The 57,671-nt window shown below is 54.9% G+C and carries 47 protein-coding genes and 5 tRNA genes (2 of these 52 running past the window's edge); 18 read left to right on the top strand and 34 right to left on the bottom strand.

Going from position 1 to position 57,671, the window contains the following annotated elements; genetic code table 11:
• The 5 genes from OUO13_RS16035 to OUO13_RS16015 form a co-directional block, all read left to right on the top strand.
• On the top strand, positions 1 to 384 hold the 3' portion of the coding sequence (locus OUO13_RS16035) for a TRAP transporter small permease subunit (protein ID WP_283174901.1). Its footprint begins 147 nt before the window's first position; the window shows 384 of its 531 coding nt (coding positions 148-531); its start codon lies off the left edge, out of view; it ends in the stop codon at positions 382 to 384.
• Positions 381 to 1,673, top strand: coding sequence for a TRAP transporter large permease (locus OUO13_RS16030; RefSeq protein ID WP_283174900.1), 1,293 nt, complete (start codon positions 381 to 383; stop codon positions 1,671 to 1,673). Before OUO13_RS16035 ends, OUO13_RS16030 begins: the two co-directional genes overlap by 4 nt.
• Positions 1,674 to 1,733: 60 nt before the next feature.
• On the top strand, positions 1,734 to 3,116 hold the full coding sequence (locus OUO13_RS16025; protein WP_283174899.1) for a cache domain-containing protein: 1,383 nt from the start codon (positions 1,734 to 1,736) through the stop codon (positions 3,114 to 3,116).
• Positions 3,113 to 3,781, top strand: coding sequence for a response regulator transcription factor (locus OUO13_RS16020; RefSeq protein WP_283174898.1), 669 nt, complete (start codon positions 3,113 to 3,115; stop codon positions 3,779 to 3,781). Before OUO13_RS16025 ends, OUO13_RS16020 begins: the two co-directional genes overlap by 4 nt.
• A gap of 185 nt (positions 3,782 to 3,966) precedes the next feature.
• The gene (locus tag OUO13_RS16015) at positions 3,967 to 4,638 is read left to right on the top strand and encodes a tRNA (adenine(22)-N(1))-methyltransferase TrmK (protein WP_283174897.1); all 672 of its coding nucleotides are present in this window, start codon (positions 3,967 to 3,969) and stop codon (positions 4,636 to 4,638) included.
• Between the two features lie 228 nt (positions 4,639 to 4,866).
• Here OUO13_RS16015 and putA read toward each other — a convergent pair whose 3' ends face one another.
• The 3 genes from putA to OUO13_RS16000 form a co-directional block, all read right to left on the bottom strand.
• Complete coding sequence (putA, locus tag OUO13_RS16010) at positions 4,867 to 8,535, bottom strand: bifunctional proline dehydrogenase/L-glutamate gamma-semialdehyde dehydrogenase PutA (protein WP_283174896.1); 3,669 nt, start codon at positions 8,533 to 8,535, stop codon at positions 4,867 to 4,869.
• Between the two features lie 588 nt (positions 8,536 to 9,123).
• Complete coding sequence (gene putP / locus OUO13_RS16005; protein ID WP_283174895.1) at positions 9,124 to 10,590, bottom strand: sodium/proline symporter PutP; 1,467 nt, start codon at positions 10,588 to 10,590, stop codon at positions 9,124 to 9,126.
• A gap of 791 nt (positions 10,591 to 11,381) precedes the next feature.
• Positions 11,382 to 14,882, bottom strand: a complete 3,501-nt coding sequence (locus OUO13_RS16000; protein ID WP_283174894.1) for an NAD-glutamate dehydrogenase domain-containing protein — start codon at positions 14,880 to 14,882, stop codon at positions 11,382 to 11,384.
• 183 nt (positions 14,883 to 15,065) lie between these two features.
• On the opposite strand from OUO13_RS16000, the gene OUO13_RS15995 reads away from it, so the two are divergent.
• The 4 genes from OUO13_RS15995 (at position 15,066) to OUO13_RS15980 (ending at position 17,038) form a co-directional block, all read left to right on the top strand.
• Entirely contained in the window at positions 15,066 to 15,527 is a 462-nt protein-coding gene (locus OUO13_RS15995; protein WP_283174893.1) for an Lrp/AsnC family transcriptional regulator, read from the top strand.
• Positions 15,528 to 15,724: 197 nt separating this feature from the next.
• Positions 15,725 to 15,973, top strand: coding sequence for a hypothetical protein (locus OUO13_RS15990; RefSeq protein WP_283174892.1), 249 nt, complete (start codon positions 15,725 to 15,727; stop codon positions 15,971 to 15,973).
• Between the two features lie 7 nt (positions 15,974 to 15,980).
• On the top strand, positions 15,981 to 16,679 hold the full coding sequence (locus OUO13_RS15985; RefSeq protein ID WP_346429368.1) for a TonB-dependent receptor: 699 nt from the start codon (positions 15,981 to 15,983) through the stop codon (positions 16,677 to 16,679).
• Positions 16,680 to 16,732: 53 nt separating this feature from the next.
• Positions 16,733 to 17,038: a hypothetical protein gene (locus OUO13_RS15980; protein WP_283174891.1), complete on the top strand. Its 306-nt coding sequence runs from the start codon at positions 16,733 to 16,735 to the stop codon at positions 17,036 to 17,038.
• An 87-nt stretch (positions 17,039 to 17,125) separates the two neighbouring features.
• Here the strand turns inward: OUO13_RS15980 and OUO13_RS15975 are convergent, their stop codons facing one another.
• The 14 genes from OUO13_RS15975 to OUO13_RS15905 all read right to left on the bottom strand — a co-directional run bounded on the left by OUO13_RS15975 (position 17,126) and on the right by OUO13_RS15905 (position 27,958).
• A complete protein-coding gene (locus OUO13_RS15975) occupies positions 17,126 to 17,590 on the bottom strand; it encodes a DUF3429 domain-containing protein (RefSeq protein WP_283174890.1) in 465 nt (154 codons plus the stop codon).
• Between the two features lie 72 nt (positions 17,591 to 17,662).
• Positions 17,663 to 18,430 carry a 3-deoxy-manno-octulosonate cytidylyltransferase gene (gene kdsB / locus OUO13_RS15970; RefSeq protein WP_283174889.1) on the bottom strand — a complete coding sequence of 256 codons (768 nt, stop codon included), beginning with the start codon at positions 18,428 to 18,430 and terminating at the stop codon, positions 17,663 to 17,665.
• A 43-nt stretch (positions 18,431 to 18,473) separates the two neighbouring features.
• Positions 18,474 to 19,484, bottom strand: a complete 1,011-nt coding sequence (locus OUO13_RS15965) for an NAD-dependent epimerase (RefSeq protein WP_283174888.1) — start codon at positions 19,482 to 19,484, stop codon at positions 18,474 to 18,476.
• Positions 19,481 to 20,041 carry a KdsC family phosphatase gene (locus tag OUO13_RS15960; RefSeq protein ID WP_283174887.1) on the bottom strand — a complete coding sequence of 187 codons (561 nt, stop codon included), beginning with the start codon at positions 20,039 to 20,041 and terminating at the stop codon, positions 19,481 to 19,483. The genes OUO13_RS15965 and OUO13_RS15960 overlap by 4 nt, the downstream gene beginning before the upstream one ends.
• Positions 20,042 to 20,153: 112 nt before the next feature.
• Positions 20,154 to 20,229 (bottom strand) — tRNA-Glu (locus OUO13_RS15955).
• 13 nt (positions 20,230 to 20,242) lie between these two features.
• Positions 20,243 to 20,318: transfer RNA gene (locus OUO13_RS15950), tRNA-Ala, on the bottom strand.
• Between the two features lie 85 nt (positions 20,319 to 20,403).
• A tRNA-Glu gene (locus tag OUO13_RS15945) sits at positions 20,404 to 20,479 on the bottom strand.
• A gap of 17 nt (positions 20,480 to 20,496) precedes the next feature.
• Positions 20,497 to 20,572, bottom strand: a tRNA-Ala gene (locus OUO13_RS15940).
• A 128-nt stretch (positions 20,573 to 20,700) separates the two neighbouring features.
• A complete protein-coding gene (gltX, locus tag OUO13_RS15935; protein WP_283174886.1) occupies positions 20,701 to 22,224 on the bottom strand; it encodes a glutamate--tRNA ligase in 1,524 nt (507 codons plus the stop codon).
• 71 nt (positions 22,225 to 22,295) lie between these two features.
• Complete coding sequence (locus OUO13_RS20100; RefSeq protein ID WP_428982354.1) at positions 22,296 to 23,405, bottom strand: methyl-accepting chemotaxis protein; 1,110 nt, start codon at positions 23,403 to 23,405, stop codon at positions 22,296 to 22,298.
• 112 nt (positions 23,406 to 23,517) lie between these two features.
• The gene (locus OUO13_RS15920; RefSeq protein WP_283174885.1) at positions 23,518 to 25,479 is read right to left on the bottom strand and encodes a capsule polysaccharide biogenesis protein; all 1,962 of its coding nucleotides are present in this window, start codon (positions 25,477 to 25,479) and stop codon (positions 23,518 to 23,520) included.
• A 100-nt stretch (positions 25,480 to 25,579) separates the two neighbouring features.
• Positions 25,580 to 26,797 (bottom strand): capsular polysaccharide export protein, LipB/KpsS family, encoded by a 1,218-nt coding sequence (locus OUO13_RS15915; RefSeq protein ID WP_283174884.1) that lies wholly within the window; start codon positions 26,795 to 26,797, stop codon positions 25,580 to 25,582.
• A gap of 411 nt (positions 26,798 to 27,208) precedes the next feature.
• Positions 27,209 to 27,297, bottom strand: a tRNA-Ser gene (locus tag OUO13_RS15910).
• A 106-nt stretch (positions 27,298 to 27,403) separates the two neighbouring features.
• Complete coding sequence (locus OUO13_RS15905; protein ID WP_283174883.1) at positions 27,404 to 27,958, bottom strand: nitroreductase family protein; 555 nt, start codon at positions 27,956 to 27,958, stop codon at positions 27,404 to 27,406.
• Positions 27,959 to 28,109: 151 nt separating this feature from the next.
• On the opposite strand from OUO13_RS15905, the gene OUO13_RS15900 reads away from it, so the two are divergent.
• Positions 28,110 to 29,678 carry an adenylate/guanylate cyclase domain-containing protein gene (locus OUO13_RS15900; protein WP_283174882.1) on the top strand — a complete coding sequence of 523 codons (1,569 nt, stop codon included), beginning with the start codon at positions 28,110 to 28,112 and terminating at the stop codon, positions 29,676 to 29,678.
• A gap of 122 nt (positions 29,679 to 29,800) precedes the next feature.
• Here OUO13_RS15900 and OUO13_RS15895 read toward each other — a convergent pair whose 3' ends face one another.
• From OUO13_RS15895 to OUO13_RS15860, 8 genes are all read right to left on the bottom strand, one after another.
• Positions 29,801 to 29,998, bottom strand: coding sequence for a hypothetical protein (locus tag OUO13_RS15895; protein ID WP_283174881.1), 198 nt, complete (start codon positions 29,996 to 29,998; stop codon positions 29,801 to 29,803).
• A 253-nt stretch (positions 29,999 to 30,251) separates the two neighbouring features.
• A complete protein-coding gene (locus OUO13_RS15890) occupies positions 30,252 to 31,394 on the bottom strand; it encodes an NYN domain-containing protein (RefSeq protein WP_283174880.1) in 1,143 nt (380 codons plus the stop codon).
• Positions 31,395 to 31,670: 276 nt separating this feature from the next.
• Positions 31,671 to 33,248: a SulP family inorganic anion transporter gene (locus tag OUO13_RS15885; RefSeq protein WP_283174879.1), complete on the bottom strand. Its 1,578-nt coding sequence runs from the start codon at positions 33,246 to 33,248 to the stop codon at positions 31,671 to 31,673.
• 551 nt (positions 33,249 to 33,799) lie between these two features.
• Entirely contained in the window at positions 33,800 to 36,952 is a 3,153-nt protein-coding gene (locus OUO13_RS15880; protein ID WP_283174878.1) for an efflux RND transporter permease subunit, read from the bottom strand.
• On the bottom strand, positions 36,949 to 38,142 hold the full coding sequence (locus OUO13_RS15875) for an efflux RND transporter periplasmic adaptor subunit (RefSeq protein WP_283174877.1): 1,194 nt from the start codon (positions 38,140 to 38,142) through the stop codon (positions 36,949 to 36,951). Before OUO13_RS15875 ends, OUO13_RS15880 begins: the two co-directional genes overlap by 4 nt.
• A complete protein-coding gene (locus OUO13_RS15870; protein WP_283174876.1) occupies positions 38,139 to 39,629 on the bottom strand; it encodes a TolC family protein in 1,491 nt (496 codons plus the stop codon). The genes OUO13_RS15875 and OUO13_RS15870 overlap by 4 nt, the downstream gene beginning before the upstream one ends.
• A gap of 194 nt (positions 39,630 to 39,823) precedes the next feature.
• Positions 39,824 to 40,312, bottom strand: a complete 489-nt coding sequence (locus OUO13_RS15865; RefSeq protein WP_283174875.1) for a chemotaxis protein CheX — start codon at positions 40,310 to 40,312, stop codon at positions 39,824 to 39,826.
• Between the two features lie 185 nt (positions 40,313 to 40,497).
• Entirely contained in the window at positions 40,498 to 41,061 is a 564-nt protein-coding gene (locus tag OUO13_RS15860) for a hypoxanthine-guanine phosphoribosyltransferase (RefSeq protein WP_283174874.1), read from the bottom strand.
• A gap of 173 nt (positions 41,062 to 41,234) precedes the next feature.
• On the opposite strand from OUO13_RS15860, the gene OUO13_RS15855 reads away from it, so the two are divergent.
• The 6 genes from OUO13_RS15855 to OUO13_RS15830 all read left to right on the top strand — a co-directional run bounded on the left by OUO13_RS15855 (position 41,235) and on the right by OUO13_RS15830 (position 48,793).
• Positions 41,235 to 41,783, top strand: coding sequence for a Slp family lipoprotein (locus OUO13_RS15855; protein WP_283174873.1), 549 nt, complete (start codon positions 41,235 to 41,237; stop codon positions 41,781 to 41,783).
• A gap of 118 nt (positions 41,784 to 41,901) precedes the next feature.
• On the top strand, positions 41,902 to 43,029 hold the full coding sequence (dapE, locus tag OUO13_RS15850) for a succinyl-diaminopimelate desuccinylase (protein WP_283174872.1): 1,128 nt from the start codon (positions 41,902 to 41,904) through the stop codon (positions 43,027 to 43,029).
• Positions 43,029 to 43,919: a putative RNA methyltransferase gene (locus tag OUO13_RS15845; protein ID WP_283174871.1), complete on the top strand. Its 891-nt coding sequence runs from the start codon at positions 43,029 to 43,031 to the stop codon at positions 43,917 to 43,919. The genes dapE and OUO13_RS15845 overlap by 1 nt, the downstream gene beginning before the upstream one ends.
• Positions 43,920 to 44,037: 118 nt before the next feature.
• Entirely contained in the window at positions 44,038 to 44,493 is a 456-nt protein-coding gene (locus tag OUO13_RS15840; protein ID WP_283174870.1) for a DNA polymerase III subunit chi, read from the top strand.
• Positions 44,490 to 45,521, top strand: a complete 1,032-nt coding sequence (locus OUO13_RS15835; RefSeq protein ID WP_283174869.1) for a hypothetical protein — start codon at positions 44,490 to 44,492, stop codon at positions 45,519 to 45,521. The genes OUO13_RS15840 and OUO13_RS15835 overlap by 4 nt, the downstream gene beginning before the upstream one ends.
• A 317-nt stretch (positions 45,522 to 45,838) precedes the next feature.
• A complete protein-coding gene (locus OUO13_RS15830) occupies positions 45,839 to 48,793 on the top strand; it encodes a valine--tRNA ligase (RefSeq protein WP_283174868.1) in 2,955 nt (984 codons plus the stop codon).
• Positions 48,794 to 48,973: 180 nt separating this feature from the next.
• Here OUO13_RS15830 and OUO13_RS15825 read toward each other — a convergent pair whose 3' ends face one another.
• Together OUO13_RS15825 and OUO13_RS15820 are read right to left on the bottom strand one after the other, a co-directional pair.
• Entirely contained in the window at positions 48,974 to 49,558 is a 585-nt protein-coding gene (locus tag OUO13_RS15825; RefSeq protein WP_283174867.1) for an HD domain-containing protein, read from the bottom strand.
• A 72-nt stretch (positions 49,559 to 49,630) separates the two neighbouring features.
• Entirely contained in the window at positions 49,631 to 50,059 is a 429-nt protein-coding gene (locus OUO13_RS15820) for a hypothetical protein (protein ID WP_283174866.1), read from the bottom strand.
• 278 nt (positions 50,060 to 50,337) lie between these two features.
• Between OUO13_RS15820 and OUO13_RS15815 the strand changes: the two genes are divergently transcribed.
• Together OUO13_RS15815 and OUO13_RS15810 are read left to right on the top strand one after the other, a co-directional pair.
• Complete coding sequence (locus OUO13_RS15815) at positions 50,338 to 51,897, top strand: sensor histidine kinase (protein WP_283174865.1); 1,560 nt, start codon at positions 50,338 to 50,340, stop codon at positions 51,895 to 51,897.
• Positions 51,894 to 52,595, top strand: a complete 702-nt coding sequence (locus tag OUO13_RS15810; RefSeq protein WP_283174864.1) for a response regulator transcription factor — start codon at positions 51,894 to 51,896, stop codon at positions 52,593 to 52,595. Before OUO13_RS15815 ends, OUO13_RS15810 begins: the two co-directional genes overlap by 4 nt.
• On the opposite strand, the gene OUO13_RS15805 is transcribed toward OUO13_RS15810, so the two are convergent.
• The 7 genes from OUO13_RS15805 to OUO13_RS15775 form a co-directional block, all read right to left on the bottom strand.
• The gene (locus tag OUO13_RS15805; protein ID WP_283174863.1) at positions 52,585 to 53,433 is read right to left on the bottom strand and encodes a delta-class carbonic anhydrase; all 849 of its coding nucleotides are present in this window, start codon (positions 53,431 to 53,433) and stop codon (positions 52,585 to 52,587) included. The genes OUO13_RS15810 and OUO13_RS15805 overlap by 11 nt on opposite strands.
• Positions 53,434 to 53,660: 227 nt before the next feature.
• Complete coding sequence (locus OUO13_RS15800; protein WP_283174862.1) at positions 53,661 to 54,020, bottom strand: hypothetical protein; 360 nt, start codon at positions 54,018 to 54,020, stop codon at positions 53,661 to 53,663.
• Positions 54,021 to 54,076: 56 nt separating this feature from the next.
• A complete protein-coding gene (locus tag OUO13_RS15795) occupies positions 54,077 to 54,469 on the bottom strand; it encodes a roadblock/LC7 domain-containing protein (RefSeq protein WP_283174861.1) in 393 nt (130 codons plus the stop codon).
• Complete coding sequence (locus tag OUO13_RS15790) at positions 54,456 to 55,031, bottom strand: GTP-binding protein (protein WP_283174860.1); 576 nt, start codon at positions 55,029 to 55,031, stop codon at positions 54,456 to 54,458. Before OUO13_RS15790 ends, OUO13_RS15795 begins: the two co-directional genes overlap by 14 nt.
• Positions 55,028 to 55,867, bottom strand: a complete 840-nt coding sequence (locus tag OUO13_RS15785) for a BLUF domain-containing protein (protein ID WP_283174859.1) — start codon at positions 55,865 to 55,867, stop codon at positions 55,028 to 55,030. The genes OUO13_RS15790 and OUO13_RS15785 overlap by 4 nt, the downstream gene beginning before the upstream one ends.
• A gap of 529 nt (positions 55,868 to 56,396) precedes the next feature.
• Positions 56,397 to 57,113 (bottom strand): pseudouridine synthase, encoded by a 717-nt coding sequence (locus OUO13_RS15780; RefSeq protein ID WP_283174858.1) that lies wholly within the window; start codon positions 57,111 to 57,113, stop codon positions 56,397 to 56,399.
• 108 nt (positions 57,114 to 57,221) lie between these two features.
• Positions 57,222 to 57,671 carry the final stretch of a TRAP transporter substrate-binding protein gene (locus OUO13_RS15775; protein WP_283174857.1) on the bottom strand. Its footprint extends 522 nt past the window's final position, so only the last 450 of its 972 coding nucleotides appear in the window; the start codon falls outside the window, past its right edge; it ends in the stop codon at positions 57,222 to 57,224.

Below are 57,671 nucleotides of genomic sequence, written 5' to 3'. Positions count from 1 at the left end.
GAAATGGAATGGCACCTGTTTGCCACCATGTTCATGCTGGGTATCCCTTACACCCTGCGTCACGACGGCCATGTTCGCGTTGACCTGGTGTATGAGCGTCTGCCAAACCACCTGAAGGACTGGATCGATATCCTCGGTGGTTTGCTGCTGTTGCTGCCATTCTGCGTGCTGATCGTGTGGTACGGCCTCGACTTCGCCAAAGAGTCCTGGATGCTCAACGAAACTTCCGGTGATCCGGGCGGCCTTCCGTACCGCTGGATTATCAAGTCGATGATTTCCTTTACCTTTTTCGCCACCGCCATTGCCGGTATCGGCATGATTCTCGGCAGCGTTAATGAGCTGCGCGGTGTGAAACACGACCACACCCGGAAGGTGACCCTATGATCGGTATTGTGATGTTTCTTGTGGCGCTGGTGATGCTGATGTTCGGCTTCCCAGTGGCCTTTACCTTCGGTGGTGTTGCACTGGTATTCGGTGTAATTGCAGAAGGTCCGGATATTTTCTCCTTCATGCCATTCCGTATTCAGGCGGTGATGGAAAACGTCACCATGATGGCGGTACCGCTGTTTATCTTCATGGGTATCGTTCTGCAGCGCACCAAACTGGCAGAGCAACTGCTCGAAGCCATGGGCAAGCTGTTTGGTGGTGTGCGTGGTGGTCTGGCCATTTCTACCGTTCTGGTAGGTGCCCTGCTGGCAGCCTCTACCGGTGTGGTAGGCGCGTCTGTGGTGGCCATGGGTCTGATCTCCCTGCCGGTCATGCTGAAGTACAACTACGATAAAGGCCTGGCCTGCGGCACCATCTGTGCTTCCGGTACTCTGGGACAGATCATTCCACCATCCATCATCCTGATCATTTTGGGTGACGTGATGGGTATTCCGGTGGGCGACCTGTTCCATGCTGCCATGGCGCCAGGTTTTATCCTGATCGGCGCGTACATCCTTTACATCCTGGTGTACAGCTTCCTGAAACCGGAAGTGGCTCCAGCCCTGCCAGCCGATGCCAATATTGAAAGCAAAGCGCAGTTGTACGCTCAGGCCATGAAAGCTATCGTGCCTCCACTGGCACTGATTCTGGTGGTTCTGGGTTCGATCTTTGCCGGTATTGCTACCCCTACCGAGTCTTCTGCTCTGGGTGGTATTGGTGCCGTTGGTCTGGCCGTTGCTTACGGTACCTTCAGCTGGAAAATGATTTACGAAGCCGCTGAAGAAACCGTCAAGATCACTGCGATGGTATTTGCGATTCTGATTGGTGCAACCGCCTTCAGTATGGCTTTCACCTACACCGGTGGCGACGCCATCGTTGAAGAAGTGCTGAGCAACCTGCCTGGTGGTGAAGTTGGCTTCCTGGTGCTGTCGATGGTGGCCATTTTTGTACTGGGCTTCTTTATCGACTTCGTGGAAATCAGTTTTATTATCGTACCGATTCTGCTGCCAGTGGCTGAAAGCCTGGGTATTGCTCCACTGTGGTTCTCAATTCTGATTGCCATGAACCTGCAAACCAGCTTCCTGACACCACCGTTCGGCTTCGCCCTCTTCTACCTCAAAGGGGTAGCACCAGCATCGGTGAAAACCGTCGATATCTACCGTGGCGTACTTCCATTTATCCTGATCCAGGTTGCTGTGGTGGTCTCGATTATGGTATTCCCGGAGTTCTACGGTCTGGTTGACTGATCTCCTACCCTGAAACAGCTGCCTGCGGGCAGCTGTTTTCTTTCAGAAGAAGCCTCTAACGTGCGTCTGTCATTCAAAGCCAAGATTCTGTTACTAACCATTCTGCCCATGGTCGCGCTGTCGCTGGCCATCAGCTGGATGTACCAGCGCCAGGCCCGGGAACTGACCGAACAGCACGTTGCCATTTTTGAAGAAAACCTCCTCGAAAGCCGCCGTCAGGCCCTGATCGACTACGTCAGCCTGGCCATGAACTCCATCAATCCAGTGCTGGAAGACATGCGCAACGGTCTGGAGCCCGCGCTTGGCGAGGAACGTATCAAACACATCCTGCGCGGTCTGACCTACGACAAGGATGGTTATTTCTTCTGTTACACCGCCGATGGCGTCAACCTGGTGCATTCCACCCAGCCCGACCTCGAAGGCAAGAACCTGATGGACCTGCAAGACGAAAACGGCCAGTACGTGATTCGTGATCTGCTGGCCATTGCCCGCAAGGGCGGCGGGTTTTATCAGTACCTGTGGCGCAAGCCCACCAACGGCCTTGATCAGGTCAAACTCAGTTACGTCATCACCATCCCCCGTATGGGCTGGATGATGGGCACCGGTATCTACGTCGATGACATCATCCGTCAGGTACAGGAAATGCGCTCCAAGGTGGCGGCCAACGCCCGCCGCAGTTTCTGGGCATCGACCATCATGCTGGTGGTTACCTTGTCGATGGTGGTACTGGTAGTGACACTGGTGAACATGCACACCGCCCAGCTGGCCGACCAGCGTCTGCAGGAACTGGCCAACCGTTTTGTGACGTTCCAGGTGATGCAACGCCGCAACTTTGCCCGTGAGTTACACGACGGCATCAACCAGCTGCTGGTTTCGACCAAGTTGCGTCTGAATCTGGCCGACAAGAAATGGCCAGATGACAGTGCTCTTGAACACCTCGGCAAAGCCATCGAACAATTGAACACCGCCATTCAGGAAGTACGCCGCATTTCCCATAACCTGCGCCCTATCCTGCTGGATGACCTTGGCCTTGAAGCGGCCTTGCACGGTTTGCTGGATGAACTGGAAGAAAACGCCGACATCAGCACCCGTCGCCACATCCGGATTCCGCGCCAGCGCCTGCCCGACGCCATCGAGATGACCATCTATCGGGTGGTGCAGGAAGCCATTACCAATATTCGCAAACACGCCGACGCCAACTTCGTCAGTATCAGCCTGCGCTCTGACCAACAGACCATCCAGCTGACACTGGGCGATAACGGCAAAGGATTTTCACCGGATACCGACAAAAGCGGTATCGGCATCATGAACATGAGGGAGCGGGTGGAACTGCTGGGAGGCAAGTTTTCTGTCCGCAATCGCCGTCGCGGCGGTACACTCATTCACGCAGTGTTCCAGCTTGATCCGGAACCCGATCTGACCAGGGAGCAATCCATTCGATGACCACCAACGGACGCCAGCCAATCCGTCTGATTATTGCCGATGACCACCCTATGGTGCGTGAAGGCCTGAAAGTCAGCCTTGAAAGTGAAAACTACATTCAGGTGCTGGCCGATGTCAGCAACGGCCGTGAAGCCCTCGACAAGGCCGCCGAGTTAAAACCGGACGTGGTACTGCTGGATATTTCCATGCCCGTTATGGGTGGCATTGAAGCCTGCGAACTGTTCCGCCAGCAACTGCCTGACATCCGCCTGTTGATTGTGACCATGCACGATAACCGCGAGTACATCCTCAAGGTGATTCAAGCCGGTGCGGCGGGATACGTGTTAAAAGACGTTCCCACCGAAGAACTGTTGCTGGCAGTGCAAACCGTGCATCAGGGCGGCACCTATTTCAGCTCCAGTGTGGCGCGCACGCTGTTCAGTGAATTTGGCGCCCCGGTCGCCGGCGGCAGCAGCAGTCAGCAGGTGTTAAGCCCGCGAGAAACCGATGTGCTGGCGTTGATCACCGAAGGTATGGGCAACAAGGAAATCGCCCGTGAACTCGACATTTCCGTCCGCACGGTTGAAGCCCATCGTCTGAAGATCAAACAAAAGCTGGGGATCTCCAACTCGGCCGGTCTGATTCGTTATGCCCTTGATCGTGGCATTGGCAAAAGCGCTGGTTAATGACCGCGTCTATGGTGCCGGGGTTTCGCCTGGCACTTGCCCCCCTGAAATACGCCCACTGAAATACGCCCACTGAAATACGCCCACTGAAATACGCCTGCTGATAGACAACGGCTCATCAGCAGACACGCCGATGGCTATCCGGGTTAGAATCCCCGCCCCTTTGCTTACCAACCATCTACTGTATGACTCCCGGCAAACGATTGCTGCGACTGGCCGAACTCGCCGGTACCGGTTACCAACACATCTGGGATGGCTGCTGTGATCACGGCCAGCTGGGCGCTGCCCTGCTCGACCGCCATGCCGCCAACACCCTGCACTTTGTGGATATTGTTCCGGCCCTGATGAATGAACTGGCGCAACGTCTCAGCCAGTGGTACCCACAGGCCAACTGGCAATGCCATTGCCTTGATGTTGCTCAGCTGCCATTGCAGCACTACTCCGGCCACCAGCTGCTGATCATTGCCGGTGTGGGTGGTGATCTGATGGTACGCATGCTGAATCAGCTGGCCTCCGCCATTTCGGGTCTGAATCTTGAGTTGCTGTTATGTCCTGTGAATCACTGTCAGGATGTTCGTACAACCCTGCGGGAGCTGGGCTTTGGCCTTCTGCACGAAGAGTTGCTGGAAGAAAACCGACGCTGTTACGAACTGATCAAGGTGCGCGTACCGCCGCATTCATTGGCCTTGCCGAGCCTGGTGGGGGATGCCATGTGGCACGATCAGCGCGCCGGGCAAGCGGAGGTGGCACGTCGATATATGACCCGGACCCAAGCGCATTTGCAGCGAATTCAGGCCGGTGGCAAAGAAGACGTCAGCCCATGGCTCGACGCATTGCAGGCGATTCAGCTGCCCTGACGTTTAAAAAAATGCCGCTCCGGCAGGAGTACACAGGAGCGGCCAAGTGTTTGACAGCAGGTCAAACCGGGAGCCACCAGGATCACTGGTGGACTGAGATGAGACGATAAAACATAGGCGGCCAACAGGATAAAAGCCGCCTCACTACCCGATTGGAGTGGGAGATCTCCGTTCAGGTGAATAGATCAGGTGAATAAAAAGGGGCGCAACGAGCTGCGCCCTGGCCGTTTATTCCGCGGCCGCAATCAGACTGGCGTTACCACCAGCCGCTGTGGTGTCGATACACAGGTGACGTTCCAGCAGCAGACGGTGCGGGTCTTTCACCTCACTGATCAGTGGCAGAATTTCACCATCACGCTCAGCCAGCGCCATGCGGTATTCACGCATGGTTTTTGGATCGGCGTTACACACCACGGCCTTATAACCATCAACACGGGTCAGTGCCTGAGGCATCAGACGACCGTCCAGCGCTTCCAGTGGCAGATCGTGTTTGCCCAGACGCGCAACCGCTTCTGCAGCACCCGGCGCCACCAGCACCACACGGTTACCCGTGGCCAGTGCCAGTGCCGCCTGTTGCAGGCCGGCTTCCAGACCAGGGCCGAGTACCAGCACAACACCACGAGCGTGGAAGGACAAACGGTTCAGTTCACCGGTTGGCCCAGGCAGGTTGATGGCATCCAGATGTGGCACGTCGATACGCACACCCAGTGGGCGGAACAGCGCATTCACACGATCACCAACAGTCAGAATCACATCAGCAGCACACGAACGCTCTTGCAGACTGGTGATGGCACGGGTCAGCGGTACTGCACCCAGCATTTCGCCTTCGGCTACCATCACTTCCGCTTCACCACTCTGACGCAGGAAACGCGGCAGGTAGTTCGGACCACCGGCTTTTGGACCAGTACCGGACAGACCTTCACCACCAAACGGCTGAGAGCCCACAATCGCACCGATCTGGTTACGGTTGACGTAGCAGTTACCCACCTTGATCTTCGCGGTGATCTCTTCCACACGGGTGTCCATACGGGTGTGCAGACCAAAGGTCAGGCCATAACCCTTATGGTTCACAGCGTCGATCACAGAATCGATCTCACCGGCACGGAAAGTAGCCACGTGCAGAACAGGGCCGAAGATTTCTTCTTCCAGCTCTTCAATGCCCTTCACCCGAATCACGGTTGGGGACACAAACAGACCGGCTTCCGGCAGTTTCATGGTTTTGGTGACCTTGCCTTCGCGGGCCTTGGTAGCCACCCAGGTTTCAATGCGCTGACGCGCCGCCTGATCAATCACCGGACCAATATCCGTGGTCAATTCCCACGGGTTGCCCAGATTCAGCTCTGCCATCGCGCCGTACAGCATTTCCAGCAAGTTAGGAGCGATGTCTTCCTGCACGTACAGCATCCGCAGGGCGGAACAACGCTGACCAGCACTCTGGAACGCCGATGCCACCACATCCCGTACAACCTGTTCTGGCAGTGCGGTGGAGTCCACCACCATGGCATTCAGGCCACCGGTTTCGGCAATCAGAGGAGCGTCCGCCGCCATCACACCACTCATGGTGCGGTTGATGATCTGGGCAGTGCGGGTCGAGCCGGTGAAACACACACCGTCAATGCGCGCATCGTTGGTCAGTGGCGCACCGACGGCCACACCACTGCCCGGCAGCAGCTGAACCACACTGACCGGAATACCGGCTTCGTGCATCAGTTGTACGGCACGGGCGGCAATCAGCGGAGTCTGATCCGCCGGTTTGGCCAGTACGGCGTTACCTGCGGCAACCGCCGCCAGAATCTGACCGGTGAAAATCGCCAGCGGGAAGTTCCATGGAGAAATACAGGTAATCACACCACGAGCACGCAGAGCGTTGTCATCGCCCTGACCGTTACGCAGCGACAGCAGTTGCTGGGCGTAATAACGGGCAAAGTCGACGGCTTCGCGAATTTCAGCAATGGCATCCGGCAGGGTTTTACCGGCTTCACGACAGGCCAGCGCGAAGAATTCCACCGCGTGTTCTTCGTACAGGTCGGCAATACGGTTCAGCACCACCGCCCGCTGTTCCGCACTGGTGCTGCTCCAGCGCAGGTAACCGGCGCGAGCGGCACGAATGGCATTCTCAATATCAGCAGCCGAGGCAACACTGACCTGGCCGACCTGATCCTGCGGATTGGCCGGGTTAAACACCGGTTGGGCGCTACCAATGGCGATTGGAGCCGTCTGTTCACCTTCAACTGCAGCGACCATCGGCGCAGCCAGCCACTGGCGATCGGCAAATTCATCACGGGCAGCCAGCAGTGCCTGCAGACGATCCGGCGCACTCAGGTCCCAACCACGGGCGTTCTTGCGATCGGTGCCAAACAGCTGCTCTGGACGACGGATCACCTGGCTTGGTGTCACACCACCACGGGCGGCAATACGGGCAAACGGATCGGTAGCGATGTCTTCCGGTGAAATACGGGTATCGACAATCTGGTTCACAAACGAGCTGTTGGCACCGTTTTCCAGCAGGCGACGCACCAGATAAGCCAGCAGGTCCTTGTGTTCGCCGACCGGCGCGTAAATACGGCAGCGGGTGTTGTTGCCGGTCAGCACGGAATCGTGCAGGGCTTCACCCATGCCGTGCAGACGCTGGAATTCCCACTGGGTTGGCTTCAGATGGGAAGACATGTTCAAAATGGCGGCCACCGAATGGGCGTTGTGGGTCGCAAACTGCGGGTAGATCACATCGGTCATACCCAGCATTTTTTCCGCACAACACAGGTAGGACGCATCGGTGTGCACCTTGCGGGTGTAAACCGGGAAACCATCCAGCCCCATGGTCTGGGCACGCTTGATCTCGGCATCCCAGTACGCACCTTTCACCAGACGGATCATGATGCGACGGTTCAGGCTCTTGGCGAGGCTGTACAACCACTGGATAACGTACGGTGCACGTTGACCAAAGGCCTGCACGACCACACCAAAACCTTCCCAGCCTTCCAGTTCCGGATCACGCAGCACGGCTTCGATCACATCCAGCGACAGATCGAGACGGTCGGCTTCCTCGGCGTCGATGTTAAAGCCCATGTTGGCCTTGGCAGCCTGACGCGCCAGCTGACGAGTGCGGTCCACCAGCTCGTTCATTACCCGCTCGCGCTGAGCAATTTCATAACGTGGGTGCAATGCTGACAGTTTTACCGAGATACCCGGGTTTTCACCGATGGTCTTGTGAACACACAGCGGGGTCAGAGCACTGATGGCGCGGGAATAGGAATGCAGGTACGCAATAGCGTCTTCGTCGGTACGCGCCGCTTCACCCAGCATGTCGTAGGAATAGGTGTAACCACGTTTTTCCAGACGGGTAGCACGGTCGGTCGCTTCCTTGATGTTACGACCCAGAACGAACTGGCGACCCAGTTCTTTCATGGCTTGTGCCACGGCCATACGCACAACCGGTTCACCCAGACGTTTCACCAGACCACGCAGGGTGCTACTGATGCCCTGTTCGTCGACCGGCCCAATCAGTTTGCCGGTCAACATCAGTGCCCAGGTAGAGGTGTTCACCAGCGTGGAGGCAGAAGCGCCCAGGTGTTCACGCCATTCACCAAAGGCCACTTTATCTTCAATCAGGGCATCAATGGTGGAGGCATCCGGCACCCGCAGCAGCGCTTCGGCCAGACACATCAGAGCCACCCCTTCACGGGTATTCAGGCCGTATTCGGCGAGGAAGTTTTCCATCAGGCTTGGGGTGCTGTCGTTACGAACACGACGAACCAGCTCGGCCGCCTGGCGGGAGATCGCAGCCCGCTGCTCGTCACCCAGACCCGATCCGGCGATCAGGGTGCCCAGCGCCTGCTGTTCATCTTTGAGATAGAACTGCCGAATGGTCTGGCGGATACTTTCGAGTTCGGACTGCATGGATATTTCCTCAACAAGTAATGGAAAGTCTGGACGAGTGCCGACACTTTTGCCCGCACTCTGATAACCCCATTCTAGCCATGGAAAAAAGTCGTTTTTCCTTTAATGGAAACTTATGAAGACATATGAACCGTATTTTCAACAATGTTTAAAACATTGTTTTATTTTATACAAATAATAAAGTCGTTTTTACTTTATAGTGCTGCCATTGTTTTGCTCTGAAAATGTCAATAAAAACGTTCTTTTTCACCGTATTACGACCTCAATATCAGCAGCATACCAGTCCGGCCAACACTCCAACCAACACAGCCCAAACCGCTGAGAATTACTCAGAAATGACAAAAGGCTGAATCACGCTCCATGCCATCAATACCGGCAACGCGCCAGTAATCAGACAAAGGCAACCAGACAAAGGAATCGATACTTCAGCCCGGCAAACCCATCAGCCTGGTAAAAAACATCAGTCCGGTAAAAAACAGACCCATAAAAAAAGGAGCCCGAAGGCTCCTCTTTTTTGTGTGTCGGTTTATCGCTTCAACCAGAACGGTATTGGCCCCGTACCAGTATCGCGAATCAAACCCGCCAGGCTCAGGAACGAACCTCGGCAACCACTTCATCAAACTTGCGCTGGATAGAAGCAGACGGTGCTGCAGTTGCCAGCGTGGCAACAACAATCGCGATGCTGGCGAAGATCATGCCCGGAATGATCTCGTACAGATCAAACCAGCCGCCAGACAGTTGCTTCCAGATCACCACAGTCAGACCACCCACCAGAATACCGGCCAGAGCACCCGCCGTGTTCATACGCTTCCAGTACAGAGCGAAGATCAGAGCCGGACCAAACGCCGCACCGAAACCAGCCCAGGCATAGGAAACCAGACTCAGTACGCCGGAATCCGGGTCCATGGCCATCCAGGTAGCCAGAACAGCAATCGCAATTACCGCGATACGACCGACGTTTACCAGGCGCTCCTGGGTTGCATCCTTGTGGAAAATCGCCTTGTAGTAGTCTTCCGCCAGAGCCGAAGAAGCCACCAGCAGCTGGGAGTCAGCCGTACTCATCACCGCCGCCAGAATGGCCGCCAGCAGAACACCTGCAATAACAGGGCTGAACAGGGCATTTACCAGCACCATAAATACGGTTTCAGTGTCTTCCAGACCACCTTTCAGGTAAGCAATACCAAACAGACCAATAGCCAGGGAACCTGCCATGGACAGACCAGTCCAGGCTACCGCGATGCGGCGGGCAGTCGGAACGTCGTTCTTGCTGGCGATGCCTTTGAAACGCGCCAGAATGTGTGGCTGACCGAAGTAACCCAGACCCCAGCCCAGCAGCGACAGAGTACCAATCAGGGTAATGCTGGTACCGTCAGCATTGGTGAACATATCCAGCAGTTCAGGATTTTTCGCTTCAATAATGGCGAACGCTTCGGATGCACCACCCACTTCGTTCATGGCAATCACCGGCACCAGCATCAGGGCACCAACCATCAGCAGACCTTGCACCACGTCAGTCCAGGATACCGCCAGGAAACCACCAAACAGGGTGTAGGAAATCACCGCAAACGCACCTACCAGTACGGCGATGTGGTAATCAAGACCAAACACGGTCTGGAACAGTTTGCCACCGGCAACCAGGCCAGAGCTGGTATAGAACAGGAAGAACACCAGTACGAAGAACGCCGACACCAGACGCAGGGCGTGGTTATGGTTTTCGAAACGTTTTTCGAAGAATGCTGGCAGAGTCAGGGCATCGTCAGCACGGTGAGAGTAAACACGCAGACGCTGGGCAACCAGCAGCCAGTTCAGCCAGGTACCAACCAGCAGACCACCCGCCAGCCAGAACGCTCCAAAACCGGCACTCATGGCATAACCCGGCAGACCCAGCAGCAACCAGCCACTCATGTCGGAAGCACCGGCACTCAGGGCGCTCGGGAAAGGTCCAAGACTACGACCGCCCAATACATAATCAGACAGGTCACTGGTGCGCCGCCAGGCGACAATCCCGATACCCAGCATCAAGGCCAGGTAGAGTACAAACGTCAGGGTAACCATCAATTATCCTCTTGCTCTTATTAAACTTCATTATTGATTCAGGAGTGCGCCTTATCGGTCGCTAAAACCTGTGCCGAACCCGACTCCGCTAACCATTTCAGACCCGCACAACCGGGACCTCCCTGGCAAAGGGACACCGGCATGGCGGCCACCAGCAAAGCCCTGTAGCATGGCTGGTGGACGGGTCCGGCACAGGTGAAATGCATCGACCGGAACAACAAACTGTTCCGCTCTGAATCCGGATGCCGCGGGGCTGAGTCATTAATTGTCTCACTTCCGGCAACAGTATCGAATGCAATCCACAAACGAGAGCCTAAAACAAATGTTCAGGTCGAATTCCCTATAAAATGCAAAAATGCGGGAATTTATCGTTAAATTATCGGTTCTTGCAGGATTTTTTACGGAAAATAGTCCATACGGAGTGAATCCGTCCATTCGCACTTTCTGGTGCAACATTTCCTGCCAACGCCCATTTACGGGCAAAAAAGCCCTTTACTATTGTCCCATATTAGTGCACAACACTGCGATTCGCACCATCACAACGCAGTCACTCAAAAAGATCTGCACGGAACTTTTCGACCTTACGTCATTCAGCCGTCATCTTGATCTGTTCCGACTGGCACAGGTTTTTCCGCCAGCGACCCATTCATGAATACCAGCGGCGGCACACTAACCCCCGAATCACAGGCATAAAAAAGCCCCGTCGAATCTGCTGTTGGAGAGGCAGCAAACCCGACGGGGCGAACCAGCATTCAGGATATTACAAAGGGCTTGTTACAAGTCCGATTGGCTTACACCGGGTTCAGTACCGATGGTGTGCAGAACTCACCGAGCACCGCCAGCGCCACCGAGAACAGGGCACAATCCCCCTGCCCGGCAGCTTGCAGGTCGGCCAGTGTTTGCCGCCAACGTGCCAGTGTCAGACCCTGTTGCTGTAACCAGGCACCTACTTCTGCAGCATCACCGCCGGTTTCAGCCAATGCAGCCTGGGTGATTTCACGCAGACGGGCATCCAGCTCACGACGGTAGCCCTTGATCGCCAGCGTCTGCCAACGCCCTCCACCGGTCACCTTGCGCAGCTGTTCATCCAGCCAGGTCAGCTCCAGCGTGGTGCCGAGGGCAAAATACACCCGCGCCACCGGCTCCAGACCACCCTCACGACCATGGCTGATATCCACGATGTCCAGCAGCCAGTAGAGGCTTTCAGCCGCCGCCGCGAACAACGCCGTTGTTACCGGTACTCCGGCGTTTTGCCACTGTTCAAACTGCGGACGCCAGCGGCTATCCGGAATCAGGCTGGACAATACATCCGGTGATACCAGCCATTCCGTGGCCAGCGCGCCGCGATCGGACAGCGCAGCCAGCGCGTCCACCGTAGGTGCATAACGCAGCAACCACAGGGTCGAGCGTTCCATCAACTGCATCACTGCCTGCATCATGGCCTTGCGAACCGGTGCTGCAACCTGATCATCCAGCGCCTCAATCGCCTGCCAGTGACGATCGATATCAAACAGGCGGCAGGCCACTCGCCAGGCCGCAGCAATTTCACCGAGGTCATGACCACACAGATTGCGCAGACGCCAGGCGAAGGTGATACCAGCACGGTTGACCAGATCATTGGCCATGGCCGTGGCCACCAGCTCGCGACGCAGCGGGTGTTGTTCCAGCGCATCCGGGAAACGTTTCAGCAGCACCGCCGGCAACATGGACGCCACCGCATCGGCAAATACCGGATGACGGCTGACCGGGCTGCGCAGCAAGGCCTGCTTCAGTTCGATCTTGGCGTACGACAACAGCACCGCCAGCTCAGGACGCGACAACACCATGCCGGTATCCCGACGGGCTACCAGTGCCTCGTCATCCGGCAGATATTCCAGCGCCGGGTCGAGCAGTCCCTGCTGCTGCAGGAAACGCTGATAACCCGCAAATTCCTCGCCCTGATCACGACTCTGCACCAGCGCCAGCTCAACTGCCTGAGCCTGGCGATAGTTGCTGGCCAACACCAGCGCCGCGACATCCGCGGTCATTTCCTGCAGCAGGCGATTACGATCCTCCACACTGAGCCGTGCCTGCTTGACCTGTTCATCCAGCAGCACCTTGATGTTCACTTCGTGGTCGGAGCAATCCACACCAGCAGCGTTATCAATAAAATCGGTGTAACAGGCACCACCACGCAACGAGAACTCAATACGCGCCAGCTGGGTGAAACCGAGGTTGCCACCTTCACCAATCATGCGGGCACGCAGCTCATTGGCGTTAATACGCACAGCATCGTTGGCCTTGTCGCCAACATCGGCGTGGTTTTCTCGACTGGCCTTGACCCAGGTGCCAATACCACCATTCCAGATCAGATCCACCTCAGCCATCAGCAACACCCGAATCAGTTCGTTCGGCGTGATGCGCTCAACGCTGATGCCAAAACGACGCTGCATAGCGGCCGACACCGGAATCCAGCGGGCGTTGCGGGCAAATACACCGCCGCCTTCGGAAATCACCTCCGGGCGATAATCCATCCAGGTCGAACGTGGCAAGGCAAACAGACGCTGACGTTCGGCAAATGCCGCCGCCACATCCGGTTCCGGATCAACAAAAATATGCTGATGGTTAAAGGCCGCCAGCAAGCGCAGACGCGGTGCCAGCAACATGCCATTGCCGAACACATCACCACTCATATCACCAATGGCAATGGCGCTGAGGCTGTCCAACTCGGCATTCATACCCAGTTCACGGCAATGACGGCGCACCGATTCCCACGCACCACGGGCGGTGATGCCCATGCCCTTGTGGTCGTAACCGTGGCTGCCGCCAGAGGCAAACGCATCCCCCAGCCAATAGCCGTATTCCGCGGCAATGGCGTTGGCAATATCGGAGAAACTGGCCGTGCCCTTGTCGGCCGCCACCACCAGATACACGTCGTCGGCATCGTGACGACGGGTCATTGGCGGATGCACCACCTGGCCTTCGACCAGGTTATCGGTCAGATCCAGCAAGCCACGGATAAAGGTCTGGTAACAACGAATGGCTTCGGCCTGGATTTCCTCGCGGGAAGCCTCTTCCGGCAGCTGTTTGCAGACAAATCCACCTTTGGCCCCCACCGGTACAATTACCGAATTTTTTACCTGCTGGGCCTTCACCAGACCCAGCACTTCGGTGCGGTAATCTTCCGGACGATCCGACCAGCGCACGCCACCACGAGCGACTTTGCCAGCCCGCAGGTGCACACCTTCCATCGACGGTGAATACACAAAGGTTTCATAAGCAGGACAAGGCTTGGGCAAATCGGGCAGGTCAGCGCCACGAATGCGGAATGCCCAGAAATTCCGCAACTCACCCGCCTCATCCTGACGCCAGGCGTTGGTGCGGGTAGTCGCCACCATTACCTGCAGGAAGCGACGCAGGATGCGGTCTTCATCGAGACTGGCGACGGTTTCCAGGTGACGCTCAACGACGTCATACGCCGCCTGTTCGTTATCCTGGTTACCCGGCTCGAAACGGGCGCGGAAGAAGGCCAGCAAAGCAGCCGTGATGTGTGGATGACGGAACAGCACATCCGCCAGATAGGTCTGGCTGAAGCCAAAACGAATCTGTTTGATATAGCGGGCACAAGCGCGCAGCAGAGTAATTTCGCGCCAGTCGAGACCTGCTACCAGCGCCAGACGGTTAAAGCGGTCGTTTTCGGCATCCCCGTACCAGACTCGCGCAAACAGGGTTTGCAAACGCTCCCACAAACCTTTCTGATCCACTGGCAACAGCGCCAGCTGAACCCTCACCTCACTGACCCAGAACACCTGCTGGCGACGGGTTTCAATACGATAAGGATGTTCGGTCAGCACCCGCAGACCGAGGTTTTCCAGCACCGGAATCACATCGGACAGGGCCGGCTGCTGGGCCGCACTGTATAAACGAAAACTCACCGACTGACCTGCACTGGCGGCCAGATCGGAGTCAAAACGGATAGCAACCGGCTTTTCAGCAGTCAGATTGGCCATAACCAGCACATCCGCCAGCGCCTGCTGACCACTGAAGGCTTCGCAATAGGCAAACGGGAAAGCACGGTCAAAACGCAGCCAGGATGAATCCTGATGACGGGTTGCCAGTTGGTCCAGCAACGGCAGCATTTCCAGGTTCCAGCGCTGGAAACGGGCAAACGCACGCTTTTCCAGACGCTGCGGACGCGGGCCGCCGCTACTCGTGTGGCCGTCGTCGCCCTCGTCGGTCAGTTCGCGGGACGATTCCGGATGAATGTCAGACACCTCAACCTGCGTCGCAGACAGGTCAGATCGGTCGTTCATGATAAACAGGCTCCTTGATGCCATAGGGGGTTCGGAAACTCGGGGATTGAGTTTCGGCGACGTCAGTCTAACCCGGAGCCAGAAGTCGAATTTCCTTTAGTACCGAAGTATTGCAGCCAAGTGATTTATTTGTGTGTAAGAATATCGGCGATAACACTAGCCAATCAGTCAGGAAAAGGCATTTTGGAAAATCTCGACAAACTTGATATGGCCATTCTCCGCGAGCTGCAGAAAAACGCTCGCATCACCGTTACGGAACTGGCATCCCGCGTTGGCCTATCCAAGACTCCATGCCAGATTCGTATGAAACGTCTGGAGGAACAGGGCTACATTCTGGGCTATATCGCCCTGATTGATCAGAAGAAACTGGGCACCAAATACGTGGCGTTTGTTCAGGTTTCACTCAGTGATACCCGTACTCGTGCCCTGCAGGCGTTTAACGAAGCCGTCCGCCTGGTTCCCGAAATCGAACAATGCCACATGACAGCGGCCAACTTCGATTACCTTTTGAAAGTACGCACTTCGGATATGGATTCTTACCGGGCAGTATTAGGCGAAAAGATCTCCTCCCTGCCCTATGTAACCCAGACCAGTACGTTTGTGGTGATGGAAAACGTCAAGGACATCGAGTCCGCCCTGCTCTGACCCTGCCCACTTGCGACACAGCTCGTCGGAAACCCTGCAGGATTGTTATCAATGCGCAGGGTTTCAGACAAAACGGGCCATTCCTGTGTAAAATCTTTCGCTGAACAGCCGTTGTTCGTTATAAACGACCTACAAAACACCCCATTGGATAGCGAGAGAAAACGTTGTTTCCGTCCCTTCGACGGCCTGCCGGAGTGTTGGCCCTGACCATTTTGGCGGCTAGCCCCGCCTCAGCCAACGACGACTTCGACATGCCAATGCCGGAGGTTCTGACGCCCATGCGCCTGTCGGAGCCTCTCTCGGAAACTCCCGCCGCCGTCACCGTCATTACCACCGACCAGTTACGCCAATGGGGCATTCACGAATTCAGCGACATTTTCACCTACGTGCCGGACATGTTTACGGCACGCAGCCCCGACTCGACGCAACCGCGTTGTTTGCCATAGCGGAGAACTGAATCTGTTCCGCCGCCTTGAGGTTCTGGTGGACGGTCAGGCACGTTACAAAGCGACGCTTTCCCAGATCGACTGGCAGCAGCTCGACATTGCGATAGAAGACGTAGATCGCATCGAGATTACCCGCGGACCGGGCAGCGTCTCCTACGGTTTTAACGCCTTTCAGGGCATGATCCATATTTTTACCCTACATCCGGCCGACTCCAGCCGCATTGCCCTCGCTGCTCACTATCAGTCCGATCAGGGGCGTCAGGGTTATGCGTCACTGGCCTCCAGTCGTGAAGGCTTCGATCAACGTCTAAGCCTGTGGGGACAACGTGTAGGGGAGTTCGGTGGTTATCACGACAATGACAACCCTCCTGACCTCAGCCAGACCAAAGCCGCCAACTGGCAAGCGCAGCTGCGTCCGGACGCCAACAATCGCCTGAACGTTGAGGCCGATCGCAACCTTAACCAGCAGGAAGGCAACTCCAACGCCAGCATCCAGCAGGACTCCGAGGTTCTGACCAATACGGGCGACCATCTGATGCCGGAGTGGCAACAGGAAAATCGCGATAGCGAATGGCAACTGCGCAGCTACGGGATCGACACTCCGCTGGGTAACTGGGCCCTCACCAGCCGTTACGATGCTGACACCGTGATGTACCAGCACAACCCGCGCTGGTTATGGCAAGCGGATTGGCGCATCGACTGGTAATCCCACCAATGGCTTCTGCTAGAATAGCGTTTTGATTTTTGCGCGGAGACGTTATGAGGGTTGATGGTCCAATCGGCTACATGCAAGCACTGGCAGGTCGTCTGACGGCCGCCCAACAGGGTGGTTTTATCGATCAGGAGCAACTTGATCAGCTGCAAAACCTCATCATCCAGCTGCAGGAGCACAACACCAACGCCTGGCAGGATGCCTGTCAGTGGCTGGCCAGCCTGATGATGTTTAATCCGCAACTGGCACCGGCCGTAGACCGCGAGCTGCTGTGGATTCTGGGTGGCGATTGCCTGCACTACCTGACCGATGACGAAGTAAACCAGTTCCAGCAGCAGGACGACCTGCACTGATATTCGTCTGCTACACCCAATAAATACATCCAATAAAAAACCCTGCCGTGGCAGGGTTTTTTATTGGATAACAGTCGACCGTTACAATCAGCCCACCGGCACCAGCAGAAACATCAGCACATGAGCACCCGCAACCACCAGAGTCAGCACCGAGCGCAAGCGGGAATAACGCGAGTCGTAGGCATTCTGAAACAACGGCTGGGTTTCCAGCGCATACAATCCCAAAAAACCCAACAGCAGCATCGGCAGCACAATCGAGTCTGGCAACAAAGCCGACAACAACCAGGCCGCCAGCGCCAACCAGAATACCCCGATCGACAACAATAACGGCAGCTTTCCAGCCTCCATGGAACGCGCCTGAGCAACGCCCCAGCAAGCCCCGGCCATAAACACCAGAATCATTGCCGAATAGGAAATAAAAAACGCTACAGCAGAGGAAAACCCGAACAGGGCTCCCACAACTGCTCCGCCAAACGGAAGCAATCCCGCATACCCCAGCAATTCGCTGAGAGTACGACGATGGAACCACTCCTGAATTTCGCGGCTATTCATCACGCCAGCCTCCACAGATACACATAAGGGCATCCGGCCCGGACATTATCCTGATTATGTGCCGTTGCTGAATCAGGCCATTGCCTTCAGCAGGGCTTCCACACGCTCAACGTCGGATGGTGTATCCACACCATGACCCGGCGCTTTGTCGATCACACTCATATGAATACCAACGCCGTACCAGAGCGCGCGCAGCTGCTCCAGAGACTCGGTACCTTCCAACGGGCAGGCCTCCATACCTGTGTACTGATTCAGGAAGGAAACGCGGTAGCCGTACATACCAATGTGACGATATACCGGCATTTTAGCGGTCATCACACCTGTGCCTTGCTTATAACCGTCACGGTCCCACGGGATAGCGGCACGGCTGAAATACATGGCAAACCCGGCACGGTTCAGCACCACTTTCACAACGTTAGGATCAAACGCATCCTGATCATGCTGGATCTGGGTGCACACAGAACTCATACCGGCTTCCGGATGATCCAGCAGGCCAGCGGCCGTCAGCTCAACCAGTGAACGTGGAATCAGCGGTTCATCACCCTGAAGGTTTACGATCACAACGTCATCTGCCCAACCCTTGATACGAGCCACTTCCGCAATACGCTCAGTGCCGTTTTCATGATCAGGAGAGGTCATCACCACATCAGCGCCAAACGCCAGCGCCGCATCACGAATACGCTCGTCGTCAGTGGCAATCACAATTTCTTCTACACCGGTTTCCAGTGCACGTTCGTAAACGTGCTGGATCATCGGCTTGCCAGCCAGGTTGATCAGTGGTTTGCCAGGCAGACGACTGGAAGCATAACGGGCTGGAATAACAATCTTGTACTGGTTCATAAGGTTTTCCGTAACAGATTCAGGAACAGGTTCAGGAACAGGTTCAGACACCGTAAAACTGACGATACCAATCAACAAAGCGGCCCAGACCGGATGCCAGCGGAGTATCCGGTGCAAATCCGACATCCGCCATCAGGTCATCAACATTGGCATGGGTCGCGACCACATCACCCGGCTGCATATCCTGATAATTGATAATGGCTTTTTTACCCAGCGCATTTTCCAGCGTACTGATAAAGTCACCCAGCTCCACACTGTTGTGATTACCAATATTGTAGACCTTGTAAGGTGCGGAACTGCGGCTTGGATCGCCGGTTTCAACGGTCCAGCTGGCATCGGCCTGCGGGATGTTTTCCACCACTCGCACCACCCCTTCAACGATGTCATCGATGTAGGTGAAATCGCGGCGCATACGACCGTGGTTAAACACGTTGATGGTCTTGCCAGCCAGAATATCGCGGGTAAACGAATACGCAGCCATATCCGGACGCCCCCACGGACCATACACGGTGAAGAAGCGCAGGCCAGTGGTTGGCAACCGGAACAAATGGGAATAAGTATGCGCCATCAGCTCATTGGCTTTTTTGGACGCCGCATACAGGGATACCGGATGATCAACACTGTCCGAGGTGGCAAACGGCAACTTGCTGTTAAGGCCATACACGGAGCTGGAGGAGGCATATACCAGGTGAGGAACAGAGGCATGGCGACAGGCTTCGAGGATATTCACAAAGCCGATCATGTTGCTGTTTACGTAAGCATCCGGGTTAATCAGCGAATAACGCACCCCGGCCTGTGCGGCCAGATGCACCACGCGATCAAAACGGTGTTCGGCAAACAAGGCTTCAACTTCCGCCTTGTTGCCCAGCTCCACCTTTTTGAACGTGAAGCCATCACACTCACCCACCCACTTGAGCCGCGCTTCCTTGAGGGAAACATCATAGTAGTCGTTGAGGTTATCCACCCCAACCACTTCATAACCCATCTGGTTCAGTCGGCGGGAAACATAAGAGCCAATAAAACCGGCAGCACCGGTTACCAACGCTTTTTTCACAGACGAACTACCTCAAACTCCGGCAACATGGCTTTGACATAAGCCTCTTCCAGCGACATACGACTACCGAGAATCATGTCCGCCACTTCACGGGCAACACCACGACCGCCAGCGGCCGTTGTTACATGATGAGCCTTGTCACGCACCATCCAGAAACCATCGGCAGGCGTAACCGCAAGACCCACACGCATCATGACCTTGAGATCAATTACGTCATCACCCACATAACAGACTTCATCCGGAGTGACTTCCAGCTCGGCCAGCAACTCCAGCAGGCAAGGCCATTTGTCCTTGATACCAGGGAAGAAATGCTTAACGCCCAGGTCATGGGCTCGACGGGATAACGCGGAGGATTTTTTGGCAGAAATAATGGCCGTATCGACACCAAACGCCTGAAGCAGTTTGATACCAACGCCATCCTTGACGTTGAAGTGTTTCAGTTCTTCACCATCAGCACCGTAAGTCAGCGTGCCATCGGTCAGAACACCATCAACATCGAACACAACCAGGCGAACCGCCTGTGCCTTGGCCGACAAGGCAGATGAAACGGGTTGCATAATGATCTCTCTATGTGAAGAAAACACCATTCTACCCACATCCGGACAGAAGATGCAGAACAAACCCCGGAAACGAAAAAAGCGGGCAAAGCCCGCTTTTTTCTGAATAAATTGGCATCCCCAAGGGGATTCGAACCCCTGTTACCGCCGTGAAAGGGCGGTGTCCTAGGCCTCTAGACGATGGGGACACACTTGAGAATTTGGTGGAGCCTAGCGGGATCGAACCGCTGACCTCAACACTGCCAGTGTTGCGCTCTCCCAGCTGAGCTAAGGCCCCAATTTTTTGCGCATAATACGCTACGTCCTGTTTCTGTCAAGTCATTATTTTGACTCTTTCTCAATCCTTTCATATGCCGTTTAATTGGCATCCCCAAGGGGATTCGAACCCCTGTTACCGCCGTGAAAGGGCGGTGTCCTAGGCCTCTAGACGATGGGGACAGGACATATCGAGAATTTGGTGGAGCCTAGCGGGATCGAACCGCTGACCTCAACACTGCCAGTGTTGCGCTCTCCCAGCTGAGCTAAGGCCCCTTGTTCTCAGAACGTGCACGCATATTACGCTTGGCTTTTATGCCTGTCAAACACTTTTTAAAAATATTCTGATCTTTTTAAAAAAGCCGGAGTAGCGGCGTAAATCGCCCTACTCCGTTGCCCGCTGATTACTCAGCCGCGGCCGCTTTCTCAGCCAGTTTGGCTTCAATAGCAGCAACAGCGGCCTGGTAATCCTTTTCCATCTTCTTCACGCGCTTCTTGCCAACACCACCCAGAACTTCAATGGCATTACGCAGACGGGAACGGCTCATGTCCGGGCCCAGCAGCACCATGGAGTCCAGTACCGAAATCGTGGCCGAAGTGCCAGCAATCGCAATAAAGAACGGGAACAGGAAATCACGTACTTTCAGTTCCAATACTTCAGCCAGTGCAAACAGACGGGTTTCGATTTCAGAGCGATTCCAGAAACGGATCGCTTCCAGCTGCCACAGACCAAATTGCAGGGTGGTCAGCAGCTTCTCTTCGTCATAGGCCTTGTGTTCAAACTGGGCAGCTGTCAGGGCAGGCAGACCCGCCAGGAAGTGACCCGCCAGCGGAGCTACGTCGGAGAACACTTCAACACGTGGCTGTACATGAGGAACCATGGCCAGCATACGTTCAGGCTTCAGACCCCAGGAAGCAAAACGCTCACAGAATTGCTCCGGCGTCAGACCACGCAGCCACAGGCTGTTCAGCCAGCGCAGTTTTTCCATATCAAACACCGGACCACCCAGGGACACACGGTTGATATCGAAATTGGCGATCATGTCAGTCAGGGCGAACTGTTCACGCTCATCCGGCATGGACCATCCCATACGACCCAGATAGTTCAGCAGCGCTTCCGGCATAAAGCCCATACGCTCGTAGAACATGATGGACGTCGGGTTTTTGCGCTTGCTCAGCTTGGTTTTGTCCGGATTACGCAGCAGTGGCATGTGGCACAACTGTGGCATATCCCAACCGAAGTATTCGTACAGAAGCTTGTGTTTCGGTGCAGAGTTGATCCATTCCTCACCACGAATCACGTGGGTGATTTCCATCAGATGGTCATCCACCACGTTGGCCAGGTGGTAAGTAGGCAGGCCGTCGGATTTCATCAGAACCTGTGCATCGACCTGAGCCCAATCCAGCTCAATGTCACCACGCAGCAAATCGTTCACGACACAAACACCTTCGGCTGGCACATTCATACGAATAACGTATGGCACACCTTCGGCTTCGCGACGGGCGATTTCATCGGCAGGCAGAATCAGGTCAGCAGGCTTCAGAGCGCCTTGTTTGCCCTCCGCTTCACGGGCGGCACGCAACTGATCCAGTTCTTCCGGAGTACGGTAACATTTGAAAGCGTGACCACGCTCCAACAGAATCTGAACGTGTTCCTGATAAATGGCGCTACGCTCGCTCTGACGGTATGGACCGTGAGGGCCGCCAACATCCGGGCCTTCATCCCATTCCAGTCCCAGCCAGCGCAAGCTGTCGAGAATCGCCTGTTCCGATTCAGAGGTGCTGCGCACCTGGTCGGTATCTTCGATTCGCAGCAGGAACTGGCCACCGTGCTGACGCGCAAACGCCAGGTTAAACAGGGCAATGTAGGCAGTTCCTACGTGTGGGTCACCGGTTGGTGACGGCGCAACGCGAGTGCGGACAGTCATGGTCTCTCTCGATTTATCGGGTCAACAAGAACCCTGATTATAGAGAAATCAGACCAATCACGCAGCGCGTTTCAGTGTCCAGAAACTTTCTTTTGTCGACGAATTTCCTGCTCAAGCTGGCTGAGTGCATCAATTACCTGCGATGATGCAGTCTCCATTGCTTCCAGATGACGACACAGGCCTGCTTCATCCCCCCTCTCCATCGCCTCCAGTGCCATGCGACCATTTTCATGCAGTTGCTGATGAGGACGATCGATCCGCGAGAATGCGTCAAAATTGCGATAACGGCTATACCCTTCTCCCTGACGGCACCAGACACCCAGGCGACAGCTATCGTGACCAGCAAGACTGCCACATCTGGAAACATCGCGATTCAGGACCATCTCGTACACTTCGTTTTTCCAGACTACATGATCGAGTTTGGCCGTCTCGAGAAAGCCTTCGTTAGCCGCCGATGACAACGTGTGCGCCAACTGACTGGATAACTCACCAACATGATCAATATGACTGGCAAGGCTCTGCACTTCGCCAGAAAGTTTGTCACCCTGCTCGCCGACACGATCAATCTGAGTGGCAACCTGATCTACTTCACTACCTATTTTATTAATCAAGTTGGCGATCTCCGTGGTTGCTTCAGCAGTTCTGCCTGCCAATGTACGAACTTCATCGGCCACAACGGCAAACCCGCGCCCCTGCTCTCCAGCACGCGCTGCTTCAATGGCAGCGTTCAACGCCAGCAAGTTGGTTTGCTCGGAAATCCCCTGAATCATGCCCACAAAATTACCGATGCCGGTAGCGACCTGTTTTAGCCCCGACACCGCCTGAGACGCCTGCCCCGAACGCCCGCGAATATCGTCTAATTGCCGAGTAACACCCTCAAGGCGCCCACCGATATTGCCAACATCAGACATGGACCGTTCAACCGTTCGATTTTCTTCATCCAGACGATGAGAACTGTCAGCAATTGTCGCACGAACCACGTCCAGCAAACCAAACGAGCTCATCCACAACTGTCGAATTCTTCGCTGGGCATCCTGTCTGCTTTCCGATGAACGAATTCGCAAATCTGACTGGTTATGTTCGTCCCGAAGCCGTTCGCACTCTCGCTCGAGATCCTGCACTCTCGTTTTAAGGCGAGCGATCTCATCTTTGGCATCCGCCAACTTCTGCTTACCGAACATAGTGGTCTCCTGCACACAGGTCGTCTATTTTAAAACTCTAGACGACCGTAGCAGGAATGCCGCCCATTAACGGGCGAAAAACGAAATATCCATCTGTCCTGCCTGACTCTTGTCAGGCGTTCTTACGAATACCAAGTGATACCCATGCGCGTAATACCACGCGCAGGCAGCGACGCCAGAACGGCATACGGGAAGGACCCTGTTGTTTCCAGACGATCAGCTCTTCAAGCGCCTGTTCAACTGAGCAATAACGTCCGGTTCGTCGACTGACGTATACCGGGTACAAAATAAGCGCCGCAGCAATAAGCTCATCCACTTTCAAGCGACGCTGGCGACGAGGAATCGGTGTGTGGTCAGCAGTCAGGCCCCAGCCGGCATAAAACGGATGCCCGTAACAAACCACTGTACGGCCTCGCAACAAGGCTTCAAAACCGAGCAAGGAGGTCATGGTGTGCACTTCATCGACTAAAGGCAGCATCAGCATGCTATCAACGTCGGTGACCACTTCGTCGGCAAGGCCAACCAGATCCTCAGCAGCAATCATGCCCTTACGCAGACCGGTTACCACGTCCGGATGGGGCTTGTAGATAATCCAGGCATCGGGGCGCATGCTCCGGACTGCCTTGAGCAAGCCAAGATTGGTGACAATGCCACAACCGCCAAAACGCAGAGATGCATCGTTCTCAACCTGACCAGGAACCAATACCACCTGTTTGTCGGTATCCGGACGCTGCCAACGCTGACCACCCAGATTGTACTTGGAAACCCCCGCAGCAATAATGCGCTGTTTGAGGCTAACTGTGCGTCTGATGAGCTCATCATCGAATTCATGGGTTGCAAGAATGGTTTCCAGCGCCGATGGCGTGCGGGCATCGTAGTACATACCCTGCTCTTCGATCACCCAAGACATGGGCGCAATCAGGTCGGCACCCAATCCCGAAGATCGCAGGAAGCCATCTTCGATACGCAAATGCGGGTCCGTGACCTTGCCGTCATCATTGTTTCCCCACAATACCGGCGTACAACCGGATGGAACCTCTTGCAGGGTCGGCACAAAACGTAATTCATGACCCGCCAGAAAACGTTTTACGAACGGTTTTTTCCAGCGCGAAAACGCAACTGCCGCCAATGGCTGCAGATGCTGAAAACGAAGCTGCAAGCAACGCTGCAATGCGATGTAATCCATCGCCTGCTCCAGACTACAGGCCTGACCACTCACAGGATCAACATACGCGCTGTAACGCACCAGTGCCGCAAAGACCAATTGGTCCAGCTCAACCGAGCAACGGCGCTCCGGAGCTGGCAACGAATCCCGGGTCAGGCCCCAGCCCGCATAAAACGGCATTCCGAAGCAACGAACCGGCTTACCCCACAACAGCGCTTCAAAGCCGACCTGAGAGGTAACGGTATAAACAGCACGAGCCGCCTCCAGCAACCCAACCAGATGGCAATTCTCGGCCACCACCCGGATACGAGGATTATCCTGTAACTGATGAACATCAAAGTGGCCCGCCTTGCCACGGGTATAAGCATCCGGATGTACTTTCACCACCACGGTGCAATCCGGATTTTCTCGCAATGCGGCCGTCAACATCTCCTGGAACGAAGCCGGTGTTGCCAGACCACTGCCCACCGACGCATCACCCGCGACCTGATCCAGCACCAGCACATAAGGCTGACTGATCTGGCCATGATATTCCGGCGCACTGTTGTACTTCGACAAACGCAGCTCGCACCAACGCCGGATCAGTAGCTGGCAACGCGCACGCTCAGCCACCGACAACGGCTGCTGAATCAGCATCTCCAGACGTGAAGGAACAGAGGCATCGTAAAAAATACCGGCGTTATCGATAACCACCGAGACCGAATCGTCGTCCCGAGCGGCCGAGCGCAGAAAACCATCTTCAAGCAGGAGATATGGACGCGAGTGACTTGCGGCTTTCTGACGGGCACGGTCCCCCGACCCTTTACGCCCCCAGCCTACATATACATCCGCCCGCGAGGCACGCAGCTTTACATCCGCCGCGGGAAATAACGATCGCACCGCGGGTTGCGATACGAGCGGTGCCGACATAAGGGAAACGGAGTGAAAATCCGAGCAGGCAATGTCTGCATCCAAAGACTCAGACAATACGTGAGCAGGGCGTTGTATCATGACGGATTACTTCCGGATTTCAGGCAACGTGAGTAGAGCCGGACACGCAAGGCTTGGCAACCACTACACGTGGAACAATCTCCACCTGGCGAACAGAAGAGTCTGATTGCTGTCGCCATAGTGGCGCCAGCTTTTCATCAATTCGACGAGCCACCGCTTCACTGGCAACACGTTTGCCCATACGAGAATAAAAATCACCCGGCAACAAGGCCTCATGACGAATCCAATCGAGGAAACGGCGACGAACCACTTGCGTAGCCACAAATCCTCCTTGCCAAAAAGCAGCAAAATCCGGCACCCCCATAGCGCAAATAGCCACCTGAGGGGACGCATACACGGCCTTACCCAACACCAGCAACGGTCGGCCATGGTGAATGGCCGATAAACCCGAAGTGCTGTTAATCGTGATCATACCGGCAGAATGACGTGCCAGTAGCCCCATGGAACCAACATCAATCACATCAACACGGTTATGAATACCAAGCCGCTCGGCCAACTCTTCGATTATCGGAGCATAACGCTGATGACCACGCTCCAATGGATGTACTTTAAATACCAGCCGCGTGTCCGCAGGCGCAGACTCTGCGAATGACTGCATACTTTCTTCAATCAGACGCATGGTGTTCCAGCCCATAGCTGCTTCCTGCATGTTGCTATCAGCGGCAACCTGCAACGGCACCAGAAAAAAACGGCGGTCATAGTGCTCCAGAAGATTCTGGATAATATTGAAATTACGATGTTGCCAAGCCAAGCGGCGATAGCCATTCCTCACCCAGCAGAACCACTCTTTGGGCAGCGACATCGGACGATGAAACAGCTCACGACGGCGACCAAAAGTAAAAAGATTGCTGACTGCAAAATAGAACATGGCGGTGGTGCCCATGCTACCAAAGCTTCGAAACACCTTGGCCTCGGGCATATGCTCCGGCACAAACAGTTCGTCAGGAGCGTTACCTGCTAACGGTGAGTTGGCGTTGTTCCCCCCCCACTCGGCGGTAATCAGCCCTGGACGCAGATAACCTTCTTCCAGAGACAGCACCGGTACATCGTAGTAATCAGCCACATCACGAACAACCCGATGCGCGGGTCTCTCGGAGCCGAAAATCACAATCGCATCAAAGTCGCGTCGAGCCAGAGAAACCGACAGGCGAGCTTCCCACTTTTCAAGGCCACCCATAAAGTTGAAATGCTGAAAGCGCTTGCCAAAGAGAGCATCACCGGCATTCAGATTTACCACCCAGGTTTCATACCCGAGCGTTTCCAATGATGATTGAAGGTGATTATAGAACGTCCCAACGGGCCCCTGAACCAGCAGGACCCGTGGGCGATGCTTGTTCCTGAAGCGTTTGAGAGACTTTCCAGTCGGCACATATCCAGTTCGGGAATGACTGATATCCATATTGTTCCGCTGCTTACGCACTCCGGTACCAACTGCTGACAATTCTAAAATGTGCAATCAGGCACACTGCAACAGACATACACAAAAACCGGCAAAAGATGTCAGGAAACCACCCATCAGGCAAGTCGTATCCTGTTTATGATTTGTAACTTCTGACCAAAACAGACGATACCAGAATACAGATCAAGTTTGATCGTGACATTTCTCAAAAAGCAAAAAGCCCGGCATAGCCGGGCTTTTTTAATTTAGTGGCGGTGAGGGAGGGATTCGAACCCTCGATACCTTTTGGGTATACACGCTTTCCAGGCGTGCTCCTTCAACCACTCGGACACCTCACCGTGACTGCTTGACAGCGCCATTTTTGCGTCGTCTCAATCAGATGCCGCGTAATATACGGATCAAGATAGTGAATGTCAACAACTTTTTTGAAATGATCTAAAAAAATTAACTTTTCCAATCAGTTACGAAGTCGGACGGATTCAGCTCGGGCGGCTCTTTCAATTTACCGGCAGGAGTACCAACATAGATGAACCCAACAATTACATCTTGTTCCGTCAGGCCAAATGCAGCACGAACCAGCGGATGCTGGGTAATCGCGCCAGTGCGCCAAATCGCACCAAGACCAATCGCATGTGCCACATTCAGAAGGTTCTGAACGCCCGCTCCGGTGGACAGCAACTGTTCATCACGCGGGACCTTGGGATGCTCAATCACACGACAAACCGACACCATGATCAACGGAGCCCGCAATGGCAAACTTTTCATTCGCGCAACGGCATCGTCGGTACGCTCGCCACTCTCCAGCGTACTGGCAAACACATCGCCCAGCTGTGCAAGCGCCTCACCACGGACCAGCAAATAACGGCTCGGGCGCAGCCAGGCATGATCGGCGGCTCGAAGTGCCGCTGACACCAGCAGCTGAATCTGTTCATCTGTAACATCCGGACCGGACAACACAGGAACCGATACACGTCGGGTAATCGCCTCAATAGCATCCATTTGAATCACCTCACTTGTAAGATTGTCCATTCGACAGACTGGTACTTGGCTAACGAATGGAAGTACACTTGCCGCGCCGGGCAATTCCGGATATACCTGCTACGACAGGCTATGGCATATATAAAGACGCGGCAATACCGCAGAAAGGATTATGACAGTCAAGCCAGATAACCTGCTCCTTCAGGATCTACTGAACCTGGGCCTCGATTACATAGCTCGTACGATCGGATATGCAACCGCTGCTGTTGCCATCGGCGTGGGCGTAACACTGGGAGCCTGGCCACTTTCTTTTCTTTTTATAGCAGCGTTTTGTCTGGTATACCCGCATGCCACTCATTGGCTGATTGTCCGCAACACCCCTCGCACCACCCCAATCAATCGAACCCTGATTCAGTTAGACGCACTGCTATGCGGTCTGCTACTGGGAGCAATGGGCGCCCCCGCCAGTATGAGCGTCCTGTTTGTATTGATGTTAAGTGTCGCCCTGTTGCTATCGGGTAGCCAGATTTTGTGGACCACAGGTCTCGCCGTGTGTGGAATTGGCATCATGGCAGGCCTTGGAATCCCGGGCATGGGGGTTTTCGGTGAAATAACCCATACGGTACTACCAGAGCTGGTGGTCATTATTACAGGCTTGGGAGTTGCGCTCTATTTCACCACACTGGCTCTGTTAGGAGTACGACAGGCTGAACAGCTGGTAGCCACCGAACAGAAACTCAATAGCCAGATAGCCCATTTTCAAGAGCTGTCGCATCAGGTATCCCGCTATGTAGCCCCTCAGATTTGGGACTCTATCTTCAATGGTCGTCGCGAAGCCAAGCTGGAAACCCAACGCAAACGTCTGGTGGTATTTTTCTCGGATGTGGTCGGATTTTCGACCCTGTCAGAGACCATGGAAGCCGATGCCCTGACCAGCCTTCTGAACGGTTATCTGACCGACATGTCGCGTATTGCTCTGAAATTTGGCGGCACCATCGACAAATTTATCGGTGACGGCATCATGATTTTCTTCGGCGACCCAAACAGCCAAGGCACCAAAAAAGACGCTCTGGCTTGTGTATCCATGGCGATTGAAATGCGTCGTCACATGTTAAAGATGCGCAAGAAATGGATTGAACTGGGCATGACCACACCACTGCAGATTCGTATGGGCATCAACACCGGCTATTGCACCGTTGGTAACTTCGGTACGGAAAACCGCATGGATTACACCATTGTGGGCAGGGAAGTAAACCTTGCCAGCCGTCTCGAAAGTACTGCAGACGCCGGTGAAATTCTGATTTCACATGAAACCTACACACTGGTAAAAGACAAGATCATCTGCCGCCAGCGCGGCGAAGCCATGGTAAAAGGGTTCCGCGACCCTGTTCCGCTCTATCAGGTGGTTGATTACCGCCGCGACCTGGGAGCCAACCCAGGCTTTATGAATCACGAAACCGAAGGCTTTTCCCTGTATCTGGAGTCCGACAAGATTCGTGATACCGAAAAAGCCAATGTAGCCGACGCCCTGGAAAAAGCCGCCGAACGTCTGCGTCTGGAAGCGAATATGGTGCGCAACGACCGTTCCCTGCGCAAACGCCCGCCGCTGCCAGCCAAACCAAAAACCAAACTGGATATGACACCCTCCCCTCACCAGCCAGCATCGGCACACCCCAAACCGGCTGCTGCAGTAGACAACAACCTGACGGATGACGACTCAGAACCGCCGTTACTGTCATAAATACCGGTCAACAAGCTGCCAAACCTGACGCTCCAAAACACAAAAGCCCCCAAGTCCATCAGGATCGGGGGCTTTGCGTTATAAGCGCAACCATAACAGGCTCAGACAACCAGCCGCACGAATTACATGGAATAGCGTGGCTGGCAGTCCTGAGCTCGGGCATTTGCAGGCGTACAGGGATCACTGGTGGTCTGGATTGCCCGTTCGGCACTGTTTGACTGTGGCTTTGCTGTCACATCCTGATCCTTCGCCACTTCCGGACAGCGCGCACATCCACTTACAAACAACGCCACCAACGCGATACACATCAGGCTTTTCATAATTTTTGACCTGTTTCTCCTTCATCAGCGACACAGGATATATACTTTTGTGCCGCTTCATATGTCGAACAACCGACAAAACACTGATCTGTTTTTGCAACAAACCGGAACAACCATGAAACGAATAGTGCTGATCTGGACAGTGGGCAGCCTGCCAGACCACCACTCCACCATCCAGACAGATAGATAAACAACCAGAACAGAACCCAGTCAGCTGCCAGATCCAGGCATGACAGGTTATTGGTTAATCCGGTTATTCGTCATCAGCACCATTGTCGGCCACCAGCACTGCAGACTGGTCACTCTGAACACTTGCGACATTGCCAACTGTTTGCTGGCTGCTAGCAGCATGATTACCATTACCCGCAGAATGGCGCCCCTGGCGGCGGAAAATATTCTTCGCACACGGTCCTTTCTGGTTTGATGATATATCAAACATCACGATATCTCCCATCCACAAGCTGTTGAAGTCAACATTCTGGAGATCGGTGTAATGGAAAAACAAATTGTCACCTTCGTTGTGAGGACGAATAAATCCATAACCGTTGTGCAGATTCAAGATTGTGCCTTCAACCGTTTTGCGGCCACCACTTTCAGCAACACCGCTGTCCGACTGAGAGCGCGACTCGGCAGCGCGAGTTTCGGGGCGAGACTCCTGACGCGGCTCACGCGCTTCTACGCGCAGCTCGCGCTCGTAACGGGACTCCCGGACATCCCCCTGCCCGTCATGGGACTTGTCACGACGCGCCTGCACAAACAGCCCATCAATTAATACATCACTGCGCCGAGATCGATCCTCAATCACATCACTCATAACCAAAGGATAATTAGCCTCTTCCAGAATAGCCTGGGAAGTATGAGTGGAACGCTCATTACCCTGATCATCGGTGAATGAGAAATCCCAGCCCAACACCATCACCCGACTACCAAGAGTGTTGATCTTGCGAATCAGTGGCAGATAGTCGCTATCACCTGCAATCAGCACCACCACATCAAACCGCTTGTGAATGGTCAACTCAAAGGCTTCCAGTGCAAACCAGACATCAATGCCTTTCTCACCAGCATTTGACAACGGCAGGAAGTGGGAAATGATGCCTTCACGCATCAATACTTCTTCAAACAGACGCTCACCGTACAGTGAGTTTCGGGACTGAGCTTCATAGGCACTGAGACGTCCGCGGAAATAATGAGCATCAACTATACGGCAGCGACGGCTGTCGCAATTTTCTTCCCGGGCGATCTCATTCACAATGAACTGGTGCAGACCGGAGATGCTGATGCGAGCCTTGCGAGCATGTTGATAGAGGTAATAGTTACTGACGTGGGAAAAATAGTTACCGTCATAAAAAACACCGATACGAATCATGCGACGATCGTCATCTGTATTAAATACCATTATTAATAATTCCAGCTATTTTCGAGTGGCTCGTTGCGGGTATATCCCGGCACGAGTACGGCTATTCAATTTTGGGCGAACTTTACGTCACTCTCCGATGCAGACAGAGCGACCTTACATAGATAAACACAATTCAGATACAGCAATCAAAAGCGACATCGCCTGGAAAGACATACTGACAATCAACTCTATATGCAGAAGCGGGCATTTGATTCCGATCAAGAGAATAACAGCTATTACCAACACGGGTAATAGCTGTAGCTGCAACAACTGGTTTCAGGAAAGCTCGTCAACTGCCAATCGATACCGAGGATCTTCAATCACGTTAACTTCACACAGGCTGCCAGCTTTTTTCAGCAGACCCCGGCACTCCTCACTGAGGTGCAACAAATGCAACTGCTTGCCAGCTTCCTGATAGCGGTCAGCCAGGGTATCTATCGCCTCCAGCGCCGAATGATCACACACCCGGCTGCTGGCAAAGTCGATGTAAACCTGCTCAGGGTCATTCTGAACATCAAACGCATCCCGAAAGGCCGTCACCGAACCAAAAAACAGCGGCCCATCCAGCTGGTATAACTTGCCACCGTTGTTCAGAACCGATGCCTTTACTCCAATGCGGCGCGCGTGCTGCCAGGCAAACACCAGTGCCGACACAATCACACCAGTAATCACCGCAATCGCGAGATCGGTAAATACCGTCACCACAGACACCAGAATCAGCACAAAGGCATCATGGCGTGGCACCTTGCCAACAATGCGGAAACTGGCCCATTCGAAGGTGCCAATTACCACCATAAACATCACCCCCACCAGCGCCGCAATTGGAATCTGCTCAATCAGCGGTGAAGCAAACAGGATAAAACTCAGCAGGAACAAGGCCGCTGCAAGCCCCGACAAACGCCCCTGGCCACCGGAGCTGACGTTAATCATGCTCTGGCCGATCATGGCGCAACCACCCATGCCGCCGATAAAACCGGTCGCAATATTGGCGATCCCCTGTGCCACACACTCCTGATTACCGCGACCACGAGTGTTGGTCATTTCGTCGATAACGGTCACGGTCAGCAGGGATTCAATCAGACCAATCGCCGCCAGAATCACTGCGTAAGGCAGGATAAAAAGCAGCGTATCCAGTGTAAACGGCACTACCGGAACCGCCAGTTGCGGTAAACCACCGGCGATACTGGCCATGTCTCCCACGGTGCGGGTATCAAGGCCAAAACCGATAGCCACCAGACTCACCACTACAATGGCTGCCAATGCCGATGGCACCGCTTTGGTGAGTTTTGGCAGGTTAATAATGATGGCCATGGTCAAAGCAATCAGACCCAGCATCACATACAGCGAAATGCCGGACAGCCACTCACCACTGAGCCAACCCCACTTGCCTTCCGGGGTTGATACCTGCAGTTGTGGCAGCTGCGCCAGAAAGATCACAATCGCCAGACCATTCACAAACCCCAGCATCACCGGGTGTGGCACCAGCCGGATAAATTTGCCAAGCCGGAAGAAACCAGCACTTATCTGCAGAATGCCCATCAGAATAACGGTGGCAAACAGGTACTGCACACCAGAACCGGCGCCGTAAGCGCGTTCAGCTTCGGCCACCAGCGAAACCATCACCACCGCCAGCGCACCGGCCGCACCGGAAATCATGCCAGGCCGACCGCCCAGCAAAGAAGTAACCAGTCCCACCATAAATGCCGCGTACAAACCCACCAGTGGATGCACACCGGCTACAAACGCAAACGCCACCGCTTCCGGTACCAGAGCCAGGGCAACGGTCAGGCCGGAAAGCAGATCGTTTCGGGGATTGTGAGAGAAAGTTCGGGCGAACTCGCGCAGATAGGACATACGTGCGGGCCTCGTCGGTAAACGCAAAAAGGCGCGCACTATAACAGCCGACGTCGATGGAATCAGGCTTTAATGGCTACTTATGCTCAACAAACAACTAATCACTACACAAAAAACCTTATAAAACATAAAACCAGCTATAGGCCAATGTGATCAGTTAAGCACCTGTCGGCATTCGTACACTTCGTTGCCGCATCGGATGATCTCGATCTGCTCGGCTTGTTAATTGGCACACCCGTATGCCCTCTTGGGGGACCTTGTCCCCCGGCCGGGCGGGCCTCCCCCTGCTTTGCCCGGCTGGGCTCGTTTTCCCGGTATTCTCCGACAACGGCGTTTCGCCCCCGGCCCGATGGCACATCCCTGTGCCAACGGGCCTTGCGGGGCATCTATGCCCCGGCTGGGTCGGCCGTTGCGGCGAATCCCGGCTCGCCCAGATGGGCATTGGGCAGCCAGCTGCGCTGGGCCAAATTCGGAAATCAATGATCAGAGCTGTTTAAAAGTCCTTCACTGATCCACATTGCGGCCATGAGCCGGTTTGATGTGGTCATCACTTACGGCAACACCGGCCCGCTATTTTCCTCACCCGCTACCGGTTCATCCCGCAATCCCAGACGAGCAAGGGCGTTATCCAGAAGCACATAAATCGCTGGCAACACCAGCAGGCACACAAAGGTGGTGAACAGGATGCCGAAACCTAACGACACCGCCATCGGAGTAATAAACTGTGCCTGTCGTGAGGTCTCAAACACCATCGGTGCCAGCCCCCCGAAGGTAGTAAGAGTGGTCAGCAGAATCGGCCGGAAACGTCGAACACCGGCATCCCGTACCGCCGTCCAGGCGTCCAGACCTTTTTCGCGGCGCACACGGTTGGCGTAATCCACCAGAATCAGACTGTCGTTCACCACCACCCCGGCCAGTGCCACAATCCCCATTACACTCATCAGTGACAGGCTATAACCGAGCATCATATGGCCCAGGAACGCACCACCCGCCCCGAATGGAATCACCAGCATGATCAGTAACGGCTGGCTGTAACTGCGGAATGGAATAGCCAGCAGCGCGTAGATCAGCAGTAACGAGAAGAAACCATATAACTGCATGGCACTCATGCTTTCGGTGGTATCGGCCTGGCGACCGCTGAAACCAAAATCGATGGCCGGATAACGCGCCTGCATTTGCGGGAAAGCTTCTTCACGCAACACCTTCATCACCGCTGGAATTTGCTCACGAGGCTCCACTTCTGCTGTCAGCTGCAGAATCTGGCGGCCGTTACGCCGAGTGATTTTGGCGGGCGCGTTGGTAATCTCCACATCGGCCACTTCGGACAACGGCACAAACTGGCCGGACCCGGTACGAATCAGCAAACGCCGGATATCTGCGGCAAATTCACGCTCCTGCTCTGGAACCCGTACCAGCACCGTCACTTCGCTGCTCTGACGTTGCTGACGCAAAGCGCGCGCGCCGTAAATCGCTGCCCGCACCTGGCTGGCAATATCGTCAGCGCTCAAGCCCAGGCTGCGTCCAGCATCCGTCAGCTGCAGGTTCCACTGCGGTTTACCGTTGGTGAAGCTGTTGGCAACATCCTTCACACCGCCGATTTCCGCCATAAACTGACCCAGCTCCTCACTGGCCAGACGCAACTGATCAGTATCCGAACCTCGTAATTCAACGGTAAGACCAGCACCACCCGAAGGACCACCTCCGCGCTCGGAATCAAACACCAGACTGCGAATACCGGCCATTTCCCCCAGCTGTTCGCGCCACAAACGTGCCACTTCGTGAGTGCTGAGCGGGCGAACCTCGGAATCCACCATCCGTGCTTCCACTTCCACTTCAGTACCGGAAATAGTGCCCTGTACACTCACCAGCACCGGCTTGCCGCCGGCCTCGATCGGCGCTACTACATCACGCAGTGCCTTTTCCAGGCGCTCACGCACGTCGCGTGCTTGCGAGAACGGCGCATTGGAAGGCAACTCAACGGTGGCCACCGCAAAATCACCTTCCAGACGCGGGAACATACTGAAGCCCATCCGTCCACTGGCAGGCCATGCCAGCACCATCAGCAGCAACACCAACGCCAGCACCAGTGTCAGCCCAGGTCGGTTGAGACTTCCCTCCAGCGCCGGACGATAACCGTTCTGGATAAAACGCCTGAGCATACGGTCACAACGCATCTGTAATGCATCCATATAACGGCCCAGACGACTGGATGGCTGCTCGCTCAGATGAGCCAGATGCGACGGCAGGATAAACAGGGCTTCGACCCAGGAAATCAGGAAGCAGCTGATCACCACCACCGGGATGGCAATAAACAGCTTGCCCATAATCCCCGGCAACGCCAGCAAGGGCAGAAAAGCCGCCACGTTAGTCAGAATCGCAAACGCCAGTGGTCCGGAGACTTCCCGAGCCCCCAACACCGCCGCATCGCGGAACGGCATGCCGCCCTGCATATGTTCATAGATGTTTTCACCAGCAATGATGGCGTCGTCGACCACAATCCCGAGCGCCACGATGAAAGCAAACATCGAGATCATGTTGATCGACATATCCATCGCGGGCAGCAATAACAACGACCCCAGAAACGCCGTCGGAATCCCCATGGTGACCCAGAACGCCAACCGGTATTCAAGGAACATACTGAGTAGCACCATCACCAGCACCAGACCAATAACGGCGTTTTTCAGCAACAGGCCCACGCGCTGGTTATAGGTTTTGCCATCGTCATCGGTCACGATCAGGCTGATACCCGGTGGCAGCTGCGGCAGAATCTGCTCCAGCGATTCGTAGGCGGCTTTGGTAACGGTCAGCGGGGTTTCCTGCTCGGCCCGATAAATATCCATACGAATGGCGTCTTCACCGTTGTAGGTCACCAGCTCGTTGGTGTCACTGAAACCTTCAGTGACCGTGGCAATATCCCCCACCCGCAACTGCACACCACTGGCATCGGTGATTAACGGCAGATCAAGAAACTCGCGCGCACGATAACGACGGTCATCCAGCGTCACCAGAATATCGCCTCCTGCGGTCCTTACTGTGCCAGCGCTCTGCTCCAGCGCATTCCCCCCTACCAGACTGGCAACCTGCGCCAGCGTCAGGCCATAACGTTGCAGTTCTGCCTGGGCAATCTCGATATGAATTTCTTCATCCGGCACACCAGTCAGCTCCACCTTGGATACCCCCGGCGATGCCAGCAACTGATCCTTCACCGACTCCGCCAGACGCTTGAGTTCATAACGATCAACCGGGCCAAACAGCGCCAGCTCCATCACACTGATGGCACGACTGGCAATCGCCACCAGCGGCTGCTCCATCTGGGCCGGGAAGGTGGTGATACGATTTACGGCTTGCTGGATGTCCTGATACGCCTGCTGGCGATCCACGCCGTTTTGCAGCTCAACCGTCACAGTAGCCGAACCCTGGGTAACCGTAACGTTAACGTTTTTGAAGCCATCAAGGGTGGCCAACTCATTTTCGATCGGCAGCACCACGCCCTGTGCCATTTCCGCGGGCGTCGCGCCCGGGTAGGCCACCGACACAATCACCATGTCGGCTTCGTATTGCGGGATAAATTCCTTGCGGATATACAGCGACATCAGGAAGCCACCGACAATCAGCAGTGCCATCAGCAGATTGGGCGCAACCCCGTGACGTGCCATCCAGGCCACAGGGCCCGGTGCGTTTAACAGATTGGCGGGCGTTGTCATGGCTTACCGCTCCCGCTTGCCTCGGACAAACCAACCGACTCACCGGCAGAACCCGACTCCGACGCTGGCTGATTAACTCGCACCGCCATTCCCGGCGTTGCAGCATCCACACGGCCTTTCAGCAACTGATCACCGGCCTCAAAACCACCTGTTACCCAGGCATATTCACGACCATGCCAGGCAACCGTCAGCGTGCGCTGCTGGAGAGTGCTATTGTTGACCACCCAGATGCGATCCTGATTATCGAGTTGCTCCAGAGGCACCTGAATGGCATCAGGCAACTCCCGTCCCGGCAATTTTACTTCGACATAATCATTAATCAGCAAGGCTGGGCCAGATGCTGCCAGCGCCAACGGATCTTCGACATCGACCAGCAGACGCGCCATGCGGTCACTGCTGTCGACATCCGGAAGACGATGCAGAATGCGGCCATGCCGGGTCTGGCCGTTCCAGGCCGGATGCGACAACGTCACACGGCCCTGCATATCCAGCATGGGGAGAAACGCACGAGGTACTTTTACCTCAATCCAGAAATGTTCGGTGCTGACCAGACTGAACAGCTCGGTTGAAGTCGACACCTGCGCTCCCGGAGCGACACTACGACTGCTGATCTGGCCCGTAAACGGCATGGTGACCTTGCTGTATCTGAGATCCAGACGCGCCTGCTCCAGTGCCGCACGGGCACTGGCCACCGCCGCTTCCGCCTTGCGCCGTTGCGGCTTGCGCAACACCAGTGCCTCGTCATCCCCTTTCAGGCGCGCACCACTCATGCGGTACTCGTCAGCCGCCAGCGCAGCCTGCCCCTGTTCGATCTGCAAATCGGCCTGCGCCTGCTCCAGCGCCGCCTGACGTTGGGCTACCACCGCCTCAAAATCCGCTGTATCCAGCCGCACCAGTTCAGCACCGGCTTTTAATACAGCACCGGGAACGGCATCAACGGCCACCGTCTGAACCCGACCACTCACACGTGGCTGCAATACCAGACTCACCGCCGCCTGCACTTCGCCACCGGCTTGCCAGTATGGCGACTGCTGGCTGGTTTCGATCGGCAGAACATCCACCAGTCGCGCTTTCACTTCCGGTTTGACCCGCACCGGTTTCGGCGCAGAGGTCAAAATCCAGCCAGCAACCGCCACACCGGCCGCCAGCAGGCCCACCAGCATGGCGGCATTCAGTACTTTCTTGTTCATTCGGAAACCTTTGAGTCAGAGACCTGATCGTCAGAGACATTGGCCGGAAAATCGGCGTGACTGAGGGCGCGATACAATTGGATGCGGTATTGCACCAGTTGCCAGCGAGCGCTGAGCTGCTGATTCTCCAGCTCAAGACGAGACTTCTGGGCATCCAGCAATTGCGGATAGGTCACAACGCCTTTGTGATAACCACTGGTCTGGTAATCCTCGGTACGAGTCGCCAACGCCAGCTGCTCATCAATACCCTGCAACTGACGCCGTGCGGTATCGGTATTCACCAGCGCCTCCTGAACTTCGGTAGCCGCTTCCAGCAACACCTGCTGGTATCGGTACAACGCAGCCTGAGCAGCGGCCTGCTGGGCATCCACTGCGGCCTTGCGATTACCGGCGTCCAGAACCGGCATAACCAGTCCGGCGGTCAGTGAGGAAAACCAGCTGTCGAACAAACCAGAAACCGACGGGCTTTCAGTGCCAACCGTGGCGGAGAGGGTAAAACGCGGATAACGATTCGCAACGGCGGCGGCCACTCCGGCATCGGCAGCCTGCAAATCGAGCCAGGCTTGTTCAACATCCGGCCTTTGTTGCAAGGCACTCAGGGCAATCTCGTCGGCGGCCAGCTCGTTGTTTGGCAAGTGGCGTCCCGGAAGCTCCTTCTGGAAACGCGCGGTTGCATCACCCGGCAGCAACCACTCGCCCCGACCAGTCCAGAGCGCCAGCTGTTGCCAGTACAAACGCTGCTGCCCGGCCGCCACATCCAGCTCGGATTGCAGTGCCGCCAGCAATTGCTGTTGTTGCCAGATGTCGGTAACAGCCGCCTGACCGCGCTGATAACGACCTCGCGTACTTTCCAGTAATTGCTCGGTACGCTGTTTCTGTTGCTGCAGTAACTGTTGCTGACGACTGCTGGCAATCAGGCCATACCAGGCCAGACTGACCTGCGCGGCCACGGTATTGGCTTCGACCCGAGCAACACGTTCACGCGAATCGGCCTGTAATACGGCCTGTTTATCCAGGGCTGCTACCCGCCCCCAGAAATCCAGCTCATAACTGGTTGAAAGTGTGGCACTCCATTGGTCAGAGCTGAGCTGACCATCACTGCGCAGCTGCTGGCGTTCCAGTCCGGCATTGATTTCCGGGTAACGCTCGGCTCCAGCCTGACGCGCCAGTGCACGATACTGGGAAACCGTCGCCCACTCGGCTTGCAAACCGTTATTGGCCTCCAGGCTGGTCGCGACCAGTTCATTCAGCATGGGATCATGGAATTCCTGCCACCAGCGCACGGCCATTGGCAGCTGCGCGGCAGACGTCGAAAAACCAGCCAGTTCAGGCTCAGCTATATCCAGAGTTCGGGAAGGGGTCGTGCTACAAGCACCCAGAGCAACAAGCGGCAGAAACAGGGTAAGACGCAAACGGGAGCGCCAGCAAAAAGCACCCTTTATTTTGGCAAAACCCTTGGTGGGCAAAGCAGGTTGGAAACCCGACACAGATAAGCTCCGTTCAGTCGACAGGTCGAGGCATCTTAGGGGGTGTCAGCAGATTTTTAAATGACGATGCATCCAGGACATGTCTCGAGTGGGATTGCAAACAGGCCCTCACCGGAGATGCATCGTCATTTCGGTATGTAAGATGAAACTCTATGCAAAAAGTTCCAATACCATTCATCTGACGGTCGAAAAGATCAGACGATGGACTTGGCCCGGTTCAGGCGGCTGGCAAACACCGCCTCAATAAAGAAAGGGCCTGATCGGGTCACAAATGGAATCACCATCACCGGCCCGGTCACTTCGTGTTCAATCATCTGAGTTCCGGTCAGAAGATGTGGCTGCGCCATGTCAAAGTCATAACCTTTTTCCCACAGAATCTTGCGTGCACCACCAGACAGCATATTGGTGATTTCCCCCGTCAGATCCGTACACCCATCTTCGAGGGAGGTAATTTCCTCGCCCAGCATCTTGCTGCTGATTTTCAGAATGGCACCTTCAGAAAAGCTGATTGCCAGCGACCCTTTGACGTTATCACCCGCCATCGGAATCATTCCGGTAACCACCCCCAGCGGTTGCTGATCCTGCTTTATATATGGCTTCTGATACTCACAGCTCATGGAAGCCATGGTCACCAGAATATTGTTGATGCTTTCAACAAAGGCATTGATGAAGACGACATTCATAGATCTCGACACCTCTGATGCCAGTCTAGTAGAGGCAGCGTCGGGGTTACCCAATGACGTCCAGCATAGCAGGCAGGAACGCCTGCTTTTGCCGCCTATCCTCTCTAACCTGTCAGACTCATCAGGCCAATGGCTCAAAAAGCCACTTATACCACTCAAGCCTGATCATCGGCCTGCATAACGGATTACAGCCCTTTAACGGCATAAATGCCGGGCGCGTTACGCCAGAAACCGCGGTAATCCATACCAAAACCAAAAACATAACGGTCTTCCACTTCCAGCCCGACAAAATCCACATCAAAACCCGGAGCCTTGCGATCATGGATCTTGTTGGTCAGAACGGCCGTCATCACCTCGGTTGCCCCTTGTGCGCGACAAGCCGCCACGACCGCCGCCAGCGTATAACCTTCATCAAAGATGTCATCCAGAATCAGCACAGAACGGCCTTCCATCGGTACCGATGGTGGTGCCTGCCACTGCAGTTCACTACTTCCAGTGGTTTCACCTCGATAACGAGTGGCATGCATGTAACCCACTTCCAGCGGAAAATCGAGGCGAGGCAACAATTGTCCAGCCATCACCAGACCACCATTCATGATGCAATACACCACAGGCACCTGATCTGCCAGACGCTCGCGTATTTCTACAGTCAAACGCTGCAGTGCGGCTTCAATTTGCTCAGGCCCGGCCAGCAAATCCGCTTCTTTCAAGATAACCTGCAATTCTGCTGCAGAGGGTACTTCCGTCATAATGTATGCCCCTGATACTGTAGTAAAACCATCATGGTAACACCGCTGGCCAGTCGCGCCGCAACCATATGGAACCCCTTGGCTCAGTCCAGGGTCTTAACAACTGTCACGACGTGTTCCAAAAACCGTCCAGCACAATCCAAAACCGGTTCACCGATCCAGGAGTATCCGTCATGCTGGCCAAGGCGTTACGCCTTTATTCTAGTCTTGTTGTCGCCGCTCTGATGGTGGGATGCGCAAGTTATCCAAAATCCATTGAAGTAGCAGACCCCGCACAACAACCAGGCTTCAAGGAAGTTCAGGCCAATCCCGATCAGTACAAGGGACAAACTCTGGTATGGGGCGGACAAATTGTGTCCGTGACCAACAAGGACCAGAGCACCGTACTGGAAATTCTGCAAATGCCGCTGTGGGATACCGGCAAACCGCGCACCGAACGGGATCTCGTAGGTGGTCGCATCCATGCACACGTGCCTTACTTTCTCGATCCGGAAGTCTATGCCAGTGGTCGACTGGTCAGCGTTCGTGGCACCTTCGCCGGTATTGAAGCAGGCAAGATTGGTGAACACGAATACAGCTTCCCGACACTTGACGTGAACGGCATCGAGCTGTGGCCAAAATCGCAGGACCCTGAAGTGGTGTACTTCATGGATTACGGATTCTGGGGGCCACCGCCACCTCCGCGCTCACGTATTTTCATCAGCACCCCGATCCGTCGCTGAGCATCTGACCGCCCCCTCCACAAACGTCAGGCGAGCAGGCTTCTGCCCTCCTGACGGCTTTAGTGATAAACTCCGCGCCCCGTTTTGCCATACACCGCCTTACGGCGCTGGAGAAATCATGACCCCTACTCTGAAACTTGCCTGCGAGCTGATCGCCGCACGTTCCGTAACCCCTGATGACGCTGGCTGTCAGGACATCATGATGCAGCGTCTGGGTGCCGTCGGTTTTAACAACGAACGTCTGCGTTTTGACGATGTTGAGAACTTCTGGTCTCGTCGTGGCGACCAGAAGCCGGTCGTCTGTTTTGCTGGCCATACCGACGTGGTGCCAACCGGTCCGGAAGCCAAATGGGAATTCCCGCCGTTTGAACCCCAGATTGTTGATGGCATGCTGCGTGGCCGTGGCGCTGCCGACATGAAAGGCTCACTGGCCGCCATGGTGATTGCGGTTGAGAATTTCGTGGCAAAACACCCAAACCACAAAGGCTCTATTGCGTTTCTGATCACCAGTGATGAAGAAGGCCCAGCCCACAATGGCACCGTCAAAGTGGTTGAAACCCTCGAAGCCCGTAACGAAAAAATCGACATGTGTATCGTTGGCGAGCCGTCGTCGACCAACCAGGTCGGTGACGTGATCAAGAACGGTCGTCGTGGTTCACTCGGTGGCATCCTGCGCGTCAAGGGTATTCAGGGGCACGTGGCTTACCCACACCTGGCCAAAAACCCGATCCATCTGGCTGCGCCGGCACTGGCGACACTAGCCAACGAAGTCTGGGATAACGGTAACGAATTCTTCCCGGCCACCAGCTTCCAGATTTCCAACATCAAAGGCGGCACCGGTGCCACCAACGTGATTCCGGGCGAGCTGGAAGTGGTGTTCAACTTCCGTTTCTCCACCGAACTGACCGCTGACATCCTCAAGACCCGTACCCAGGCCATTCTCGATCGTTACGAACTCGACTACGACATCGAATGGGCACTGAACGGCCAGCCGTTCCTGACCGACCGCGGCTCGCTGGTAAATGCCTGTGTTGACAGCATCCGTGCCGTTGCCGGTATCGAAACCGAACTGTCGACCTCCGGTGGCACCTCTGACGGGCGTTTTATTGCACCGACCGGCGCCCAGGTTGTTGAACTCGGCCCTTGCAATGCCACCATCCACAAGGTGGATGAACAGATTTCGGCCGCCGACCTCGACACCCTGGCAGCCCTGTACGAAAACATTCTGGAGCGTCTGCTGGCCTGATGAACGCTACAACCCCTGCCCACATTCTCGTTTGCCCGGTTTGCGACGCCAGCCTGATCCTTGATCTCGACAGCCAGCCGCGTAGCTGCCGCTGTCCGCAAGGCCACAGTTTTGATGTCGCTCGTCAGGGCTACATCAATTTGCTGCTGGCCCAGCACAAACGATCCCGCGCACCGGGAGACAGCGCCGACATGGTCATCGCCCGTCGTCAGTTTCTGGCGCAGGGGTTTTACCAACCGATTTCCGATGCCTTTAACCAGTTTGTTGTGGCCAGCCTGCCTGCCAATGCCGACCAGCTTGCCGACGTGGGTTGTGGCGAAGGTTATTATTCCGATCGCCTGCTGCGTGAGCTGAACAACGCCGGACATGCGGTGAATCTGTACGGCGTCGATATTTCCCGTGATGCTGTACGTCAGGCCTGCCAGCGCAACCGCGACATCTACTGGCTGGTTGCCAGTGGTGGTCGCCTGCCACTGCATAATGGCCAGCTGGATGCCCTCGTCAGCCTGTTTACCCCGGTGATGCCGGAAGGCTGGCGTAAAACCCTGAAATCCGGTGGCAGCGCCCTGCTGGTCACCTCCGGCGCCGATCACCTGATAGAACTGCGTCAGCACCTGTACAGCGAAGTGCGTAATCAGGTCTTCGACCCGATACCACAACTCGAACAGGGCGGCTTCCACTGCCAGCAACAGCATCCATTTACCTGCAAAATCCATATTCCTCAGGCAGCGCTGGGCGATCTGCTGACCATGACGCCTCACGGCTGGCGTGCCAGTGCCGAAGCCCGCGATCGGGTTCTGTCACTGCCCGGTCTGGACGTGACGCTGGATGTCAATTTTTATCACTTTGTGAACCAGTTCTCATGCGCGGCTGACGTCCGACGTCAATAAGTGTCACGGCTTGCCAGTCTCCGTACCCGTCCCGATTAAGGGTTTGAAAGGCCGGAGACGGGCGAGTAGGATTTCCAGACAACCGACAATCAGCAGCTTTTGCGCTTACCTCATACTTATGACTGATGTGCTGTTTTACGTACTAGCCGCATCAACAGCTCACGATCAGAGCCTGTTTTTATGCCGCCTGACAGAAAAAGTCCTGTCACAGGGTAAAACGGCCTATATTCATACTAACGACGCGGAACAAGCCAGGTTACTTGACGAGCTGTTGTGGACATGGCGACCACACGCATTTGTGCCTCACGCCTTGATAGACAGTAGCAACAAGCCTGACAACTGTCCGGTATTAATTGGTTGGCAAAACAATACCCACGAGCGTGGACCAGTAGCCCAACCTGAGGTCATGATAAACCTCAGTGACAGATTACCGGCATTTTTCAGCCGTTTCGAACGGCTGGTGGAAATTGTGATTCAGGAAGACCGCGTACTGGAAAGTACACGTCAGCACTATCGCTTCCTGAAAGACCGGGGTTACCCGGTGACTCATCAGGATATGAGATTACGAGCATGAGCACAGAAAAAGACACACGCAATCTGGTCGACGAACTTGCAACCCTGCAACAGGTACTCGACGACGCCGCTGGCGAGCAGATTGATCTGCAACATGCCCTGACCCAACTGAATACCGTTGACGATGTTCCAGTACTGAGCGACATGTTCAGCCGCGATGAACCGCCAATCCTGCGTGCCGTTCCACCTTTGAAGCAACAGGCCCCGATTGCGCCCTTGCGTCGTAGCGCCCCCGTAAGCCCGGCATCACAGGTAACGCCAGCCACTCCTGCCAACCCGGGTGACATTCTTGAAGCCCTGCATCAGGAAGTCATGCGCAAGGCAGCGAACCGCGCCCTCGAAGGTGAAAGCAACGAAGACGACTTCACCAGCGCTCTGGAAGAAGCCATTCTGGACCGCCATAGCGAGCGTATCCTGCGAGCGGTACCAACATTGGCTGAAGCACTACCAGATGACATTCCAGTAGTAACAGCCATAGCAACGACACCGCCGCACTCAGCAGCAACCGCAACCAAACCGGCTGCTCCTGGCATGATTTCAACCGCTGATGTTCCAGTGGTAACCAACCGCGTTACCACTCCGGTCAGACCGGCTGCAGCCGCACCAACTCCGGTCAGTGCCCAGGCGTATAACACCGTAAAACCAGCCGCGCCGGTTCCTCCGCTGATGACTGAACCAGCAGCGCCTGCAACACAGGCGGCACCAACAGTCACCGCCAAGCAGACAGCTGCTGAACCAGCCAAACCCGCGCGGTCCAGCAACCCGTTTCTGCCGCAGGAGGTGATCGACCGTCTGACCCAGGAACGCCTGGCCGCCCAGCACAGTGCCGAAGAAGCTCATCGCACCATGCAACGGGTAATGGAGAAACAGCAAGCACGCGAATCGGAAGCCATGCATCGGCTCAGCAGCGAAGACAAAACTCACCTGATCAACGCCATCGTCGACGAGATGACCCCGATTATTCAGGCGCGTCTACGCGAAAAACTGCGCACCATGCTGATCAAGAAGCCGGAAACACCAACCAGCTGAGCAACTCGACAACACCACCAGATCAAAAACAGAAGGCCGGTTAATCCGGCCTTTTTTATTGGCCACAATCGCTTATTGGCAACCGCCGCCCTCCCACACCGGTCTACTCTGAACCAAGCCGCATCCGGACAGTACCGAAGCAGCAGGTCGAGCGCCGTTGCAAACGCTGCATCCTGCTCGTGCATCCGGTATACTGGCCGCCATTTTTTTACTTCTTAATTTTCAGCGGATTGTCGAGCCGACAAACCAGCGCCAATTCGACTTGCCCAGCAAGCGAATAGCGTTCCGCCCAGACGAAAACGAGTGATCAAGCCGCCATGGACAAGACCTACAAGCCCCAAGCCATTGAACAGACCTGGTACCAGCAGTGGGAACAGAACGGCTGGTTCAAGCCGTATCAGGACGGACTGACAGGCGAAGGCTACTCCATCATGATCCCGCCGCCGAACGTCACCGGTTCCCTGCACATGGGTCACGCCTTCCAGCACACCCTGCAAGATGCCCTGACCCGTTACAACCGTATGCTGGGCAAAAAAGCCCTGTGGCAGGTGGGTACTGACCACGCCGGTATCGCCACCCAGATGGTGGTAGAACGCAAACTGGCCGCCGAAGGCCAGCCAGACCGTCACGAACTCGGCCGTGAAAAATTCCTCGAAAAAGTCTGGGAGTGGAAAGCCCATTCAGGTGGCACCATCACCAGCCAGATGCGTCGTCTGGGTAACTCCGTTGACTGGGAAACCGAACGTTTCACCATGGACGACGGCTTCTACGCCGCCGTTCAGGAAGTCTTTATTCGTCTGTACAAGGACGGCCTGATTTACCGTGGCAAACGCCTGGTGAACTGGGACCCGAAACTGCACACCGCCATTTCTGACCTTGAAGTAGAAAACAAGGAAAGCAAAGGCAACATGTGGCACCTGCGTTACCCGCTGGCCGACGGTCAGACCTACACCGACAGCGAAGGCAACGTTAAAGACTACATCGTTGTTGCCACTACCCGTCCGGAAACCGTACTGGGTGACACCGGTGTTGCCGTTAACCCGAACGACCCACGTTACCAGGCGCTGGTTGGCAAGGACGTTATCCTGCCACTGGTTGGCCGTCGTATCCCGATTGTGGCTGACGACTACGCCGACATGACCAAAGGCACCGGCTGCGTGAAGATCACCCCGGCTCACGATTTCAACGACTATGCTGTCGGCAAGCGTTGCAACCTGCCGATGATCAACATCATGACCTTCAACGCCGACATCCGTCAGCAAGCTGAAGTGTTCAACAGCGATGGCACCCTGAATACCAGCATCGACGCCAGCATCCCGGAAAAATACCGTGGCATGGAGCGTTTTGCTGCCCGTAAAGCCATTGTTGCCGACTTCGACGCCGCTGGCCTGCTCGATGGCATCAAGGATCACGACCTGACCGTTCCATACGGCGACCGTGGTGGCGTGGTGATTGAACCAATGCTGACCGACCAATGGTACGTCGACGCCAAGACCCTGGCCAAACCAGCCATCGAAGCGGTCGAAAACGGCGACATCCAGTTCGTGCCGAAATCCTACGAGAACATGTACTTCAGCTGGATGCGTGACATTCAGGACTGGTGTATTTCCCGTCAGCTGTGGTGGGGTCACCGTATCCCGGCCTGGTACGACGAACAAGGCAACGTCTACGTTGGCCACAATGAAGAAGAAGTACGCGCCCAGAACAACATTGGTGCCGACGTTGCCCTGAACCAGGACAACGACGTACTGGACACCTGGTTCTCGTCTGCACTCTGGACCTTCGGCACCCTCGGCTGGCCAAATCTGGATGACCCGGAAGTTGCCAAACGTATGGCCGACTTCCACCCGACCGACGTACTGGTTACCGGCTTCGACATCATTTTCTTCTGGGTTGCCCGCATGATCATGATGACCATGCACTTCTGCAAAGACGCCGATGGCAAACCACAAGTACCGTTCAAGACCGTGTACGTAACCGGTCTGATCCGTGACGAAGTGGGCCAGAAAATGTCCAAGTCCAAGGGCAACGTCCTCGACCCGCTGGACATGATCGACGGTATTTCTCTGGAAGACCTGCTGGAAAAACGTACCGGCAACATGATGCAGCCACAACTGGCTGAAAAGATTGGCAAGCGTACCCAGAAGGAATTCCCGGAAGGTATCACCCCACACGGCACCGACGCCCTGCGTTTCACACTGGCAGCCATGGCCTCTACCGGCCGTGACATCAACTGGGACATGAAGCGTCTGGAAGGTTACCGCAACTTCTGTAACAAGCTGTGGAACGCCTCCCGCTACGTCATGCTGTCGGTTGCCGGTGAAGAAGCCGTTGAAAAAGCGGCCGCTGAAGGCACCAACATCGTCATCACCGATGCCATGAAGGCCGCTTGTGGTGCCAACGGCGAACCGGCCGTGCTGTCTCTGGCCGACCGCTGGATCATCAGCCGCCTGCAACACGCTGAAGCCGAAGTACGTCGTCACCTCGACCAGTACCGCTTCGACATGGCAGCTCAGGCACTGTACGAGTTCATCTGGAACGAATACTGCGACTGGTATCTGGAGCTGTCCAAGCCTGTACTGTGGGACGCCAACGCCCCGCTGGAAATCAAACGCGGCACCCTCGGCACCCTGGTTCGTGTTCTCGAAGCAACCCTGCGTCTGGCGCACCCGATCATCCCGTTCATCACCGAGTCTGTATGGCAACAGGTGAAAGAACTGGCTGGCAAGTCCGGTGATACCATCATGCTGGCCAAGTATCCAGAACCTCAGCCTGCGTTTATCGATACCAAAGCCGAAGCCGACATCGCCTGGTTGCAAGCGGTAATCACCGCCGTTCGTAACATCCGCGCCGAGAAAAACATCGGCCCTGGCAAAGAACTGGATGTAATCCTGAAAGACGGTGACGACGAAGACTTCCGTCGTGCCGATGAAAATCAGGCGCTGCTGAAGAAACTGGCCAAACTGGGCAACCTCAAGTGGTTCAACCACGGCGATACCCTGCCGATGGCCAGCACCCAGCTGGTAGGTCAGATGGAAGTTCTGGTGCCTCTGGCCGACCTGATCAACAAGGACGAGGAAATCGCTCGTCTGACCAAGGAACTGGAAAAGCTCGACGGCGAAATCCAGCGTATTGCCAACAAGCTGGGTAACGAAGGCTTTGTTGCCAAAGCTCCGGCAGCGGTAATCGAAAAAGAGAAAGAGAAACTGGGCGGCTTTGAACGCGACCAGGGCAAGATCCGCGAACAGATCGAAGCCATCAAAGCGCTGTAAGGTCTGGAGTCAGACGTTGAACGACGTTCTGACTTCCACGCTCCTGCGCGATAGCCGATTCGCACAACCCAAATAAAAAGGGCATCTGCAAACAGATGCCCTTTTTGTTTTTACCTGACGGTACAGGCTCTTACCTTACGGAGCAGATGTTTGCCGTTTGGTATCACGAATAGAAGCTGTTCAGGCTTCCGCCAGCCAGCCTTTTGCTACCGCCATACGAATCTGCTCACTGATCCAGGCATGCACCTCAGGAAACTCGCCTTCAATAAAGGCATGGGCTTTTTCGATCTGATGACGTTTGACGCCCATTTCCTGCCAGCTGCGGCCTTCACTGGCGACGTTCAGCATAAAGGGCAACAAACGATCGACCACTTTTAACAGCCGGGTTTCCGGGCTGCTGCCGGTTTCCTGCTCTTCCCAGATGTCGGCCAGATCCCGAATGCCGTTACCGGCATGACCAGCAAGACGCTGGATACATTCACGCTCAGCCTTATGAGCATCACTGCGGTGCTCGGAATACAGAAAGGTATCACCGGCGTCGATTTCACCCAGATCATGCACCAGTGCCAGCTTGATCAGCTTGCCTTCATCCACCTTGAGGTCAAAACTGCGGGCGATTGACCAGCAGGCCATGGCCAGATGCCAGGAATGTTCGGCGGAGTTTTCGAGGCGGCTGGCGCCGTGGATATAACTTTTGCGCTGCACCTGCTTGAGGGCATCCAGTTCAAGGAAATGGCGGGTGATGGTATGAATATCGGTGGTCATGAGCAGATCCTGCGTTCTGGCTATCAAGGTCAGAACCCAGTATATCCGTTTCCGGTTAACACTCCCCGCGCATTAGCCGGGCTGATGTTTGGCGTTGCGGACAACACCTGCACGATACTGCACTTCGATACCGTACATCTGGGTTGAAAGCGTCCGTGGCTCGGTATCATCACCCAGACACTGGACGTTAACACGGGTCATACCCTCCCAGGCGTAACTGAGCTTCTGGCAATAACCGGCGAAAAACACATAACCATCTTCCGGATTGCGGGTCGGCTTGCGACTGAGCACCAGCATCTGGCCGTAAGGGGCGTGATCAAAACCATCACGATTGGAACGGAACTCCTGAATCACCAGGGAACCATCAGGAGATGCGAGCTCTTGCACTACTGTGTTATCCAGCTCAACCAGGCTGTAACGAAACCACCAAGCCATCCCCAGGCACAAAATCACCAGCCAGCACAGAACGGTTGAAAAGCGCATAAACCACGAAACAGCCATGACTACATCCTTGTGTCGTAAAGCATGAACGAACGTCCGCAGTAGACGACAAAACACGTCGGAAATACCAGCGGAAAAATGCACTGATCCACAGGATTCTTGACCCGTACCGGGCAAATACGGCCAGCCCGCGCTCCTGTGTATATCGCGTCTGATCCTTTTGGTAGCTGGCGTGTTAACCACACCGATTTTGGGATCAACGGTTACACCAGTAGAATAACGGTAATTTGAAAATAATTCTCATCGGACTACCAGACAATCCGCCAAGCGGGATCGTTATGTATAAAAAGAAGCTGTTTTTATTCGGACTCCTGTCCGGCGCAGTGCTGCTTGTTGCGCTTGCGGGGGTTGCCCTATCAGCCCATATCACCCGTGCCAATCTGCAGCAAAGCATGATTGCGCAAAGCCTTTTAACCGAACACCAGCAACTGTCGAGCATTTCCTATCGGCTGTTCAAACAGCTGACTGATGAACTGATCTTTGGACGCAACGCCAACCAGGCACTGGTGCGCAAAAAACAGGAGCTGATTGACCAGTCGTTGCGGGTCATCCGTGAACTCGAATTACGTCAACGGGAGGCATTGGGCCCAGACCTGACTCAGGGCAGCGTGGAAGATACCGACGAGTTGGAAAAACTGCTCACCGAAATCATTGTGGAGTTCCGGGCCATTATCGACCTGAACGATGCCACACCGCTGCGCCAGCAAGAACGTCTGCAACGCTTGCTGGAAGTCACCATCGACAATCAGTTCCGCGAAGCCATTAATGCTGCAGTCACCCGCCAGAGCCGGATGGTGGCAGCCACCAATGCCCGTATCGATACACTCAATACCGCGCTGATGTGGTTCACCATTTTGTTGGCCACCCTCGCCGGCCCCTTTATTGTGTTCGGCTGTGTCTGGCTGTTCAACCAGCTCTACCAACCGTTAACCGTAATCCAGACAGGTACTCAGGTGATTGCATCCGGCGACTATCATTTTCGCCTGCCGGAAAACCTCGACAGTGAATTTCACTCGTTGGTGCAGTCTCTGAACCAACTGGCGGCGCGTCTGGCGGAACATGAGCTGCAGCAAGAACAGCAACACCAGCAATTGCAGTTTGAGGTGGAGCAGCGAACCCGCGAGCTGACCGAAGCCAATCATCAGCTGACCTTGCAGGATGCCCGCCGCAAACAGTTTATGGCAGACGTATCCCACGAGTTGCGCACACCTCTCACCATTATTCGCGGCGAAGCCCAGGTCACCCTGCGCCAACCACAGCTGGACGAACAAACCTACCGCCAGACCCTGCAGGTGATTCTGGATCAGTCGGTTAACCTCAGCCGTCTGGTCGATGATCTGCTGTTACTGGCGCGTGCAGAAATGAGCCAACTGAAACTCAACTGCTCCAGCGTTGATCTGGTGACGTTACTGCAGCAACAGGCCCGCGACTGGCAGCGCCTGCATCCGGCGCGCCATATTGACTGTGTGATTGCCCCCAATCTCGGCAGCACTCTGCTACAGGCTGATGAACAACGGCTACAACAGGTCATTGCCATCCTGATGGACAATGCCACCCGCTACTCGCCGACCCAAACCCCGGTCACGCTACAACTGGGCAAGGCCGATGGCCGTTTCATGATTCAGGTGATCGATCAGGGTGAAGGCATATCCACACAGGATCTACCGCATATTTTTGAGCGTTTTGTGCGCTTCAAACCCAAAACCGAAGGAACCGGTCTGGGGCTTGCCATCGCCCGGGTCATTGCCATTGCCCATCAGGGGGATATTCGGGTGACATCCGCACCGGGTCAGGGCTCAACCTTCACACTGGTCCTGCCGGAGACATTGCTGTCATGAAAATTCTGATTGCTGATGATGAAGCCCCGCTGCTCAACTTTCTGCAACGTGGTTTGCTGGCAGAGGGTATGGAGGTGATTGCAGAATCCAGCCTGATTCAATTGCTGCCGAGTATTGAACGCACCCAACCTCAGGTAGTGGTGCTCGACCGCATGTTTGGCGACGACGACAGCATTAGCCTGCTGCCCCATATTCGCAGACTGGCCAACCCACCTCGAGTGCTGTTGCTGACAGCGCTGGATGACGTGGCCGAGCGCGTCAGCGGCTTGCGGGAAGGGGCAGACGACTACCTGTGCAAACCCTTTGATTTTGATGAACTGCTGGCACGCATAGAGGCGTTGGCGCGGCGTCAGGACACACCAGCAGCCACACAACGACGGCTGCTGACCGTCGAAGATCTGAGTCTCGACCTTGATGAACGATTGGCCTATATCCAGTCCTGTGAACTGGCATTGACCCGCATCGAGTTTGATCTGCTGCAATACCTGGCCAGCAATCTCGGCAAGGTGCTAAGCCGCGAACGCATTCTCAGCCGGGTATGGCAAAGCGTTCGCGACCCACAAACCAATATCGTCGACGTCTATATCAGCCGTTTGCGTCAGCGCATCAGCAGCAGCCAGCGCCTGAGCATCGAAACCCTGCGTGGCAATGGTTACCGCCTGCTGGTCAACGAAGCAGCCTCCGACCTCACTCGATAACCGACAACAGCTCCGGATGGGTCACCAGATTACGAACACCATGTGCATGGTTTTCGTCAAACGGGTTGTTGTCACACCAGTCGGCTACCGTCGCAATATTCACCACAGCCACCTGCGGCCGCACACTCCAGGTCACCTGCAATGGTGAGCCTTTTTCGTTATAGGAAGGGCCGGTAGTTGAACCTGCGTAAACCACTGGCGCTCCCTTGTCAGACGGAATGCTGGCGGCCTGATAATAACCATTCACCTGAGTAACCGCTGTCATGGCGCCAAAGTCGAGCGCCTTGGCATCATTGGCCAGCACCATTACCTGAGTTTCAACGCGCAATTGCGGATTACTGATGCTCTCAGACAGACAGGCGCCCAGGGTTGGGCCCGGCTTGACACTGGCAGACGAGTGCACAAAGTGGACTTCCAGGGTATCACCCGCCTTCAGTGAATGTTTGGCATCGCCGCAGACATTACGATTAACCGGCTGCAGCTGCTCAGCCGTCAGCGTGCCGTTGTAACGGTAACCGCTGCCGTGTCCCTTGCCATCACCGTTGCCAACATAAGTCGTGAACTCTCCGCCCTTGTGCTCAGCACCGGCATGAAAGTGGATATTGCACAGATTCATGCTGCGGTAATCGGGCGCGACAGAAAACTCAACCGGATTGGTCCCCACCAGACTGTCGATATCACGAGGTGACTGCGGCCCAAAGCCTTTACCTGCGGTATTACTGATCAGTTGTTGCTGTTGTTGGGCAATAACGTCATCACTCACCTGGGCAGAATCCGCCAACGCCAATGGCGCAAGACCAGACAGAACAACGGCGGATACCAGCAAATGGTGTTTCATATTCGATTCAACTCCCGGATACAGAAAGCACCCAAGGTAGAGAAACGCTCTGAAAATCGCCTGAATGGAACATTAAAAAAACATGAAAAAAACCATTAACCAGCCGCCGCTGATTCGGCCGCCTGAAATAAAAAACCCCGCCAGCGCTGTGGTTCGCTGCCGGGGTCAGTGGCCTTGCATGGGTGCGTTATGCTTACACCTGTTTCATAAGGGCTGATAAATACGGATCAGATGGTGCTCAGATCTTTCTCAACGTCCATCACCTTACGACGAGCCAGTGCCAGGTTACCGGCTTTGGACAGTACCAGGTACAGGAACAGACCTTCGTTAGCCTGGGATGGACGGATGATGTGCAACTGGTCACTCAGGGTGATCAGGATGTCTTCGATCTGGCTGTGCAGGCCGAGGCTACGCATGGTTTTCAGCTTGGCTTTTACCACCTCACTGTTACCGGCTGCAGCCAGCTCCAGATCCACACCACCACCGACACTGCCCAGCAACATGCCAGAGTTGTAATCAACAATCGCAGCCCCCAGGGCGCCATCCAGTTGCATCATTGCGTTAACGGTTTCATTGATATTAGCCATTTACTACTCCTTGAGGTCCTTGAATGGCAGGGCTTGCACCTGCCAGCGATTGGGTGTCAAGCAAGCTTGGCGATTTCTGTCGCCAGGCGGTTAATCGTAATGCGCAGATGCGCAATACTCAGTTCTTCACTAGCCGACATACACAAAACGAAGTCGGCGTCTTTTCCGTAGATGGTTACAAACGCCACGTTGGCGCCTTCCGATTCAATAAAACTGACCCGGAACGGGTGTTTCAGAATCTGCTGACTAATGGCATTACTGACTGAAAACAGGGTCCCGGATGCTGCGGAAATGGTATCGGCTTCAACATCCAGACCGGGTTTGCTGTAGACCTGTACTGGAAAACCATCGGTGGTCGCCAGACAGATCAGTTCAATCTGCTCATAACGACTGGTGCAATCCTTGAAAAGGGCTGACAGAGTATTTTCGTGCTGTTCAAACAACGGCATATTCACCATCCTGGCTTTCGTCGAACGAGTGGTTATTCAGGCCCAGAAACAATTCCAGCAACAACAGGCTGGAATCACGATCACGCGGATCAACCGTGATAACCGGAGCTATAAGACGATGCTTCTCCAGGCAAAAGTTGATGTAGTCGATCAGGGTTTCCAGTTCTTCAGAATCCACGTTATCGCAATGGGTAATGCCCACCACGGTGGCGTAACCATTCGCCTGGGGTTTGAAAAACTCAAGAATGCTGTCGAGCTCATCGAGATTCAGGCCATCACCGTATTTGACGAGAATGCAGAGTCCCCACAACTGGCCTTTGACGATGTCCCACAACATCTGGAAGCGGTGCTGTCCCGGCAGGCCATACAGACCCAACGCCGTTTCTTCGTCAAAGCTCAGACGGCCGTAATCGATACCAACGGTAGTGAATTCCTTGCCAATGTCGATACTGGAACGGGCTTCCGTGGCAAACGGCGAAATCTCACTGATCGTGCGCACCAACTGGGTTTTGCCCGCCCCAACCTCACCAACAATCGCCAGCTTTTTATAGATGGTGGTCATTGCCCTGACCTCTCTTTCCATTTCATCGACAGAAACTTGCGCATGACACTGCCGAAATGATCTTCCCGTCCTGCTTCCTGAGCCGCGGTCACAGCCTCCTGAGTCAGTCCAGCGTCTTTGATCAACAACACATCCAGTCGCAACAACTGTTTCAGCACACCATCCAGTTCGTCTTCGGACTTGAACAGGCCGGTAGCCATCAACTGTTGATAGGTAATCCAGCCATTGGATAACACCGTACACAGTTTGATCAGTCGCGGGGTTAATGCCACCCGCGACTGCTTTGGCCATGCCGTAATATGAAACATATGATTACCAAAGGTATCGTGACTGACCTGTTTCTCCGGTGTCGCTGGCGTGCCGGATATCAGGGCTGCCGCCCAGAATTGTTCTGCCAGCTCTTTCGGCCGACCTTCCTGAACGGAAGATTCTGGCAAACAGTCATGTCGCAGCTTTTGCAAAAACTCACGATGATTGGCCATATCCGGGTGATAGAATTTGGCACGCCAGGTCGTAAACGCGGGCGCATCAATACTCATATCATTCACGACAACGAGTTCATTAAACAGTTTTGTCTGGCGCATTTTGTAAAGTGAGATGGCAATATTCTGAGGATCTCCTTCAAGAACCTGCAGAACCAGATTACGAAATGCGACAAATAACCCGGTAACAGAGTGTGCAGCATTGCAAACCCGAAGACTGTTATACAATTCAAGAATATTTTCCGAGGCATTCTGGTCCTGCTGATGCAGGACACTTCCAAGACAAGCAATTCGCTTCATAGACTGAAACCTCCTTGATTTCACTCCTGCCTGTTCATCCATATTGCAGGTCACACACACCGAATCCGGGAAACAAACAAACTGGAATCGGAAATGCAATATCTCAAATGAGCCCGACAAGGCTGTCGGCAATTGTGCCAGCAAATCCATGAGCACAATAAAACAATTTCACAAAAGAGCACTCTGTCATGGATCAATAAAACACAGCAGATACCAACACGACCGAGCAAATAACAAAGATATGACGCAGATCATTTTATAACAATCGTTCTCGATATCCGACAATCAGCAAATGCTAGCAAAACCCGAAAAAACCACAAAACCCCATCACTTGACGAGTGATAATAACAAAACCTCGACACAATCAGAGGACTTTAAATAACAATAAAAATACCAGAACCAGAAATTGCAAAATATGAAAGACACCATTCCAAAAAAACATATAACCAGACCAGCAGCAACACACGCCGCAGCGATCACTCTGATATAAAAATCCGGATATCTGCTGAATTATGAACCACCCACTCCACCTCCGCAGATACTCACCAATCATCAGGAACGGGCAGACCGGTGCGCAAACCTGTCAGTTGTGAGCCGGAAAAATCCGTCGCCACTGACCAGCCTGCAAGCTGCTGTTGAGCTTCCACTCACCAACCGAATGACGATGCAGGGCTACAACCGGGTTACGAAAACGACCAAACATACGCTTGATCTGGTGGTACTTGCCTTCCGTGAGGGTCACCCGCGCCTGACGTTCACCGAGGATCTCAAGTTGGGCCGGTTGGGTGGTAATGTCTTCATAGGGGAAATACATGCCTTCGGCGAAGGCCGTTACGTACTCAGGACTGAGCGGGTTGGCGAGTCTCACCTCGTACACCTTGGCGACTTTGTGCTCTGGCGACATCAGACGCCGGGACCATTCACCATCATTGGTGAGTAACACCAGCCCAGACGTATTCAGATCCAGTCGTCCCACAATATGCAAATCGTCCAGCTCACTGGCTGTCAGGTCCTCGGGGTGGGCACGAATCAGGTCCAGCACCGTGCGATGCTGTTCGTCTTCGGTAGCACACACTACCCCAACCGGTTTGTGCAGCATCAGGTACAAAGGCCTGCGCCCTTGCAGACATTCACCATCCAGCTCAACCCTGGTAAAAGGCCCTACAACCTTGTCGGGATCACGCGCCAGTTCACCATCCAGCACCACCCGACCAGCCGCCAGCACGGCGCGAATAGTCTTGCGACTGCATTGCAAATGAGCGGCCAGAAAGCGGTCAAGCCGTGTAGAGGAATATGCCATTCAGAGTCTCAGACATCATGCCAGGGGCGGCGATGATGCCGAGCAAGACAGACATCAGCAAGCACGACCAGAGACTTCCGCACTGGCCGTACTGTGAATCAGTGAGAATTACTGCACAGCGACACCAAACTGCTGGATGCGCAGATTGGTAGAGTAATAAAAATCACGCAATTTCTGTGGCGCGTCACCAAACTGGGCTTCCGGAATTTCCTTCACTGTTACCCCACGGTCGCGCAGGGTTTTGAGATTGTCACGCTCGCTCTGCGCCAGCAGTTCAAAACCGGCAGTCTGGGCACGGCTGAACGCATCGGTAATACGCGCCTGGGTTTGTGGGCTTTGCACATCCCACCATTTTTTCGACACCACAAAAATGCCCGGCGATGCCATGTGATTGGTGTGCAGCAGATACGGAGCTGCCTTGTCCAGCTCCATACCTACCGCCGTCGCCAGATCACAATCCACAGCATCAATCTCGTTTTTTTGCAAATTTACGACCAGATCCTGCACCTGTATGACTTTCGGTTCCGCTCCTAGACGGCGATACCAGTTATGGAACAT

The organism is Parathalassolituus penaei, assembly GCF_026626885.1.
Lineage (GTDB): Bacteria > Pseudomonadota > Gammaproteobacteria > Pseudomonadales > Oceanobacteraceae > Oceanobacter > Oceanobacter penaei.
This window is presented reverse-complemented; position numbering and strand designations above follow the sequence as displayed.

What these genes read in the sequence shown, in the direction of transcription:
- OUO13_RS16030 (WP_283174900.1), top strand. Translation starts at nt 381, where the DNA reads ATGATCGGTATTGTGATGTTTCTTGTGGCGCTGGTGATGCTGATGTTC.
- OUO13_RS16020 (WP_283174898.1), top strand. Translation starts at nt 3,113, where the DNA reads ATGACCACCAACGGACGCCAGCCAATCCGTCTGATTATTGCCGATGAC.
- OUO13_RS16015 (WP_283174897.1), top strand. Translation starts at nt 3,967, where the DNA reads ATGACTCCCGGCAAACGATTGCTGCGACTGGCCGAACTCGCCGGTACC.
- putA (WP_283174896.1), bottom strand. Translation starts at nt 8,535, where the DNA reads ATGCAGTCCGAACTCGAAAGTATCCGCCAGACCATTCGGCAGTTCTAT.
- putP (WP_283174895.1), bottom strand. Translation starts at nt 10,590, where the DNA reads ATGGTTACCCTGACGTTTGTACTCTACCTGGCCTTGATGCTGGGTATC.
- OUO13_RS16000 (WP_283174894.1), bottom strand. Translation starts at nt 14,882, where the DNA reads ATGAACGACCGATCTGACCTGTCTGCGACGCAGGTTGAGGTGTCTGAC.
- OUO13_RS15980 (WP_283174891.1), top strand. Translation starts at nt 16,733, where the DNA reads ATGAGGGTTGATGGTCCAATCGGCTACATGCAAGCACTGGCAGGTCGT.
- OUO13_RS15975 (WP_283174890.1), bottom strand. Translation starts at nt 17,590, where the DNA reads ATGAATAGCCGCGAAATTCAGGAGTGGTTCCATCGTCGTACTCTCAGC.
- kdsB (WP_283174889.1), bottom strand. Translation starts at nt 18,430, where the DNA reads ATGAACCAGTACAAGATTGTTATTCCAGCCCGTTATGCTTCCAGTCGT.
- OUO13_RS15960 (WP_283174887.1), bottom strand. Translation starts at nt 20,041, where the DNA reads ATGCAACCCGTTTCATCTGCCTTGTCGGCCAAGGCACAGGCGGTTCGC.
- gltX (WP_283174886.1), bottom strand. Translation starts at nt 22,224, where the DNA reads ATGACTGTCCGCACTCGCGTTGCGCCGTCACCAACCGGTGACCCACAC.
- OUO13_RS20100 (WP_428982354.1), bottom strand. Translation starts at nt 23,405, where the DNA reads ATGTTCGGTAAGCAGAAGTTGGCGGATGCCAAAGATGAGATCGCTCGC.
- OUO13_RS15920 (WP_283174885.1), bottom strand. Translation starts at nt 25,479, where the DNA reads ATGTCGGCACCGCTCGTATCGCAACCCGCGGTGCGATCGTTATTTCCC.
- OUO13_RS15905 (WP_283174883.1), bottom strand. Translation starts at nt 27,958, where the DNA reads ATGGATGCTATTGAGGCGATTACCCGACGTGTATCGGTTCCTGTGTTG.
- OUO13_RS15900 (WP_283174882.1), top strand. Translation starts at nt 28,110, where the DNA reads ATGACAGTCAAGCCAGATAACCTGCTCCTTCAGGATCTACTGAACCTG.
- OUO13_RS15895 (WP_283174881.1), bottom strand. Translation starts at nt 29,998, where the DNA reads ATGAAAAGCCTGATGTGTATCGCGTTGGTGGCGTTGTTTGTAAGTGGA.
- OUO13_RS15890 (WP_283174880.1), bottom strand. Translation starts at nt 31,394, where the DNA reads ATGGTATTTAATACAGATGACGATCGTCGCATGATTCGTATCGGTGTT.
- OUO13_RS15885 (WP_283174879.1), bottom strand. Translation starts at nt 33,248, where the DNA reads ATGTCCTATCTGCGCGAGTTCGCCCGAACTTTCTCTCACAATCCCCGA.
- OUO13_RS15880 (WP_283174878.1), bottom strand. Translation starts at nt 36,952, where the DNA reads ATGACAACGCCCGCCAATCTGTTAAACGCACCGGGCCCTGTGGCCTGG.
- OUO13_RS15875 (WP_283174877.1), bottom strand. Translation starts at nt 38,142, where the DNA reads ATGAACAAGAAAGTACTGAATGCCGCCATGCTGGTGGGCCTGCTGGCG.
- OUO13_RS15865 (WP_283174875.1), bottom strand. Translation starts at nt 40,312, where the DNA reads ATGAATGTCGTCTTCATCAATGCCTTTGTTGAAAGCATCAACAATATT.
- OUO13_RS15860 (WP_283174874.1), bottom strand. Translation starts at nt 41,061, where the DNA reads ATGACGGAAGTACCCTCTGCAGCAGAATTGCAGGTTATCTTGAAAGAA.
- OUO13_RS15855 (WP_283174873.1), top strand. Translation starts at nt 41,235, where the DNA reads ATGCTGGCCAAGGCGTTACGCCTTTATTCTAGTCTTGTTGTCGCCGCT.
- dapE (WP_283174872.1), top strand. Translation starts at nt 41,902, where the DNA reads ATGACCCCTACTCTGAAACTTGCCTGCGAGCTGATCGCCGCACGTTCC.
- OUO13_RS15845 (WP_283174871.1), top strand. Translation starts at nt 43,029, where the DNA reads ATGAACGCTACAACCCCTGCCCACATTCTCGTTTGCCCGGTTTGCGAC.
- OUO13_RS15840 (WP_283174870.1), top strand. Translation starts at nt 44,038, where the DNA reads ATGACTGATGTGCTGTTTTACGTACTAGCCGCATCAACAGCTCACGAT.
- OUO13_RS15835 (WP_283174869.1), top strand. Translation starts at nt 44,490, where the DNA reads ATGAGCACAGAAAAAGACACACGCAATCTGGTCGACGAACTTGCAACC.
- OUO13_RS15830 (WP_283174868.1), top strand. Translation starts at nt 45,839, where the DNA reads ATGGACAAGACCTACAAGCCCCAAGCCATTGAACAGACCTGGTACCAG.
- OUO13_RS15825 (WP_283174867.1), bottom strand. Translation starts at nt 49,558, where the DNA reads ATGACCACCGATATTCATACCATCACCCGCCATTTCCTTGAACTGGAT.
- OUO13_RS15820 (WP_283174866.1), bottom strand. Translation starts at nt 50,059, where the DNA reads ATGGCTGTTTCGTGGTTTATGCGCTTTTCAACCGTTCTGTGCTGGCTG.
- OUO13_RS15815 (WP_283174865.1), top strand. Translation starts at nt 50,338, where the DNA reads ATGTATAAAAAGAAGCTGTTTTTATTCGGACTCCTGTCCGGCGCAGTG.
- OUO13_RS15810 (WP_283174864.1), top strand. Translation starts at nt 51,894, where the DNA reads ATGAAAATTCTGATTGCTGATGATGAAGCCCCGCTGCTCAACTTTCTG.
- OUO13_RS15805 (WP_283174863.1), bottom strand. Translation starts at nt 53,433, where the DNA reads ATGAAACACCATTTGCTGGTATCCGCCGTTGTTCTGTCTGGTCTTGCG.
- OUO13_RS15800 (WP_283174862.1), bottom strand. Translation starts at nt 54,020, where the DNA reads ATGGCTAATATCAATGAAACCGTTAACGCAATGATGCAACTGGATGGC.
- OUO13_RS15795 (WP_283174861.1), bottom strand. Translation starts at nt 54,469, where the DNA reads ATGCCGTTGTTTGAACAGCACGAAAATACTCTGTCAGCCCTTTTCAAG.
- OUO13_RS15790 (WP_283174860.1), bottom strand. Translation starts at nt 55,031, where the DNA reads ATGACCACCATCTATAAAAAGCTGGCGATTGTTGGTGAGGTTGGGGCG.
- OUO13_RS15780 (WP_283174858.1), bottom strand. Translation starts at nt 57,113, where the DNA reads ATGGCATATTCCTCTACACGGCTTGACCGCTTTCTGGCCGCTCATTTG.